Consider the following 57,284-nt stretch of genomic DNA (forward strand, 5'->3'; position numbering starts at 1 on the left):
CCCCCCAGGTCATGCCTTCGACAGAGGGGACACAGTCATACCGGGCCCGGAGGCCAGCAGCCCCATTGCAGGACCGCGAAGAACATAACGGGGGCCGCTTCAGATCCCTCTGAAACGGCCCCGCGAGCTCAGAGCCGAGGCCCCAGCTGACCGCACGCCGTGACGAACGAGATCAGTTCGTTCACCTTGTCGGACTTGGCGTCCACCGCGCGGTTGACCACCTTCACCAGGTGGTCATACGCCTCGGTGTGGTCGTACCGAGCCGTGTCGGCGATCTTCAGGGCCCAGCGCCAGTACCCGCGGATGGTGTCCGCGAGCGGCATCCGGAACTCGGCGATCACCTCGCGGATCGGGTCCACCACCGCGTCTCCGTAGCGTTCCAGGTAGCGTCCGACCATGTCCGCGAAGAACGAGAAGTGCCGGGCCTCGTCCCTGCTGAGCCGGATCAGGATCTCCTTCAGGAGCGGATCGCCGACCACCTGGCGCAGATGCTGGTAGTAGATCTGGGTGGCCTTCTCCTGCACCAGGGGATAGACGAAGAACTGCACCGCCTCCGAGTAGGGCAGCTCGAAGGGCTTCCGCCCCTCGTCGGCCAGCGAGGTCCACAGCTCCTGCTGCTCGGCGATGCCGGTGGCCAGCTGATAGCGGGCCAGTACCTGTGCGTGGGTGTCCTCCTCCTGCGCCCACCGGACGGTGAAGTGGTACAGCTCCCGGTTGTGGATGTACGTCTCGCGGTCGACGCTGTCGTCCACCGGGAAGTTCTGCTCGTACAGCGCGAAGTAGCCGGGCAGATGGTCCTCGATGATGGTGACGAACTGCACCGCCGAACGCTCGCCCTCGGTCAGCCGGCCGGCGGCGGCCTGCGACCAGTCGAAGCTGAAGTCGGCGTCCCAGCGCTTCGTCGGGGGCGAGGCGCGCAGGAAGGCGCCGACCGCCGCGTCCACATCGGTGGCGGGCAGCAGCGGTCCGCCGGTCTGGGCGCCCCTCCACCTGGCGGGTGTGTCCTCGGTCTGCGTCAACGTGTCCTCCCCTAACGGGATTTGCCGAGGGTCAGCGCGTAGTGCTTGGTGGTGTAGCCCCACCCTGCGTTGGCCGTCTTGAGATAGCGGACCAGTTGCTCGGACAGACCGGGCTCGATCTCGTCCAGGCGTGCCGCGTTGCGCTCCACGTTGGCGAGCCAGTCCTCGATCGTGCGCCAGTAGCCCGCGGTCAGGTCGTCGACGGCGAGGACCGAGAACCCGGCGTTCTCCGCGCCGCGCACCAGGTCGGAGAGCGGACGCATGTCGCCCCAGCCGAAGATCGAGTCCCGTACGAAGACGGAGTTCTCGCGCTCGGCGAACTCGGCACGCTTGGCGTCGTTGCGGTAGCAGCTCTCGGACACGTACATCCGGCCGCCCCGCTTGAGCGCGTCCCAGGCCTTGCGGTAGACCGCGTCCAGGTCGGGCATGTGGACGATCGACCCGAGCATGGTGATCGCGTCGTACGAGCGCGGTTCGAGCTCCAGGTTCTCGATCTGCCCGACGCGCGTGGCCACCTGGCCGGTCAGGCCCATCTCGGCGGCCCGCTCGGCGATGTAGGCGTGCTGGTTGGGCGCGGGGCTGATGCCCGTCGTGGTCGCGCCGTACTCGGCCGCCATGAAGAGGATCAGCGAGCCCCAGCCGCAGCCGATGTCGAGCAGCCGGTCGCCCTGCCGGATGCCGAGCCGGTCGGCGACGTAGTGCAGCTTGTTCTGCTGGGCCTGGTCGAGGGTGTCCTCGTCGGTGCGGTAGATCCCGGCGCTGTACTTGCGGGTGCGGTCGAGATACAGCTCGAACACCCGGGGGTCCTGGTCGTAGTGCTGGTTGGTCTTCGGTTCGGCCTGCTCGATGTGGTCGACGGTCATGGGGCGGTCAGCCCCGCTCGGCGACGAGGACGGCGACGGCCTCGGCCACGTCCTCGATGGTCTTGAAGCCGAAGACCTGGTCGTCCTCCAGTTCGATGTCGTACGTGCGCTCGATCCGGGCGACGGACCGCAGCACCTTGACCGAGTCGGCGCCCTCCACCGAGGAGAGGTCGCGGTCGGGGGCCAACTCGGCGGCAGGGCGGCCGAATTCGGTGGCGACCAGCTCGGTCACGGTGCTGATGATCTCGTCCTTGGTGTGGATCTGGGACATGTGCGTGCTCTCCTCATACGGTTCTCGGGTGTCTCGGGTGTCTCGCGTGTCTCTGACGTCTCTGGTGCCTCTGGTGCCTCTGGTGCCTCAGCGGAAAGGCGGTGCTCGGCGGTCAGTCGGTGCGCAGCGCGGACAGCGCCTCGTCCACCAGCCGGGCCTCGTCGTCGGACATCGCCATCCGGGCCTTGGTCTGCTCCGGCGTCACCGGCTGGTAGGAGCCGGAGACGAAGACGACGGGCTGTCCGGCGGCGTCGGTGATCTGGGCGTGTGCCGTGAACGGGCCCTGGTCGCCCGCCACCGCGTCGGTGCTCGCCGTGCAGCGGTACGTGGCGCCGATCTTCAGGGGTTCGACATAGCGGGTGCGCATGCTGGTCGTGAAGACCGAGACGCCCAGGCGGAGCACCAGCAGATTGCCCATGATCTCGTCGCAGACCGTGGCGGACATCCCCCCGTGCACGACGCCCGGGTAGGACTCGAAGGTGCGGTCGAACGTCAGATCGCAGGCGATTCCGCCGTCCGGCGTGTGCCGGAACTGGAGCCGCAGACCGTGCTCGTTTGAGGGAGAGCAGCCGAAGCACTGGTAGTCCGGCAGGACCCGCCAGGGCAGCTCGACCGGCTCGCCGTCGCGCGAGCCCGGCTCCACGCTGAGGGCGGTCACGCGGCGATCACCTCGGCCAGCGCGCGGCGCACCTTGCCGTTCGTCGACAGATCCATGTCCACGATGGTGCCGAACACCTTGCGGATCTTCTTCTGAAGTTCGAGCAGTTCGTCGGCGTCGGCGATGCGCTCCAGGAACAGCTCGAAGGCCGTGTCGATGGTCTCGTGGTCCTCCAGCTCGGTCAATTCGCTCTTGAAGATGCCCACGGGGTGCTTGATGCGCTTGTCCGAGGTGTAGACGTAGAGCGTCTCGAGGACGGAGGCCGTCTCCTCGGGGTGCCGGAGCAGCCGCTCCCTGCAGTAGTGGATGAACTCCCGGGCGTGCCCGGCCTCGTCCCGACTGGCGTTCAGGAGCAGGGTGTTGAGGATCGGCTCGTCCACCGCGCTCGCGACCCGGCGGTAGATGTGGTTCACCGTCAGCTCGGAGATGATGTTGGTGGCCAGCGTCGCGGACGGGGTAAGGCCCGGGGCGTACGGGGCGCGCATGGCCGCGACCGCCGCGTCGTCCACCTTCTCTCCGATGGCGTCGAGCCAGGCCTTGAACATGTAGTGGTGCTGGACCTCCTGGTTGCCCCAGACCACGGCGAAGGTCGAGAAGTCGTAGTCGTCGACGAACTCGTTGAGGAAGCCGTGCACGGCGGCGATCACGTTCGACTCGCCCATCACGGCGCTCTTGGCGATCGTCACGTACTCGGGCTTGACCTTGTCCTTGTCGACGGCGGAGAAGTCGATGTCGGTCAGCTTCCAGTGGTTGCGCTCGTACTGGGTGAAGACGTCGTAACTGTGCATCGGTTCATCCCTTGGTCGGTGGGGTGAGCTGCGGGAGGGGGCCGGCTTCAGCGGCCGTCCACGAAGTCACGCTTGGCGGCGAGCCGCTGGAGCTTTCCGCTGGTGGTGCGCGGCAAGGTGTCCGGGGCGGCCAGCACGACGTGCAGGTCGTCCAGGCCGAGGGCTTTGCGGACCAGGGTGCGCAGGTGGTCGGCCAGGGCGGTGTGCTCCGCCTCGGGGCGGTCGGTCTCCGCGACCAGGACCATGAACTCCCGCTCGCCGTGGCCCTCCTGGCCGCTGCCGAACCCCTGGCCGCGTTCCAGCTCCTGGTGGACGAAGGCCACACAGCGGCGGCGGTGCACGGCCTCGTCGGTCCGTACGGCGCTCTCCACGTCGTCCGGGTAGTAGTTGTCGCCGCGCAGGATGAGCATCTCCTTGCGGCGTCCGGTGATGTGCAGTTCGCCGTCGGCGAGATAGCCGAGATCGCCGGTGCGCAGCCAGCCGTCGGCGGTGAACGGCTGGGTCAGGGTGCCGGCGTCGTCGACGTACCCCGCTGTGACGGACGCGCCGCGCAGCTGTACCTCGCCGACCGACCGGTCGTCGAGCGCACCGCCGCCGTCGCCGTCCGGGTCGGCGATCCGGAGCTCCATCCCGAGCACCGGGCGGCCGACGCCGACCAGGCCGCGCGCACCCGGCGCGGTCCGCTCCACCGGTACGGCGACGCCCCGCTCGGCGAGCGCCGCGCGGTCCACCCAGTCGTAGCGCGGTCCGCGCCCGAGCGGCGGGAAGGTCACCGCGAGCGTCGCCTCCGCCAGGCCGTACACCGTCAGCATCACGCGCGGGTCGAAGCCCGCCGCGGTGAAGTGCCCGAAGAAGGTCTCCAGCGAGTCCACGGCGATCGGTTCGGCGCCGTTGAAGGCCACCCGCCAGCGGGACAGGTCGTACGACGCGGCCTCGTCGGCCGGTACGGCCTCCACCAGGTAGTCGTACGCGAAATTGGGCATCGGGCTGATGGTGTAGCCGCCGTCGGCGAACTGCCGCAGCCAGCCCGCCGGGTCCTTGACGAAGGCCGAAGGGCGCCAGATGGTGCAGGCCACGCCGGTCAGGATGCCGGTGAGCGTGCCGAACAGGCCCATGTCGTGGAAGAGCGGCAGCCAGTTGGCGTTCTTGTCGGCGGGCGTGAGCCGGATGCCGTCGCGGATCGCGCGCAGGGTCGCGAGGACGTTGGCGTGGGTCAGGCGCACGCCCTTGGGGTGCGAGGTGCTGCCCGAGGTGTACTGGAGGACGATCTCGCGGTCGGCCGACACGTCCGCGCCGTCCACCTCGTCCGGCGCACCCGCCTCGTCCGCCTCACCCGGTCCGCCCCGGGCCAGGATCTCGGCCGCGCCGAGCACCCGGCGGCCCGGGAGCGCCTCCTCGATGAAGGGCACCATTTTGGCCAGGCGGCTCGAGACCACCACGTCCTTGATCCCGGCGTCGTCGAGTACGCCGACCAGCCGGCCCGCGCCGTCCCGCGAGTGCATCGGCAGCGGGCAGACGCACGCGCCGAGGCGGCTGAGCGCGAACAGGATCAGCAGGAAGTCGGGCTCGTTGGTGGACAGCGCGCCGACGCGGTCGCCCTTCTGTATGCCCAGGTCTTGCAGGTGCGCCGCGATCCGCCGGGACCGGGCGCTCAGCTCGGTCAGGCTCAGCGCCACCTTGTCGGCGGGGAAGTCGACGACGACCTCCCCGTGTTCGATGGCGATCGCGTCGAGTGCGGTGTGCAGCGTCGGTTCGTCCATCGGTTTCCCCCTTTCGTACGACGGCGTAGGACGGCAGGCGTCACCAGGACGTCCAGGCCGCCTGTACGGCGTTGATGTCGATGCCACGGATGTCGTCGACGACCCGTGGTCCTGCGTGTGTCGCGGCGCCGGGGCGCAGCCCCCAGCGGCCGTCGGTGCCGGCCCGGTGCGGCTGCCACCAGGTGAGGCGTACGGCGGCGGGCACCGTCGCCGCGGTGACCGCCAGGTGACGGTTGCCGAGGTCGACCACGCGGGTGCGCAGTCCGGCCGGCCGGCCGCGCCAGCCGGCCTCGGCCCACTGCCGGCCGGGGTGGCCGGTGAAGTGGATGGTGCCCAGTCCAGCGCGCAGCCCGGGTCCGAGCGTCTTGGCCACGCTCTCCTTGGCCGCCCACAGGCGCCGGGCCCCGTCCGGTTCGGCGAGGAGCGCGTGATCGGCGACGCCGCAGAAGCGGTCGGCGACCTCGCGCAGCGCGTCCTCGTGGGTGTCCTCGACGTCGATGCCGCACGGGCCGGTGCCGAGCACCAGCGCGAGCAGCCCGCTGTCGTGGCTGACTCCGAAGCGCGGCCACCGGGTCGGCGGACCGGCCAGGCGTGGGCGGCCGTCGGCGTCGGTGACGACGGACACCCGGTGCGCGGGCCGGCCGGTGGCCCGGCTCAGGACGGCCCGGACGAGCAGCCGGGACGCCTGGGCCTGGGTGCGCCTGCGGCCCGGGGCGTACCGGTCGCGCAGCGCCGCGCGCTCCGGCTGGGGCAGGCCAGGCGGGCCTTGTTCCGCCGCCGGGTACACGGCGGACAGATCCGCGAGGTGGACGTGAAGGAATGGAACGTGGCGCGGTGCGGAGTTCGTCGGCGTTGCCACAAGAGTCCCCGTGGGTCGGCCCTGGTCCGGCCTGATCCGAAAGGCAGGGCCTAGGCCGGTGTCGGACCGCCTGCCGTCGCGGGCAGGGTGGCGAGTCCGCGGAACTGCAGGTTGTCGGCGCGCCAGCGGTACGGGCGGGAGGCGTCCAGGGCGAGTTCGGGTGCCCGGTCGATCAACTCCCGCAGGACGCAGGCGCCTTCCAGTCGGGCCAGGCCGGCCCCGATGCAGAAGTGCACGCCGGTGCCGAGCGCCACGTGTCCGGTCTCGGTGCGGGTCACGTCGAACCGGTCCGGGTCGCTGAAGTGCGCCGGGTCGCGGTTGGCCGATCCCCGTACCAGGTAGACGAGTTGGCCCTGCTTGATGGCCGTGCCGTGCAACTCCACGTCGCGGGTGACCACCCGGTGGGTGAGCTGGACCGGGCCGTCCCAGCGCAGGATCTCCTCCACGGCGGCCGGGACAAGCTCCGGCCGGGCCTTGATCAGCTCCCACTGGTCCCGCTGGGTGAGCAGCCCGCGCAGCCCGTTGCCCATCATGTCGACGGAGGTCTCGTACGTGGCCACCAACAGCAGCAGCAGGTTGGAGCAGAGCTCCTCGTCGCCGAGCCGCTCGCCGTCCTCCTCCGCCTGCACCAGGCGGGAGATCAGGTCGTCCTTGGGGTTCTTCCGGCGCTCGGCGATCACCGCGCCCAGGTAGTCCATCATCTGCTGCAGCGACCGGACCGCCGGGGCCTGGGTGCCGAGCAGGTCGGGGGCGCCGCCGAGGAAGACCTTGATGGTGTCGCACCACTGGGTGATGAGCGAGCCGTCCTCTTCGGGAAGGTCGTAGAGGGCGAGGAGCACACCGGCCGGCACCGCGTAGCTGAGGTCGGGGATCAGGTCGAAGCCGTCCGTCTTCGCCAGCATGGCGTCGACGAGCCGGGTCACGATCCCGGACACCCGGGGTTCGAGGAGCCGCACGTCGCGCGGGCTGAAGCCCTGGTTCATCAGCTTGCGCACCCGGGTGTGCTGGGGCGGGTCGAGCATCCACATCCACTGCTCGGCGAGCGCGAGGAAGCGCTGCATCGCGGCGGAGGGGTTGGCTCCGCCACGCGCGGCGAGCAGGTGGATGCGCCGGGACGAGAAGGTCTCGTGGTCGCGGATCGCCGCGTTCACGTCGTCGTAGCGTGTCAGCAGGAAGCCGTTGAGCTGGTCGTCCCAGTGCACCGGATCGTGCTCGCGCAGCAGCGCGTACGTGGGGTAGGGGTCGGCGAAGACTTCCGGCGTGAGCAGCTTGAGGCCACTGGTGGGGTTGTCGGCGGACATGCGTCAGCTCCCCTCGGGAGCCGGGGTGTTCGCCATGTCGTCAGCCATGGTGTGGGGCAGCTGGGCGAGGCCGGTGCCGGTGAGCACGGGGGTGCCGGCGCCGTTGACCACGCTGATCTCGCAGCTGAGCAGCGTCTGGCCGGCGGGCGGCCGCGGGGCCACGGCGGATCCGTCCCCGGCGTTGGGCTCGGTGGCGCGGACGGTCGCGGTGACGGTGTCGCCCTCGTAGACCGGGGCGAGGAAGGTGAGAGAGATGTCGCGCAGGTGCACCCCGGGCTCGCCGAGCAGGGGGACCACGGAGAGAGTGAGCGCCCCCTGGGCCATCCGGCGGTCGCCGTGTCCGCCCATGTGGTGCGCGCCCAGGTCGCCAGTGAGGCGAGCGCAGACGTCGATGTCTTCGGCGCATAACGTGCGCGTGGTGGTGCGGGTGGTGGTGCTCACGGCAGAACCATCCGTTCTCTCGAAGCCCTTGTGTGGGAGGCGGTGCGGGTCACTCGCTGACGATGAGGCCCTTGCTGCGGCCGGTGATGACGACCTCGTCCCCGCAACGGATGCGTGCGTCGAAGGCGATCTTGGTCATCCCGGCGGTCGGCTCCAGGCGGGTGACCTCCAGCTCGGCGACGATCTCCTCGTTGCGCCCCAGCGGCCGGGTCGCGCGCCAGTCCATGCGCTGCGACAGGTAGTTGAGGTCTCCGCCCAGCTTGGTCAGCGGGGCGACGGCCAGTACGTACGGCAGGTGTTCGGGCAGCGACGCGGTCGGCTCGCCCGTCAACTCGTAGTAGTCGTACACCTCTTCATCGGTGTACCGCTTGGACCATGTCAGCACGGTGCCGACGGAGATCTCTCCGTGGACGGCGTTCTTGATGGTGGTTGACGACAACATCCCCTCCAGTACGGAAGACTGATGTGGCGAAAGATGGGCGCTCACTACCTACCGGTAAGTAGCCGCCTGCTCGAATCATGCCTCACGAGAGGGTCGCGCGGGAGGACGTTCCCTAATTGTGCGCTGCGTCACATGTGGCCGGATCGCTGCCGCTGCCGGTCCGGCCCGTCTCCGCACCGCGCATCAGCCGACGGAGTCCCGGTAGAGGCTCCGCAGCAGCTCGGCGTCCACCTGCCGGTGGGGCGTTGTCGAGGTTGCCGCTCAGGCCCGCGAGGCAGGCGTCGATGTCCCGCTCCGCGAACCCGCGGTCGGCGAGCGTGCCGCCCAGGCCCACCGCCCCCGCGGGCCCTGCCACGGCCTGGACCACGTCGCGGCCTCCGAGAGGACCAGTTGGCCGCCCTGCGGGAGCTGGGCGTGGAGGGGGCGTGACACCTCCGCCGGCGGCGGTAAGCCGCTGGAGCCCGAGTTGACGTCGGCCCGGACAGCGGTCAGGGCCGACGTTGTCTACGCCAGGTCAGCGAGGAGAAACGCTGAATCGCTGGGCAATGCCCTCTGCCAGGAGGCGGTGAGCGAGGTACTGCGCGCCACCGCCTCCGGGTCGATCCAACTGCCCGCATCCACAAGTGCCACCATCGCCTTGCGCACCGCGTCGCCCAGCTGGGCCACGGTGCCACTGGTGATGATGCGCGTTCCAGGGGGCACCGTCGCTCCGCCGGCTCTTGTCCGAGCTCGTCCCCGACTTGGCTTCAAGCCCGAGGTGCTTCGGACCACCGATCGCCCACAAGACGTCCGGTCCGTTGCCGGTAGCACGCTCGGGCCGCTGAGTCTCGAATCCGTCTCGATGCGAAATGACGGCACTGTCGTGGCTTTGAACGCGAGGCGGAGAGCCGCCCGTCAGCCACGCTGACGGGCGGCCGGTCCCATTCCCCCACGTATGGCCAGTCGACCCTCGCGCACGTCACCAAGGCCTGCACCCCGACACTGCACCGTGTTCGTCGGCGCTGCCGACGGTGTGCTCCATGGTGTGCCGCGTGGGCTACGGGATCACGATGTTGGTGCCGTTGCCGTTGCTGAGGTTCTCGCCGTACAGGGCCTTCGTCACGGTGGTGCCGAGGTCGTTCGGGTTCATGTCCACCGAGTTCGTGGCCGTCAGGCCAAAGGACGTGCCGCGCAGCATCCACACCGCGCCGCCGTTCACGACGATGCCCAGGTTCTCGCCCGGCGCGCCCGCGACCAGGTCGGCCTTGCCGTCGCCGGTCAGGTCGAGCAGCCGCACCGACCCGCCGAACACGTCGCCGGGCTCCGCGGTGCCCGCCACGCCCGTCGTGTCCTGGTGGAAGGCCTGCGCGCCCGTGCCGGTCAGTCCGCTCCCGGTGCCCTTGAGCAGTACCACCGCCCCGGCCTTCGTCTTCGTCCCGATCGCCTCGCCGGGAACGCCGACGGCCAGGTCCGGGTAGCCGTCGCCCGTCACGTCCGCCGCGCTGAGCTGCGCGCCGAACTGGTCGCCGGTCTCGCTCGTCCCGGGCACGCCCGCCGTGTTCTGCGTGATCGTCTGCGTACGGGTCTGGCTCGGGCCGGAGGGCGAACCGTAGTAGATCTTGACCGTGCCCGGGTCGGCCTCGGTGCCCTCGGTGTCGCCGTTCGCGAAGATCCGGGTGGCCAGGTCGTCGTAGCCGTCCCGGTCGAAGTCGGCGACGGCGGTCGCGGCCGCCGAACTCAGCCGCACCGGGGTGGTGGACAGGCCGGACGCGGAGCCGAGCCACAGCTTGCCGCCCTCGGCGTGGTTCTCGTAGACGTAGAACGTCGCGAAGTCTCCGATGCCGTCGCCGTTGAAGTCGCCCGAGGCGGTGGTGTTGATGGCGTTGTCCGTGCTGTACACCAGCACCTGCTGCTCGCGGGCGGGGGCGCCGTCGCGGCCGAAGGGGCCGTAGAGCACGTCGTGGTAGTCGTACTCGGACCCGTTGCGCATGAACAGGTCCGTGTGGCCGTCGCCGTTGACGTCGCCCGCGGTGATCTGATTCCCGACCTCGGCGTTCGCCGTCGCGCCGATACGGACGGCGCCCTCGCCGGACAGGCCGGTCGGCCTGCCCCACAGGGCGATCACCGTGCCGCTGACGTTCTCCTCGGCCCGGTAGCCGCGGGCGACCGCGGCCAGGTCGGTCAGGCCGTCGCCGTCCAGGTCGCGGGCGATCATGGCGTAGCCGAAGCCCTGGTTGTCACCGGCGGCACCGGGCACGCCCGGCGTGTCCTGGCTGATGAACGTGGTGCGCGCCGGGTCGATGCCGGTCGCCGAACCGTAGCCGACCGTGATGTAGCCGGCCCGGCTGTGGCCGGAGACCGTCGCGCCGGGGGCGGCGACCGCGATGTCCTGGTAGCCGTCACCGTTGAAGTCCTCGCGCACGGTGGTGGCGCCGTCCTGCGCGGATGCGGTGCCCGCGGCGATCGGCACGGCGAACGACCCGATCAGGGCGGCGGCTACGGCGGTCGACAGGGCGGGTCGGCGAATGCCCACGGTTCCTCCTCAGAACACGCGGTACCGGCGGCGTGGGACACCGGCAGCGCGTGCGCGCGAATGTGACTCGCCATGCGAGACCCGCGGAGGCGGCCGAAGGTTGTGCGGTGCGCCGAAGGGACCTGAACGGGGCCTGGACTTGACCTGAACCAGGCCTGACGGGGAGGTGTCCGTTCTCCCTGACAATGTCGGAGGAACGGCTCGACTTGTTCCGGACGGCGTTCCATCAGCCGGCAGCGCCCGACCCGGCTCGGCGGTCAGGCCGGGCGCCGGGGCTCGGGCAGAGTGAGCGCCGAGTGAGCCGGGTTTCCCGCTGCCGGGGGCATGGCGCTGAGGCTGCGCAGCCGTTCGTTGCGCTGCTCCAGGGCCTGGGCGGTGGTGGGGAAGAGGGTGGCGCCGCCCTGGCCGACCAGGTCCTGGTTCGCGGTCACGAACTGCCGGGTGTCGCGTTCGTAGGCGGTGAGGCCCGCGCCGTGATCCCCGTCCGCGAGGCAGCCAGCGAGCATGTACGCGCCTACGAGCGCGAGGCTGGTGCCCTGTCCGGTGAGGAACGAGGGCGCGTACGCGGCGTCGCCGACCAGCGCGACCCTGCCGCTGGACCAGCGGGGCATGCGGATCTGGCTGACCCCGTCGAAGAACGGGTCCTCCGCCTCGCGGAGGGCGGCCAGCATGCCCGGGACCTCCCATCTCGCGTCGGCGAAGACCTCGGCGACCAGGTCGCGTTGGGCCTGCGGGTCCCGGAACGCCTCCGTGGGCGGCTCCGGCCGGGCGAAGTTCAGGAAGGCGTGCACCTCGTCGTCGTCGCCCGCGGCGTAGAGTGCCGCGGCGCGGCCCGGGGCGTTCCACATCACGGTCTCGTGGGAGAGCCCGAAGGTGTTGGGCATGGTGAACACAGCGAAGCAGTAGCCGAGGTAGCGGTGGAACTGCGCTTCGGGGCCGAACAGCATTTCCCGGGTACGCGAGTGCATGCCGTCCGCTCCGAACACCATGTCGAACGTACGGCTGCCGCCCCCGCGGAAGGTGACGTCGACCCCGCGGTCGCTCTGGTCGAGGGTGTCGACGGAGTCGTTGAACAGGAACTCCACGTCGTCACGGACCGCCGTGTACAGCGCTTCCGTCAGATCCCCGCGCCGCACCTCCAGGTCCCGTCCCGCGACGCCGCCGGTGACGGCATGCGGGTGCAGGGAGGTCACCTCGCTGCCGTCCGGGTCGAGGAAGGTCATCCGCCGCAGGTCGATGTGCGCGTCCCGCAGCCGCGGGAGGATCCCCATCCTCCGGACGACTTCCAGTGCGGTGCCGCGCACGTCGACGGGATAGCCACCCCCACGCAGGGTGGGCGACTTCTCCACGACCGTGACCGCGTATCCGTAGCGGTTCAGCCAGAACGCGAGGGCGGGCCCCGCGATGCTGGCCCCGGAGATCAGGACCCTGCGCCCCGGCGTGCCACGGACATCCGTCAGTTGATCGGTGCGGGTCATTCCTTTACTCCTTTGGGCATGGTGCGAGTGACGAGCAGGGCCAGCGACGTGACGACGCCGGCTATGACGAAGCCGGTGACGTAGGCCGATTCGGCCGCGACCTCCGACCCGGCAGGGGTGGCGGCGGTGAGGAGCGCACCACCGAGCTGCCCGCCCACGGCGTAGCCGAGTACGCGGCTCACCAGGACCAGGCTGGTGGCGATGCCGGTGTCCTTGGCATCGACGGCCGTGGCGGTGCTGGTCATCATCGCCGTGACGCACAGGCCGTTGGCCAGCGCGATCAGAGCCTTGCCGACGACGACGTGCCAGACCTCGGTGTGCACGGACGCCAGGACGACCAGGGAGACGGCCATCATGACGACCCCGGTGTTGACCACGGCACGCGAGCCGAAACGCCGGTCCCCGAGACCGCCGAGCGGCCCGGCCAGCGTCGCGGCGACGGCGCCGGGCAGCAGGAAGAAGCCGATCTCGGTGGCGCCGGCACCGAATCCGTACCCGTCGCCGCGCTCGTCGAGCAGTTGCGGAACGAGATAGACGGCCATCGAGGTGCCGAGGCAGATCACGAAGGTCAGCGCACACGCCTTCCAGATCGCGGGCCGTGCCAGCATGCGCAGGTCGATCATCGGAGAGGCCGCACGCCGTTCGACGGACACCCAGCCGGTGACGAAGACGGCCAGAAGCACGACGAGGGCGCCGAGCACGAATGGTTGCGAGGCCGCTTCGGGCGCCAGCGCGAGCACGAGCACGAGCGTGACCAGCGTCCCGCTCAGGAGCAGCAGGCCGGGCCAGTCGATGCCGGCGTCGTCCGACCCGCCCGGCTCGTCGGCCGGCATGAGCCTGTTCACGAGCAGGGTGGCCCCGATGACCGCGATCGTGGGCAGCGCGAACATCCAGTGCCGGGAGAGCTCTTCCGCCACCGGCCCGGCCGACAGCATGCCGACCATCCCTCCCCCGACGAAGAGTCCGCTGACCACCCCGATGGCGACCTTCGACTCTCCCGGGGGCAGGTTTCTGCGCACGACGATGAACGACAGGGGAAGCGCGCCCACCATCGCCCCTTGGAGCACCTGCCCGAGCAGCAGCACGGGCAGGTTCGGGGCCAGCGCGGACACCGAGCCGCCGACCGCGACGAGCGCCATCAGCCGGACCAGCACCCGTTTCCCGCCGTAGCGGTCGCCGAACTTGCCTGCCAACGGCGTGATGAGTGCCCCGGTGATGAGGAGCACGATGCTGAGCAGCGCCCCTTCGGACTGGCTCATGTCCAGTTCGCGTTCCAGGAGCGGGATGGTCGGTGACACGACCGACTCCAGAGCGCCGGTGGACAGTGCCAGTAAGCCGAGGGCCCCGACAGCGGCCTTCCTGATGGGGACCGGGGGAGCCAGGGTTGTGGTCATGAGTGTCCTTTCCGTCATTGCCGGGTGAGGAAGGGGGCGGGGGCGCGCTCGGCATGTGGCGCTGCCGCCCCGCGGCTTGTGCCGGACGCGGGCAAGGACCGCCGCGGCACGGTGTGCGCTGTCCGCGGCCCGAGAGACGGGAGCCGATACGGGTGGGAGCCGGGTGCGGGTGGGAGCCGGCGCGGGGCCGATGCGATGCCGGCTGCCGCACTGGATGGGTCAGGACCAGCCACGCTCGACGTGGTCGGCGAAGGCGCCGTCGGCGAGCTCGTTCTCGCTCATGCCGGTGCTCTCCGTGGCGCCGAGGAGCAAGGACCGCACCGTCGGCCGGTCGAGTCCGGCGGCGCACTGCGGGAAGGTGGACCTGCCGGACCCGGACGGGCCCATGACCGCGGTGAGCGCGCGGCGCGGCAGGGCGAGGTCGATGCCCGCCAGGGCGTGCACCGTGCCCGCGATGTCCGCGAGGGCGTGCGCCGTGCCCGCCCCGCGGTCGTACTGCCGCCGGACGTCGCGCCGTTCGACGGCGGGGCCGGGCGTGGCGGCCGGGACCTCGGGCCGGTGGTCCGCCTTCTGCCGCTTGCCCTGCGTCGTCGTCGCCTCATGTCCCGTCTTCCTCTCCGTGCACTTTCCGTGACGGGTGAAGAGTGCGGGGACGACTGGGCGCCGGGCGTCATACCGGGGAGCCAACGTGGGGGTGCTACCGCGGTAGGGGGTGGAGGAGGGGCGGGGGTGGTGCTACTCGCCCGGAACGACCAGCCCCGACTCGTAGGCGAAGACCACCGCCTGGGCGCGGTCACGCAGGTCGAGCTTGGTCAGGACGCGGCTGACGTGCGTCTTCACCGTCTGCTCAGCCAGCACCAGCGTCTGCGCGATCTCGCCGTTCGACTGCCCGCGGGCCACCAGCGTGAGGACCTCGGTCTCGCGCTCCGTCAGGCCTTTGAGTCGCCGCGCGGACTTGCCCCGCGTGGCGGGACGCTGCTGGGCGAAGTCCGCGATGAGGCGGCGCGTCACGGATGGGGCGAGCAGCGCGTCGCCCGCGGCCACGATGCGGACCGCCGCGATGAGGTCGGCCGGCGGCGCGTCCTTGAGGAGGAAGCCGCTCGCGCCCGCCCGGAGCGCCTCGTAGACGTAGTCGTCGACGTCGAAGGTGGTGAGCATCAGGACGCGCGGCCGGTGTTCCCCCACTGCCTGAAGGGCGTGGGAGGTGCCCCCACCACCGGGTGCCGGCTCCAGGAGGCGGCGTGCGGCCTCCAGCCCGTCCATTTCGGGCATCCGTACGTCCATCAGCACGACGTCCGGGTGGGTACGCCGGCTCAGCTCGACGCCCTGCGCGCCGTTGGGGGCCTCGCCCACCACGTCGATGTCGCTCTGGGCGGCCAGCAGGGCGGCGAAGCCGGCCCGCACCATGGCCTGGTCGTCGACGATGATGACGCGCGTCGTCACGTGAAGTCCTTTTCAGTCGCGGATGTTCAGGGGAAGTCGGGCGGCGACCCGGAAGCCGCCGTCCGGCAGCGGCCCCGTGTCGAGGCTGCCGCCGACGAGCCGCACCCGCTCGCGCATGCCGACGAGGCCGTGCCCGGTGCCGCCCGCTTCGAGCGGCCCGTCGGGCGGCTGGGGCGGCGGTCCGTTGACGACCAGGACGGTGAGCCGCGCACCGTCCTGCGGACCGGGCCGCGTCACCGACAGCGACACCTGCGTGCGGGCACCCGGCGCGTGCCGCACGACGTTCGAAAGAGCCTCCTGGACGATCCGGTACGCGGACAGGCCGACCGCCTCGGGCACCTCGACGTCGCAGGGGGTGAACTCCACCGGCCCGCGGGCTTTCGCCGTCACTTCCACCAGCTGCCCGATCTGCGCCAGGCCCGGCTGGGGCCCGAGCTCGCCGTGCGCCTCCTCGTTGCGCAGCACGCCGAGGAGCCGTCGCATTTCTCCGAGCGACTCGCGCGCGGTCGCCGCGATGGACGTGAACTCCTCCCGCACGTCCGGCGGCAGCCCGTCGAGGCGGTACTCCGCGGTGTCCGCCTGCACCGTGATGACGGACATGTGGTGCGCCACCACGTCGTGCAGCTCGCGGGCGATCCGGGCGCGTTCCTCCAGCAGCGTCCGCCGGCCACGTTCGGCCTCGCTGATCGTCTCCTGCTCGACCAGCCTGCGTTGCGCCTCGGACCGCTCGCGCAGCGCACCGCCCAGCAGGAGCGCGACGCCCCCGAGGATGGTGAACAGCAGGCCCACGGCGCCGAAGTCATGGGGCGCGACAAACCCCAGGGCCACGTTCGCGGCGGCCGTGACCACCCACACGAGCAGCAGTGTCCGGCGCGGCTCGCGCAGTCCCAGGGCGAGGCAGAGGCCGACGTACCCGACGATCTCCATGGGCGGGAACGGCCACAGCAGCCGCTCCTGGAAGTCGACGGTGAGCAGGGCGAGCGCCCCGGCGACGTCCGCGACGAAGACCACGTACCAGGCCTGCAACGGCCGTACAACGGCGAGCAGTAGGGGCGCGGCCTGCGCGACGGCCAACCCGCCGGCGACACCTCCGGTCAGGCCGTAGTCGGCGGTGAGGACCACGATGGTCGTGGGCAGCAGGGCGGTGCACAGCACGAACGCCACGGCCCACGGCAGCAGCCGCACCCATCGCCGCGAAGCCCCCGCGAGCAGTGCGCGCGGGCGTTCCCCCTCCACTTCGGTCATGCGCACCAGCCTATGTGCACCGCGACGGCGTCCGGAGTGGCGCAAGACGTCGGCACCTCGTATCCCGGCACGCAGCGGTTCTCCCAGCGCGCGAGGGGCACACCTTCCCCTGCCCCTGCCGGAGGCGACACCACTCAGTCCTCGGGCCACCCCTGCGCTACGGGGACCGTTCGCTCGCCCCCTGCGTCGACCGCAGGACCTCTCATGCCGCCCCAAGAAGCTGTGGCCGCAGGGTGAATCGTTCCCGCGGTGAATGTCCGAACCCGTGAGGGTGAACCACGGCCACTCCGGGCAACCACGGGGACGCCACGGCCGGTAGAACGCGGGGAGTGATGACACACCTGCTACGCGGCGTCGGCACCTTCTCCCTCGCCCTCGTCCCGCTCATGGCATCCACACCCGCCCACACCGCTGTGGCCTCCCCCGGACTCCGGGCCGCCGAGGTCACCACCCTCGCCGACGCCGTCGGCCTGGTCCCGGTCGACAACGAGGACCGCACCGGCTACACCCGCACCTCCTTCCGGCACTGGAACTCCGGCGACCTCGCCGACGGGTGCAACACCCGCAAGGAAGTCCTCATCGCCGAAGCCACCACCGCCCCGGCCATCACAGCAGGTTGCAAACTGTCCGGCGGCACCTGGCACTCCTACTACGACACCCAGGACGTCACCGACCCCCGCGCCCTCGACATCGACCACGTCGTCCCCCTCGCCGAAGCATGGGGTTCCGGCGCCTCGGCCTGGACCGACGCCCGCCGCGAGGCCTACGTCAACGACCAGGGCCAAGCCGCCTCCCTGGTCGCGGTCACCGCCCGCGCGAAGCGGCAGAAGGCCGACCAGGACCCGTCCCAGTGGCTGCCGCCCGCCCCCGACGCGCACTGCCGGTACATCGGCGAATGGGTCGCCACCAAACTCCGGTGGAAGCTCACCGCGGACACCGCCGAAATGGACGCCCTCAAAGTGTTCGCCGAAGGCCCCTGCGAAGACACCATCGTCCAGCACCAACCCGCCGCATGACGCCCGAAGACCACCCCGCACAGACACCGTCGGGCGAGTGGGTGCCAGGGCATCCCGGCCCGTACCAACGGCCAGTGCCGGCCCATGGCCTGACGACAGTCCAGTCTTCGCACACCCCAACCGAAAGGAATCCCATGACACCCCAACGACTCGCCGCCACAGCAGGCGCGGTCCTGCTGACCGCGCTGGCACTGCCGGCAGACGCCCGCGCCGCCGCCATCGCCTGCGCAGGCGCCGTCTCGACCCAGAACATCCGCGCACAGGGCTGCATCTCCGCCGAACGGTGGGCAGACGGCCGCATCTTCATGCGGAACATCACCGCCCACGCCGTCATCACCAATTCCCGCGCCCGCGCCTCCTACGTCGACTACGAAGCGTTTTTCCGCATCCGCGAAGGCGGCCACTGGGTCAAACTCGGCAACGGCCGCACACTCGTCCCCCGCAGGTCCACCATCGGCCCGCTCGAGCTCGGCAACAGCGACCGCGTCTGCGGCCCCGTCAACGCCACCGCAGAAATCCGGGTACACGTGAGGCCGGCCGGCGGGGCATGGAGCAACTGGAGCACCGCCGCAACCAAGCAGTGCCAGACATAAGCCACACACCAAGTTGACCGAGGAGGCGAGCGGCTGCTGGTCGTCGTGAGCAGCGCTGACACCGAGGCGCGGGCCGTCGTCCGCGGGATCGCCGATTCGTCGGATCCGCAGTACTCCGTGACCACCGGCCGAGCCGTTCGGCAGCCGCTCGGCTCGGCCGGTGGTGCGTCGGTCAGGAGAAGGCGGCGGCCCAGGTGTTGGGGCCGACGATGCCGTCCGCTGTCAGTCCGCGCTTGGCCTGGAAGTCGCGGCACGCGGCGTCGGAGCCGGCACCGTACTGGCCGTCCACGGACAGCGAGTAGCCGAACCGGGTGTTCATCCGGTACTGCCAGGTCGCCACGCTCGCGTGCACGAACGTCGGAGGCTGCCGGAAACTGACCCCGGGATACGGCAGCGGTCCGCCGCCGGGGTTCACCTCACCGCTGACGACCCTCGCGTAGAGGGCGCCCGGGCACTCCGTGCCATGGTGATCGCGGTGTCCGGTGATGGCGCGGGCCGCGCCGCCCGACACCCGCAGCCGGTTGATGCCGTACCGGATCGCGTCGATCAGCTGCGGGGTGATCGTGTCGTAGTTGCTCGCGGTGCCGCCGGTGAGGGCGCAGACCGCGTACCAGTCGTCATTGCCCTGAGTGGTGCCCTGCGCGGCGGTGCGTACGTGCTCGCCGCGGCCCTGGAAGACGTAGCCGTGCACGCAGGCGAGGTGGCTGTAGGCGATGTCCGACCAGCCGTTGGTGTCCATGTGGTGGTTCTGGATACCGCGCACCTGGGCGGCGCAGTCCGCGTGGTTCGTTCTGGCGACCTTGACCGCGTCGACGTGGTGCACGACGACGCCGCCCTGCGCGGGGGTGATGTTGCTGCTCACGCTGCGGGGTGCTCGGGCGCCCCACTGGGAGCGGGAGACGAAGGTGGCCATCAGTCGCGTCCTCCGTGACCCACGGCGCAGTCCACCGTGGCGTTGAGGGGCTCCGCGTACGCGCTGCGGGCCGCTTCGGGCGCGTAACGGGCGGCGGGGTGACGGGGATGCGTGACCAGGGGCAGTTCACGGGTCGCCGCCGGGACGGTGCCGGTGGCTGTGGCCGTGGTGGTGGCACGAGCGGTGCCGGAACAGATGACCGGCAGCGCGAGTGCGCTGCCGGCCGCGGCCAACAGAGCGGCGCGGCGTGACGGGCCGTTACTCAACGGACCTCCAGGTGACAGTGGGGTTACTGTGATTGTCAGGAACGCGACAACCCGCCGTCAAGATGCCCACCGCATCACAACTCCCGAGCTGGACAACGACTTTGACGTCGGTCCGCTGTCCGCGCCGAAGTCGCTGATCGAGCCGCCCACTCGCAGTGCCCGTGGCAGGTTTCCGGAGTCGGCGTCGACGTCGCCCGCGGGCCTCCAGCCGGTGGCGCCACCGTGCGTGCAGACGCAGTGGGCGAAAGGGCCGCAACGAGGACGTCAGCAGGCCGACCACAGCTCCTACGTGGTCAGGCTGCACGGACGCGAGGACGCCAGTCACGCAGCCCGGACGGCCCGCCTGGCTCGGGCCACCTGCCGGAACTCGGAGCGCGCCGCAGCCACCGAGAGGACCAGCGGCGCGCAGCGTCGCGGTGCCGGGACGGCAGGGTGCCAGGGCGGTGCGGTGCGGCAAGAACTTCGCTGATTCCCGGGCGGGTGCGATCGTTGGCGCTGGTTCATGTCCTGCTCACCCGGGCCGCACGGGGTCAGGAGCGCAGGGCAGGCAGCCGGGCACAGTCCTCCGCGCCGGCCAGGCTGTCACCCGGGGTGCGGAGGGACAGCAGACGCAACGGCCGCCCGGCCGAGGCCGCCGCCTCCATTTTGTGACGGCCGTCGGTGCCGAAACGCAACCGCGCCTCGGGGACAGCTGAGGTCGGGCGCGGTGAAGTGGCCGGTGCCATCCAGGGATCCGGTGGCCGGAAAGTTGGTGGTGAGTTCGGTGAGCGGGCGGCGCAGGTCCGGGCGTGCCGCCAGGAGCACCCGGGCTGTCCCGGCCAGTGCGGAGGCGGCATTTCCGTTCAGGCGGCGAGGGGAGATCTTGACGCGGAGCCCGGCGGCCAGCTCGTCCAGGTGCTGCTCGACCACCACCTCGTACAACACCTTGGGAAGGCGCGGGATTCGGTCGGCGTACCAGCCGGTGGGGCGGACAGCCGCAGCGCGGGGCCCTCGTCGGCTCGCGGCGGCGGAGCCGTTCTCGGCGACGGGACTGCTCGCCGCCGGTGGCCGGGCCGACGAGGCGGCCACGGACGGTGGTCCGCCGCCTGAGTCCGCGGCCACGCGCCGGTCGCGCGACCGCCGCCAGACGTGCCCCCCGCCACCGGGCGCACGCCCCGCGTCCGCCACCACCACCGGACGTGCGAGCGCCGCCGGTGCCGCCCCCACCGGATGTGCCCCCAGCATGCGCCACCAACATCTGACGTGACCTCGCCACCGCCACCACCACTCAACGTCAGTGGTGCATCCGCCACCACCGCTGAACGTCACTCGTGCATCCGCCACCGGCGCCGCGACCGAAGTGTGCCGTGAGGACGAGGCGAGCGCGGCCCGTGCCGGCGCACCGGACCCGTATCCGGAATGGTGGGACGCTCATGCGCGCGCCGTGGCCGCGGACCCGGCGTCCGGCACAGCGGACCCGATTGACGCGTCTGACACACGCGATCGGTGGTGCGACGACGCCATCGGTGCGGGAGAGAACCGCGGCAGGTGACCCGGGCGGCGCCGTTCACCCGGCGCGGCCCGCGCCCGGAGACGGCGGCTGCCGCGATGATCCGGCTCGCGGGAGGCGTGGCGGCGTGCACCGGTGCTTTGCGCGGTGCTCCGGCCGACACCTCGGTGGAACCGGCCGGCTCCCGGGCACCCGCCTCCTGGTTCCAGGTGGCGGCGGCCGGTGGCCAGTGACGGTCCGGCCTCGTTGGCGGCGGCCGGTGGCCGATGGCGGCCCGGCCTCGACGGGCGTGGTGACGCCGTGGCACCCATGATCGGTCGGTAGGACGGTGAGCAGGAAGAAGGGGCAGGATCGTGGTGCCGAACGGAGTGCGGGGTGCGGAGCGGCTGCACTGTCTGGTGACCGGCGCGTCCGGGTACATCGGCGGGCGCCTGGTGCCCGAGTTGCTGGAGGCCGGTCACCGGGTGCGCTGCCTGGCCCGCTCCCCCGCCAAGCTGCGTGACCAGCCCTGGGCGGCGGATGTGGAGACTGCGCGGGGGGACGTCACCGACCCGCGTTCGCTCGCCGAGGCGATGCGCGGTGTCGATGTCGCCTTCTACCTGGTGCACGCCCTCGGAACGGGTGCGGACTTCGAGGACACCGACCGCAGGGCGGCACGCGTCTTCGCGCGGGAGGCGCGTGAGGCGGGCGTCCGCCGGATCGTCTACCTGGGCGGTCTCACGCCGCGGGACGTCCCCGAGCAGTCGCTCTCCCCGCACCTGCGTTCACGCGCGGAGGTGGGGCGGATCTTCCTCGACTCCCAGGTCCCCGCCACCGTTCTGAGGGCCGCGGTCGTGATCGGCTCGGGGTCGGCGTCGTTCGAGATGCTGCGCTACCTGACCGAGCGGCTGCCCGTCATGGTGACACCCAGTTGGGTGCACACCCGCACCCAGCCCATCGGCGTGGGCGACGTGCTGCGCTACCTGGTCGGCTCGGCCACCATGCCGGACGACGTGAACCGGGCCTTCGACGTCGGCGGACCGGACGTGCTCACCTACCGCGAGATGATGCGCCGCTACGCGGCCGTCGCCGGGCTCCGACGGCGGGTCATCGTGCCGGTACCGGTCCTCACCCCGCGGCTGTCCAGCCACTGGGTCGGCCTGGTGACACCGGTCCCGGCGTCCATCGCACGGCCCCTGACGGAGTCGCTGCGCCATGAGGTGGTCTGCCAGGAGCACGACATCGCCCGGTACGTCCCCGACGCCCCGGACCGCCCCCTGCCGTTCGACGAGGCGCTGGCGCTGGCCCTGCGGCGGGTCCGGGAGGCGCAGGTCGCCACGCGCTGGTCGTCCGCCTCCGTGCCGGGAGCCCCCAGTGACCCCCTCCCCACCGACCCCGACTGGGCCGGCGGCAGCCTCTACGAGGACGAACGGCGACTGCCGGTCGACGCTTCCCCGGAGGCGCTGTGGAAGGTGGTGGAGGGCATCGGCGGTGACAACGGCTGGTACTCCTTCCCGCTGGCCTGGGCGGTCCGCGGCTGGCTGGACCGGTTCGTCGGCGGTGTCGGCCTTCGCCGCGGACGCCGGGACGCGGAGCGCCTGCGGGTGGGCGACTCGCTGGACTTCTGGCGCGTCGAGGAGATCGAGCCGGTACGGCTGCTGCGGCTGCGCGCGGAGATGCGGCTGCCGGGACTGGCCTGGCTGGAGATGTACGTCGAGACGGATGCGAACGGCGGTACCGCCTACCGGCAGCGGGCGCTGTTCCACCCGCGAGGGCTCTTCGGCCACGTCTACTGGTGGGCCGTCTCCCCGTTCCATGCCGTCGTCTTCGGCGGCATGGCCCGCAACATCGCCCAGGCCGCCGCGAAAGGGCTGACCGCGCGGAGGAGTGACCGGCGCGCACGGCGCATCCGGCGCGGGCGTCCCCGACGAAGTGCGGAGCGATAGCACCCGTTCAGGTATCACGGCGTACCACTGCACCAGGAGTGACTCCATGACCGTCGCGGTCGTCCTGTTCACCTCGGACCTTCGTCTGCACGACCATCCTCCGCTGCACGCCGCGCTGAAGGCGGCGGACGAGGTGGTGCCGCTGTTCGTGCTCGACCCCGGCATCCGTGCGGCGGGCTTCGACGCGCCCAATCGGAGAGCCTTTTTCGCCGACTGCCTGGGTGACCTCGACGCCTCGCTGCGCCGCCGCGGTGGCCGGCTCGTGATCCGCGACGGGCCGGTCGTCCGGGAGGTCCGCGCGGTCGCCGCAGAGTGCGGGGCCAGCGAGGTGCACATGGCCGCAGGCGTCACCGCGTACGCCCACCGCCGTGAGCAGCGGCTGCGCGAGGCACTCGGCGGCGACGGTGTGGCCCTGCGCGTGCACGAGGCGGTGATCACCGCTGTCGCCGCGGGAGCGGTGACACCCTCCGGCTCCGACCACTTCGCCGTGTTCACCCCGTTCTTCCGCCGCTGGTCCCAGGAGGCGCTGAGGAAGCCCCTGGCCGCGCCGCGCACCGTGCGCGTCCCAGGCGGAGTGCGCGGCGAGCGGCTGCCCGACCGCGCGGACGTGTCCGGTACGTCGCCCGGTCTGCCGACCGGGGGCGAGACGGCCGGGCGCGACCGGTTCGCGCGGTGGTCGCGTTCCGGGCTGTCCCGTTACGAGGACCGGCACGACAACCTGGCGGGTGACGGCACGTCCCGGCTCTCGCCGTACCTGCACTTCGGAGCGCTGTCCCCCGTGGAACTCGTCCAGCGGTCCCGGACGCACGGCGGGCCGGGCGCGGAGGCGTTCGTGCGTCAGCTGTGCTGGCGGGACTTCCACCACCAGGTGCTGGCGGCGCGGCCCGGGGCGTCGACCGAGGACTACCGTACCCGCCACGACCGGTGGCGGGACGAGGAGGAGGCGGCCGAGGACATCGCCGCGTGGCGGGAGGGACGTACGGGATATCCGGTCGTCGACGCGGCGATGCGTCAGCTGCGCCACGAGGGCTGGATGCACAACCGGGCGCGCCTGCTGGTGGCGAGCTTCCTGACCAAGACGCTGTACGTCGACTGGCGGATCGGCGCCCGGCACTTCCTGGACCTCCTCGTGGACGGCGACGTCGTCAACAACCAGATGAACTGGCAGTGGGTCGCCGGTACCGGCACCGACACCCGCCCCCACCGGGTGCTCAACCCCCTCGTCCAGGCCAGGCGGTTCGACCCGGACGGTACCTACGTGCGCCGCTGGGTCCCGGAACTCGGCGACGTGGACGGCAGGAGGGTGCAAGAGCCCTGGCGCCTGACGACGGAGGAACGCTCCGCGCTCGACTATCCGGAGCCGGTCGTCGACCTCGCCGACGGGCTCGCACGCTTCAGGCACGCCCGCGGCCGCGACTGAGGAGACGACCTCTCGTGCACTGGCTCTTCGGCGACCAGCCCGGCCCGGACTTCCTCGAACCGGGCGAGGACGGGCCCGGCCGCGACACGCCCCGGCTCATGACCGAGGCCCGCTCCGCGTTCCGACGGCGCCGCTTCCACCGGGCCGAGGCCCACCACGTGCTGTCAGCGATGCGCCACCGCGCAGCCGGACCCGGAGACCGCGTCACCCACGTGCGTGCCGGCACCTACCGCGACGACGACCTCGGCCGGGCGGCAGGCGGGCGCCCGGTCGGTGTCCACCGCCCCACCTCGCACGTGGCTCTCCGCCTGGTGCGGTCCTTCCCGCGCGTGGCGGTGGGCCCCGCCCGCGGGTTCCTCGTCCCGAAGGCCGACTTCGCGCAGTGGACGGACGGCCACTGCGCGAAGCGGCGGCAGGAGGACTTCCCCCGCCGGGTCCGGCGGGGGCACGACCTGCTCAACGCGGACGTACGTCAACAGGGGCACGCGCCGAATGACACGCTGCCATCAGCGACATGGCGGCGGTGGCCCGGTGAGGTGACGTCCGTCGGGCACCGGCGTGCGACCGGCAGGAATCAGTGCATCCGTACAGGGGCACCCGGCGGAAGCACTGCCGTGCGGATGACCGAGAGTGAGAAGGGGTTGCGCATGCCTGGACTGCCGCCGGCGGTGGCCCCACCGGCCGACCACGTCGACGAGCTGCTGACCGCGTCCGAGGCTACCGAGGCCGCCGGCGCCGTGCTCCGGCAGATCCTCGACGAGCGACTGCGTGAGTGCCGCGCGGTCGACCCGGTCTTCGCCCGGGAGCTGGCCACCCGGCTGGCCGCCCTGGTCGGGCGGGGCGGCAAACGGCTCCGTACGGCGTTCGCCCACTGCGGCTGGCGCGCCGCCGGCGGCACGGGGGACGCCACCGCGGTGCTGCGCACGGGAGCCGCCCTCGAACTGCTCCAGGCCTGCGCCCTCGTGCACGACGACGTGATGGACGGCTCCGTGCGGCGCAGGGGCGGCGCGGCCCTGCACGTCGAACTCGCGCGTGCGCACTGGGCGGCGGGCATGCGCGGATCCGCGGAGGCCTTCGGGACGTCGGCCGCCGTGCTCGCCGGCGACTTGGCGCTGGCCTGGGCGGACGATCTGCTGACGGAGACGGCGCTCGGCACGCCGCACGGCCGGCGCCTGCACGAGGAGTGGCGGGCGATGCGCACCGAGATGGTCGCCGGGCAGTACCGCGACCTGCACGCCGAGGCCGCTCGATCCTCGGGTGTCGACGAGGCGCTGGCCATCGCCACGCTCAAGAGTGCCCTGTACACCGTCGCCCGGCCCCTCGCGCTCGGTGCCTCGCTGGCCGGGGCCGACGCGTACGTGGTGGAGGCCCTGCGGGCGGCCGGCCGGTGCGCCGGGCTGGCCTTCCAGCTCCGGGACGACCTGCTCGGAGCCTTCGGCGACCCGGCGCGGACCGGCAAGCCGGCCGACGACGATTTGCGCTCCCGCAAGCTGACCTACCTCCTCGCCGTCGCCCTGCGACTGGCCGACGCCACCGACGACCACCTGGCCGCCGCGACGCTCGCGCCGGACGCGGACCCGCGGTCCGAGCACGCCGTGCGGCGCGTGCGGGCGGCACTCGAACGCACCGGCGCCCGGGACCTCGTGGAGGCGAAGATCGAGGAACTGGCCGAGACGGGCCTCGGCCACTTCGAGCGCGCCGGCGCCCACCCTGCCGTACGCCGCGAGTTCGCCGCACTGGTGGAACGCGCCACCGGCGTGGCCGCGCACCGGACGGAGGAGGTCGCGTGAAAGGCATTCCGGGTCGGACCGACCATGTCGTCGTAGTGGGTGCCGGACTGTCCGGACTGGCCTGCGCGCTGCACCTGCTGGGTGCGGGCCGCCGGGTCACCGTCGTCGAGCGGGACGCGGGTCCCGGCGGCCGGGCCGGTCGCGTCCGGCTGGGTGGCTACGAGCTGGACACCGGGCCCACGGTGCTGACCATGCCGCACCTGGCCGACGAGGCGTTCGCCGCCGTCGGCGACAGCCTGCACCGCCGTGTCACTCTGACGGCCCTGGACCCGGCCTATCGCGCCTGCTTCGCGGACGGTTCCTCGCTCGACGTGCACACCGACGGGGAGGCGATGGAGGCGGAGGTGCGCCGCTTCGCCGGACCGGCGGAGGCGGCCGGTTACCGGGATCTGCGACGGTGGCTGGAACGTCTGTACCGGGCGCAGATGCGCCGTTTCATCGACACGAACTTCGACTCGCCGTTCCAGCTGCTGCACCCGGATCTGGCCCGGCTGGCGGCACTGGGCGGATTCGGACGGCTGGACGGCCGCATCGGCCGCTTCCTCTCCGACGAACGCCTGCGCCGCGTCTTCTCCTTCCAGGCGCTGTACGCCGGCGTCGCCCCGGCCCGCGCGCTCGCGGCCTACGCGGTGATCGCGTACATGGACACCGTGGCCGGCGTCTGGTTCCCGAAGGGCGGCATGCACGCCCTCCCCCGCGCCATGGCCGACGCGGCGGCGGACGCCGGTGCCGGCCTGCGCTGGGACGCCGAGGTGAGCGGCCTGGAGCGCTCGGCGGGCCGCGTGCGGGCCGTCCACCTGGCCAGCGGCGAGCGCATCCCCTGCGACGCGGTGGTGCTCACGTGTGAGCTGCCCGCCGCCTACGGGCTGCTGGAACGGACGCCCCGGCGGCCGGTGCGACTGCGCCACTCACCGTCCGCCGTCATCCTGCACGCGGGCACCGACCGCACCTGGCCTCACCTCGCCCACCACACCCTCTCCTTCGGCGCCGCGTGGGAGCGCACCTTCGACGAGCTGACCCGCACGGGCGAGCCGATGAGCGACCCCTCCCTCCTGATCACCCGCCCCACCGCGCACGATCCCTCCCTCGCACCCCCGGGGCGCCACCTCCACTACGTCCTCGCCCCCTGCCCCAACACCGCGGTCGGTCCCGCCGCCACCGGTTGGCGGGACCTGGGCCCCCGCTACCGCGACCGCCTGGTCGCCGAGCTGGAGCGCCGGGGCCTGGACGGCTTCGCGGACAGCGTCGAGGAGGAACTCCTGGTGACGCCGCTCGACTGGGCGAGGCAGGGCCATGCGGCCGGCAGCCCCTTCTCGGTCTCCCACACGTTCGCCCAGACCGGGCCGTTCCGCCCGCGCAACCTCGTACGAGGACTGGACAACGTGGTGCTCGCGGGCTGCGGGACCACTCCGGGCGTCGGCGTTCCGACCGTCCTGATCAGCGGCAAACTCGCCGCCGCCCGCGTCACCGGCGGCACCGGTCGCCGGCCCGCCAGGGCGCGCCGGCCCCTGGCCGCTCCCGCCACGCCTTCCGCCCTGGCCCCGGCAGGTGCCGATGACCCGTCGTGAACTGGACGCCGCTGGGATCACCGGTCCCGCGCTGCGCGCCGCCTACGCCGAGTGCCGACGGCTCAACGCCCGGCACGGCAAGACCTACTTCCTGGCCACCCGCCTGCTACCGCTCGAACGCCGCTCCGCCGTGCACGCCCTGTACGGCTTCGCCCGCCGGGCCGACGACATCGTGGACGACCTCGGCCGGCACCGGACGCCCGAGGAACGCGACCGGCAGTTGCGCCGGCTGGAGAGCGACCTCGCGAGCGGGCTGCGATCCGGTGCCGGCGCCGAACCGGTGGTCCGGGCCGTCGCCGACACCGCCGCCCGGTACGACATCGCCCCCGTGCTGTTCGCCGACTTCCTGTCCTCGATGCGCGCCGACCTGACCGTGACCCACTACGCCACGTACGCCGATCTTCAGGGCTACGTGCACGGTTCGGCGGCGGTGATCGGCCTGCAGATGCTGCCGGTCCTCGGCACGGTCACGGACCGGGAGGAGGCGGCGCCGCACGCGGCGGCGCTCGGGGTGGCGTTCCAGCTCACCAACTTCCTGCGGGACGTGGGCGAGGACCTCGACCGGGGCCGCGTCTACCTGCCCGGCGATCTGCTCGCCGCGCACGGTGTGGACAGGCCCCTCCTGGAGTGGAGCAGGCGCACCGGGCGCGACGACCGCCGGATCCGCGCCGCTCTCGTCGCGGCGGAGGCCATGACGAGAGGCGTGTACCGGACGGCGGAGCCGGGCATCGCCATGCTCGATCCGCGGGTGCGTCCCTGCATCCGCGCCGCGTTCACCCTCTACGGCGGGATCCTCGACGCGATCGCCGAGCAGGACTACACCGTGCTGCACCGCCGTGCCGTGGTGTCGCGCCGGCGGCGTGCGGCGGTCGCGGCGGCCGGGGTGGTGCGCGTGGCCGGTGCCCGGTGGCGTACGGACGCCCCGCCTCGGACGGACACGGCGGGCGGTCCGGCAGTCGGACGGAAGGGGCCTGTGCGGTGAGTGGGCGGATGGGCGGGAAGCGCTGGACACCGCCGTTGCGGCTCAGGCGGGCCAACCCGGACTGGGCGGCGCAGCCACCGACCTGGCGCCAGGCGCGACCAGCGCTGATCGCCGAGGCGCTCAAGCGGGCGTCGGCCCGTCCGTCCGGCAACTGGTTCGTCGTCGGTGCCTCCCGTCGGCTGCGCGCGGAAGGCCGCCCCCACGGCAGGACCGTGGCCGGCGTGGAGGTCGTGCTGTGGCGCTCGAAGACCGGTGAGCTGCGCGCGGGTCCCGGTGTCTGCCCGCACCTGGGCGCGCCCCTGCGTGAGAGCCGGGTGGCGGCGTGCGGCACGCTGGTGTGCCACTGGCACGGCCTCGCCCTGGACGGTTCCGCCACCGCCGGCTGGGAACCGTTCCCCGTGCACGACGACGGCGTACTCGTCTGGGTCAGGCTGGACGAGGTGGGCGGCGAGGAGCCCACCGACCGTCCCGCGGTGCCCGTGCGGCCCGCGGCGGGCCGTGGGGTCGACGCGGTGTTCACGGCTGTGGGGCGGTGCGAGCCGCAGGACGTGGTGGCCAACCGGCTCGACCCGTGGCACGGCTCGTGGTTCCACCCGTACTCGTTCGTCGACCTGACGGTGGCTCGCGAGCCGCGGAGCGAGGAGGACGACGCCTTCGTCGTCGACGTCTCCTTCCGGGTGGCCGGGCGCCTGGTGGTGCCGGTGCGGGCCGAGTTCACGGCGCCGGAGCCGCGCACGGTCGTCATGCGCATCACCGACGGGGAGGGGGCCACCTCCGTGGTGGAGACACACGCGACCCCGCTGACAGGAGTGGGGCACGCGCGTCCGCGCACCGCCGTGGTCGAGGCGGTCGTCGCCGCGTCGGCCCGGCCCGGCTTCGCGCTCGCGCGGGCTGCCGCCCCCGTGCTGCGCCCGTTGATGCGCCGTACGGCCGGGCGCCTGTGGCGCGACGACCTGGCCTACGCCGAACGCCGGTGGGCGCTGCGCAGCACCGGGCGGTTCCCCGGCTGACCCTACGGCGGCCAGGCGTCGGTCAGGCAGACGAGCGGCGTCCCGCGACGGCTCCGAGCGCCCGCAGGAGGGGGGACCGTCCCGCGCGGGGGACGGTCCACAGCACCTGGCCGCGCACGCCCCGGTCGGCGAGCAGCGCGTTCGCCGCCAGGAAGCCGGTGGTGGCGGCCCGTTCCATGAGGGCGACGGGCAGGTCGCAGCGGATGGCGTCGCCGGCCAGCGTCAGCCACGAGTGGGGCGTCCGTACGGTGGGACGCCGGTGGTGGGAACCGACCGGGAAGAGCGGGCAGTCCGACCGCCACTCGTGCCGGGCGTCGACGACACGCGCCCCACGGGTCTCCGGGTACACCCGGTGCAGCCGGTCGACGAGCATGTCCCGCACCTTCTCCGGTTCAGCGGAGGCCACGGAGGGGTCGACGGCGTAGGCGTGCAGTTCCACCACCGATCCGCCGGTCCGCGCGGCCCAGCGGGCGGCCTCGCCCTCGTACCGTTCCAGGACGCTGACGTTGTCCAGACCGCCGTAGCCGCTGGTGCCGAGGAATCCCGGCCGGTCGGCGTGCACCGGCCGGTCGAGCCAGAGCCGGGAGACGAGGAAGGGCGGTGCGGTGCGCAGGGCGGCGACGTTCTCGCGCCAGCCGGAGGTGCCCAGGCCGGGTGACGCTCCGACGATCCGGCGAAGTCGCCCGGGATCGAGGGCCAGCACCACGGCGTCGTGGTGCCCGGTGCCGGCGTCGGTGAGCACGTGCGCTCCTTCGTCGCGGGCGTCGAGGGCGTCGCCGTCGGGGAGCACGCCGTGCACGGGCGTGCCCGTGCGGATGTCGGCGCCGAGGCGCTGGAGGTAGTCGCCGAGGGGGTCCCAGAGCGCCTGGGGAAAGGGCTCGCCCGGCACGTCGAAGAGCAGGCCCTCGGCCGATCCGAGGAAGTAGATGTGGAACATCAGCAGCAGTTCGGCTGCGGACAGCTCACGCGGATCGGCGAAGAAGCTGCGGGAGAACACCTCGAACGCCAGGTGGTGCGCGGCCTCCGGGAAGCGGATGCCCTCCAGGAAGGCGGTGGCGGTGATCTCGTCGAAGCGTTCGTAGACCTCGGGCACGCGCACGTCGAGGAGCGGGAGGGCGGCCCGGGGGTCCATGGCGGCGAGGTCGCGCCATCCGAAGGTGGGACTGAGGGCGACGAATCCGAGCGCGCTGAACGGCGGTGTCCTCGGGACGCGGGCGAAGCCGTCCGTCAGGCCACCGCTGTGCCGCAGGGGGTAGTCGGGCAGCGGGGTGAGCCGCGCGAGGGAGGGGTCGGTGCGGCGCAGCAGGCCGCGGAGGTTGTAGTACTGGCGGAAGAAGGCGTGGAAGCCGCGGGTCATGGTGACCGGGGAGCCGTCCGTCAGCCGGGTGTGCCATCCGGAGAGCCGTCCGCCGAGCGATGCCTCCTTCTCGTACAGGGTCACGCGGGCGCCGCGTTCGGCGAGCAGGGTGGCCGCGGCCAGGCCGGCGATTCCACCGCCGACCACCGCGACGGACGGCTCCTCCCCGCGCGGGAAACGGTCCCGGCCGGGCGGGGGGAGCAGCACTTCGGCCTTGCGGTCGCGGCCGCGCCGGGCGGCTGCGGTACGGCGTGCGGTCACTGGGCGTGCTCCCCTGCAGGGGCAGGAGTCGTCGTGGGACCACTTGCCGGGGACGGGCCGTTGCGGGCGAGGAAGGTGTGCACGATGCCCTTCTGCCATCCGGCGACGGGGGCGACGCGTACGCCGGTGAAGCCTGCGCGGTCCAGGCGGGCCGCGAAGGCGGGGGCGGTGTCGAAGGCGGCGACGCTGTGCCGGAGGTGGCGGTAGAGCGCGCGGTCGCCGGTGAGCGTGCCCATGGGGATGACGAGTCCGCGGCACACCGCCGTCCACAGCGCGGCGTGCACGCGCGAGCCGCTGAGGCTGTACTCGTGGACGGCGAGCCGTCCGCCCGGCCGCAACACTGTCCGGACACTGGCGAGGACCGCGTCCGGGTCGGTGACGTTGCGGAACAGGTAGGCGGCGAAGACCGCGTCGAAGGGGCCTTCGCCGGCCGGCGCGACCTCCTCGGCGGTCAGGTGCAGGAAGTTCACGTGTGCGGGCCACGGCTTGGCCAGGGCGCGGCGCAGCATGCCGTCCGACGCGTCGACCGCGGTGATCCGGGCCCGGGGGGCGGCTTCGAGCAGGGCGCGCGTCGAGGCGCCGGTACCGCAGCCGAGGTCGAGCAGGTGCAGCCCGGCCCCTTCGTCGGGCAGGCGCATGCGGCGGGCCGAGCGCCGCAGGCCGGTGCGGTAGCCGGGGTTGAGGGAGGTGAGCCGGTCGTAGGTGTGGGAGGCGTGGTCGAAGGCGCGGGTCAGGTCGCGGTCGCGCAGCAGGCTCATCGGCGGTCTTCTCCGTTTCTGGTGGCGTGCTCGGAGCGGCGGGGGACGAAGGGCAGCCCGACCGCGGTGCGGAGCATCGGCAGGACGGGGGTGCGCAGGCCGATCCCCCACTCCTCGCGGAGCGAGGTGGCGCCGTCGAGGAAGCGCAGGACACGCTCGGCCGGGACGTGGCGGAACAGGTCGGTGAAGAAGGAGGGGCCGTCGATCCGCCCGGTGTCCAGGGCCCGCAGCAGGATCGCGTCCATGGCCAGGGCCCGTCGTCCGTGGGGGGCGGGGGCGTTCCCGCGCGGCCGGCGCAGCCAGTCGGCGACGGCCCTGCTCTGCCGCTGCACCGCGGCGAAGGTGTAGCCGGTGGCGGGACGGGTGGCGCCGCCCGCGGTGCCGACCCGGAAGACGGCGGGACCGGCCCGCCGCGGAAAGCGGGCGTCGGTCATGGGGATGGCCCCCTGCTCGGTGCGCTCCACGGTGAACGCACCGAGCCCGAGGGTGTCGCGGCAGTAGCGACCGAGTGCCGACTCGTACGCCTCGGTGGTCAGCCGGCCCGCGGAGAACTCGGTGTACTCCACGAGAGCGCGGTGCGCGGTGAGCGGCAGGACGTACCCGAAGGCGAGCCCGTGTGCCGGTTGGGGCACCCTGAAGTCCATCAGGTCGGCGACGGCCGGATCGAACCGTGCGGTGTCCGTGCGGACGAACCAGCCGCGGAAGTGCTGGAGCAGCCGTGTCCGGGCCGGCGGCAGCGAGCGCGGGGGCCGTGAGTCGAAGACCCACCGGGCGCGCAGTGCCAGGGGCCGGCCGCTCGGCAGGGTGCAGCGGACCTCCGCGCCGCCGGGCACGTCGCGCACCGCTTCCGCTGTCGCGCGCAGGAGACGCCCGCCCTCCGACCGTGCCAGGTGGCCGTGGACCAGCCGCTCGTAGTCGGTCGAGCGGACCATGCGGTAGGTGAACGGGGCCGGGTCGACGGTGGTCGGCCGACCGTCGGCGCCGTGCAGGCGCAGAACGGACCAAGTGGCGCAGACGACCTCCTCAAGGCCGTCGACGCCCGCCCCCCAGTAGCACCAAGTCCGCTCAGGGGGGCGCGGCGGCCCGTCCGGCGGCTCGATCACGGTGACGGTGGCGTCGCCGGTCTCCGTCAGCCGGTGGGCGAGGCCGAGACCGGCCGCGCCGCCGCCGACGACGATCACGTCGGTGCCCTCGGTGGAGTGCGGTGTCACCGGGCCCGCCGTTCGACGACGGGGGTTCCGTCCAGCGACGTGGCCACCAGTTCGGCCCCCGTCTCCAGCGCCTCCGCGACGGCGGCGGCCACGTGACGCGGGTCGCCGCCCTGCGGCAGCGGTGGGGCGGTGCCGACCACCGGACGACGGGCGAAGCCGGTGTCGAGATGTCCCGGCCGGATCTCCAGGACCCGGACACCAGTGCTCCGCGTCTCGCGGCGTACGGCGTCCAGCCAGGCTCTCAACGCGGCTTTGGAGGCGCTGTAGTCGGCCATCGCGGGCTGCGGGCGCTGGGCCACCACGCCGGTGACGGCGGCGATGGCCGAACCGGGCCGCAGGACGCCGAGCGCGGCGCGGAAGAACGCGGCGGGCGCGAGGTGGTTGACCGCCGTCAGATGCTCCGCGACCTCGTCACCGACCTCGTCCGCCGTGCCGAAGGCCACGGCTCCGAACGCGACAACGACGGCGTCCAGACCGCCGAGGGCGGCCGACGCGTCGCGGACGGCACGCGCACACGACTCGGGCACATAGGCGTCGAACGGGATGGCCGGGACGCCAGGATGCGCTCGGGCGGCGCGGGCCAGGCGGCTCGGATCGCGTCCGGCCAGGGCCACCCGCACGCCCCGGCCGGCCAGCTCGGCGGTGATCGCGCCACCCAGCGCTCCGGTGGCACCGGCCACCAGGATGCGGGCATCGGTCAGTTCCACGCTCACTCCCGGACACGGACGACGAGTTCGTCCACTCGGCACTGCTTCGGCGACGGAGCGGTGTGCGGATGCGCCTTTCGCCGCTCGCTCCCGGCGGCACCACTTCTGCCCGAGGCGGCGGCTCCCTCTCTCACGGCCAGGTCGGCTGCCACCTCTCGCGCGGCTCGCGCGCCCGATGCCCGGGCGCCCTGCAGCGAACCGGTCGCCCGGTGGTCCCCGCACACGTAGCTGCCCGGTCCGTGGCGGGTGGTGCGGCTGCGAGGCCAGGCCGGGAGCATCTCGGGCAACGCGCTCTCGACCGTGCGGGCGGCGACCTGATGCCAGTCGCTCGTGTCGGTGCCGTACGGATCGGCCCCCGGCACCGCACTGGTCTCCACCTCCGTACTGGGCACGGACCGCCCGGCCAGACCGGGGCGGTGCTCCGGCGCATGGCCAGGGTCGGCTCGACCGGAGCGGTTCTCAGCACCTGCGTCCTCAGCGGGGTCGCCCCCGTGGAGCAGGTGGTCACGGTGCGGGTGTCCGGGACGGTCAGGTCGGGCAGCAGGCGGGCCGCCGTCGCCGGGGCCGTCGCCACCACGACGGCCCGGGCCGGCACCTCGCCCCCGTTTCCGAGCAGCGCCCCGGCGTCCGTGATCCCGGCGACGGGCGTACCGAGGCGCAGGACGCCGGCGTGCAGGCCGTCGGCGGGTCGGGCGGGCACGGCGCCGGATCCGTCCGCCGGCAGGCACAGGGTCCCGGAGACCGTGCTGCGCCGGACCAGGTGGAAGAACCGCGCGGAGGTCTTCAGCCGGTCCTCCAGGAACGCGCCCGCCAGGAACGGCCGCAGGACGTCGGCGATCGCGTCGTCCGACATGCCCGCTGCGGACAGGGCGGCCGAGGTGGAGCGGTCGCGGCGCCGTCGGACGGTGGACGCGGGCAGCACGGCGTCCCGTGCGGTGAGTGCCGCCGGAGCGGCGAGGCGTACGGGCCCGTGCGTCGTGTGGGCGACGAAGCTCGCCGTGAACGGACACAGTCGCAGACTTCGCAGTCCCAGGCGCCGGTTCACCTGCGGATCCAAGGTGTTGAACACCTGGAAACCGCGATCCAGCAGGGATCCGTCCCGCCGGTCCGCGCGCATCCGGCCGCCCACGCCGTCGGACGCCTCCGGCAGGGCCACCCGCCGTCCGGTCCGGCACAGGTCCAGGGCACACGCCAGGTCGGCCCGGCCCGCACCGACGACGACGGCGTCCGGTGCCCGGCGGTGCATGTCGCTCACCACCGGTGCTCCGCGGTGTTCGTCGCTCATACGTCTCCTCGGTCGATGCCGTTCCCGTGGCCGCCGAAAGCCGATCCCGTACGCTCCGCCTCCATCTCCACCTCCGAGTGTCGTCCAGTACCCGCGACCGGCCGGGCCAGACCCGATGCCGGAACCCGGCGAGAGAGCACCCGCCGAACACGACACGGCCGTCGCCACCGCTACAGCGGACCACGTCCCGCGGCCATGGCTCGGACGCCACGGCCCAGCGCGGGGCGGATTGCGACACGTGACCGGACTACGACGCACCTACGACACCGACTCCTCCAGGACGGCGACCGCCTCGGCAAGCCCCGACGGACGCGCGAGACCGGCCACCCCCTGCCCCGCCCAGCCGGGTCCCAGGGTGAGGACGATCGGCCTGCGACGGGCTCCGCGCACTCCCCACTCCATCGCCGCCACGTGCTGGGCCAGCGGGCGGCTGGCGGTGGCGCGGGACTGCGCCCACAGGCCCACCGCGGCAGGCCCGGTCCTGCGCACCGTCGCGACGAGCGACTCGACGGGCAGGGCACCGCCGAACATCCGCACCGGCATGCCTCGCTCCGTCAGCGCCGCGGACAGCGCCTCCAACGGCAGCGTGTGGTTCTCCCCCGGCACACACGCGAGCACCGTGGTGGCCCCGGGACGGTCCGCGACCGTGCGGGGCGTGGCGCGCCGCAGCGCGCCGGAGACGTGCCAGGACAGGAAGTGCTCGACCTCGACGTACTTCTCGCCCGAGGTCTCCCACTTGCGGCCGACGGCCTGGAGCGTCGGCACGATCACCTCGGTCCACGCGGCGACCAGTCCGTGTTCGGCGATCGCGGCGAGCAGCAGTTCGTCCAGGGCGGCGGCGTCCAGACGCAGGGCGGCCCTGGCGATTCCCCTGCACTCCTGACGTACGTCGCCGAGTTGCAGACCGCTCCCCGCCCGGCTCCGGCGCCGGGCCTGAGCCCGATCCGGCCCGGCGCCGGAACGAGACGGAGGAACCGCCGACCGTTCCCCGCTGCGCGCGAGGCGGGCCGCCTCGGCCGGCGGCAGCCCGGTCGCCGTCAACGCGCACATCCGCTCCAGCTTCGCCACGTCCGCCGCCGTCCAGCGCCGGTGCCGGCCACCCGTGTGCGCGTCCGGCCCCAGCCCGTACCGGCGGTCCCATGTGCGGACCGTGGTGGGAGCCACCCCCAGACGCCGGGCCACCTCGCCGGTGGTCAGTCCACCGGACAGCGGACCGCCGTCACCGGCTCGGTTCGCACCGTCTTCCCTCCGTACACCCGTGCCTCCACTGTACGACGCACAAACGACGCGTGTTGCCTGCGTCGTTTGTGCGTCCAAGACTGGAAGCACGCCCACGGTGGCAACGCAAGCCGGATCGGCGCACTCGCCGTTCGGCGGACGTCCCTCCGCCCCTACGGGGGCGGACGTCCCTCCGCCCCCGTAGGACGCACGGCAGGAGGAAGGGCCATGAACAACCACCCGCGACCGACCACCACCCTCGTCCCGCCCGTGGAAGAGACGCGGTACGAGGAGGAGCTGGCCCGCGGCCTGGTCGGGGCCGACGAGGAAGCGTTCGAAGCCATCTACCGGCGCTGGGGCTCACTGGTGCACACCATGGCCACCCGGTCCCTCGGCGACACCCATGAGGCCGAGGACGTCACCCAGCAGGTGTTCATCGGTGCCTGGCGCGGGCGGCACGGCTTCCGGCCCGAGCGGGGCGCGCTCGGCGCCTGGCTGGTCGGCATCACGCGCCGCAAGATCGTCGACGCGCTCGCGGCCAGGGGGCGGCGGCTGGCCGTCGTCGAGTCGGCCACTCAGGACGCCGCGCCCGCCCGGCTCGTGCAGCGGGCGCCGGACGAGGTGCTGGACCGCGTGCTGCTCGTCGAGGCCATGTCCTGGTTGCCGCACGCGCAGCGCCAGGTGCTGTGCATGGCCTTCTACGAGGACCTGACGCATGTCCAGATCTCGGAACGCACCGGCATGCCCCTGGGGACGGTCAAGAGCCACGCCCGCCGCGGACTGCATCGGTTGCGCACGTGCGTCGACCAGGACAACGCCCACGGCACCGACGTGTGACCACATCGAGGAAACGGTGCCTCGGCGCATCCACGTCGCCGCCCACCCGCGAAACAACGGTGAGACGCCGCAGCAGGCGGTGACTCTCGACGAGGGGATGATTCCCATGACCAACCGGACCACCATCGCCGTCGCCGCCTCCGCCGGGGCCTGCGCCCTGGCTCTCGGCGTGAGCGCACCCGCTCTGGCGGCCCCGGGCCAGGCGCAGGACGAAGCCACGGTGTCCGTCTTCCACGGCATCCCCGGGATGACGGTCGACGTCTACGCCAACGGCGACGAGCTGCTCAGCGACTTCAAGCCCGGCACCGTGACGGACCCGCAGTCCCTCGACGCGGGAACCTATGACATCCAGATCTTCGAAGCGGGCCAGGGCCCCGACGGCACTCCCGCCCTTGAGAAGCAGGTGAAGGTTCCCGAAGGCGGCAACGCCACCGTCGCCGCTCACCTCTCCGCCGACGGCAAGCCCCGGCTGACGGCGTTCACCAACGACGTCTCCAAGGTGGACGCCGGCAAGGCCCGCCTGACCGTCCGCCATGTCGCCGCCGCGCCCGCGGTGGACGTACGTGCCGGCGGACAGCCCGTCTTCACCGGCCTGACGAACCCCGACCAGGACACCGCAGCCGTCGACGCGGGCACCGTGAACGCCGACGTCGTCCTCGCGGGCACGGACACCGTGGCCGTCGGACCGGCCGAACTCGGCCTCAAGGAGGGCACGAGCACCATCGTCTACGCCTGGGGCAGCGCCGAGGACGAGAACCTGGCCCTGGCGACCCAGACGTTCACCGGCATGGAGACGATGCCGAAGGCGGTGCACGCGGGTGGCAGCGGTGCTGCCGTCACGCAGAACTCCCCCGATCAGTGGCTCGCCTGGGCCACGGCGGCCGGTGCGATCACCCTGTCGGGTGTCATCGTGGCCCGGGTCGCCGGCCGGCGTGGCTGACGCCGTGCGACGGCTGACCGGACCGGCGACGACGGCTGCCACTCTGGCGGCCGCCCTCGCCTTTTCGGGTGCGCCGTCGGGTCGGGCGCCCGCACCGCCCGACTTCGGATCCGCACCTTCGCAGCAGCGGACGGCATCGACGCCGCCGTCCAGCGGCGCGGAGTCACCGGAGGACACCGCCGCGGCCGCACTGCCCGAGCGTGTCCGGGTCCGCGACGTTGGTCTGGACGCGCGGGTGCGGCCGGTCGGCCTGACCGAGGAGGGAGCCATGACCGTCCCCGAGGACCCCGCCGTGGCCGGCTGGTACCGCTACGGCCCGGTCCCCGGGAGCCCCGCGGGATCGGCCGTGCTCGTCGGACACGTGGACAGCGAGTCGGGCGCCCTCGGCGAGTTCGCCGCGCTGTACGACGTACGGCGCGGCGACCGCGTCGAGGTCCGGCGGGCGAAGGCCCCGCCGATGGTGTACCGCGTCGCCTCGCGCACCACCGTGCCCAAGGACGAACTGCCGCCCTCCGTGTTCCGCCGAACGGGCGGCCCGGTCCTCACACTGATCACCTGCGCACCGCCGTTCGAACCGGAGCGCGGAGGCTACCTGGCCAATCTCGTCGTCACGGCCGAGCCGGTGCGTGGATGACGGCGTCGTCTCACACGTCACGGCCTTGTGCGTGCATGCCGCGGGAACGAGCACTACGAGACACGGGAGAGCGCAGTGAGCCACGTGGACCCGTCTCACCTGGCGGAACTGGCACTCGGTCACGCGAACGGCGACGAGGACGCCGACGCCCTGCGGCACATCGCGTCGTGTCCGCGCTGTCGCCGTGAACTGGCGCAGACGACCCGCGTGGTGGCCGCGGCGCGGAGTGCGCGGGCGTCGGACCTGCCGACAACTCCGCCCGAGCGTATGTGGCAGCGCATCGCCCAGGAGGTTCTCCATGAACACGGCACACTCCCCCACCCCGGAAAGAACCACACCCGCCGGTCGCCGGCCATGGGGACTTGCGAGGTACGTGGCGCACATGGCCCGCGTAGCGTGCCGGCAGCCGGAGCACGCGCGGGCTTCCTCGCACTCGCTCTGGCGGCGGGCGTCCTGCTTCTCCGGTGGTTGCGGGCAAGGGCCGGTCGCACGGCGCCCGACCGGCGGCATCGGCCCTCGTGATGGCGCCGCGCATACTGAGTACGCCGTCACCTGCCTCAAGGCGGGCACGGTCGAACCCACTGGAGGACGCCCGACCCGCGTGGTTGCCCGATCAGGACGTCCTGCGTGACGAGGTCGGACCTCTCGGTCGCCGGCGTCGCCGCGGTGTCCCGGACGGCGGGCTCGTACACGAGGTGACGGTCGAGCGTCTCGTGGACGGCGACGAAGTGCGCCGCGGCTGCGTTCAAGCTGATGTGCCCCCACGCGTCGCTCGGTTGTCGCCGGTGTGGAGCGGGACGGGACGTCGCGCCGCCGCACTCCGTGTACCGACCCTTCGTCCGGCACCCTGGCCGGACCCACCGATCGGCGACGTCCAGGGGCCACAATGTGGCCGCCGCCGCCTTCATGGGCCAGGTCGGACCTCACCGCCCGACGACGGAGAAGACGGGCGGGGCGGAGCGGGGGCCGGTTCGCCGGTGAGTGTTCATCCCCGGCGAACCTGCGTGGGAGGCCTTGGCCTCACGCCCGCGTCTCTGTTGCGACCAGCTCGGCGTTGAGTGCGCGCAGGAAGTCCGCGATCGTCGCCAGCTGCTCCGGGGTGAACTGGCCGCGCGCGGTCTCAGTGGCCCGCGCGAGAGGGCTGAAGTACTCGCGGGCGAGCGCTCGGGCGTCAGGGTTGTACTCGAGGTGAACGACTCGGCGGTCCGCGGTGTCGCGCACGCGGCTGACGTGCCCCGAGCGCTGGAGCCTGTCGAGGCAGGCGGTGATCGCTCCTGAGGTGAGACCGAGCTCCTCCCGCAGACGCGTGGGAGTGACGGGGCCGTCGGCGGAAGCGGAAGGGTCCATGATCACAGCGAGTGCGTGAACGTCTGTTGGGTGCAATCCGTGCTGATGGGCGAAGTCCAGGGTACTTCTGTTCAGTTCACGGTTCAGCGTGCGCAGCAGGACGGCGTAGGCGAACAGGTCGCTGGCCTGGCCGGTGGTGTCCGATGGGCGTGACTGCATGCACCGATCATAGTCTTACTCAACCATTGAGATAGTTTAGCTTTGAGATACCTCTACTCGCTCGTCCCGATAGGGAGTCGATGAACAGCGCGCGTCGACCAGTCCGCCGGCTGGTCCCCCTCATCCTCGTAGTGGTCTGGCTCGGCCTGGGCGGAGCCTTCGGCTCCTACGCGGGCAAGCTCGGCGAGGTCTCCACCAACGACCAGACCGCTTTCCTGCCCCAGAACGCCGAGTCCACGAAGGTGATCAACCAGCAGAAGGCCTTCGACCAGCAGGAGACCCTGCCCACGATCGTCGTCTGGACCGCCTCCGATGGCGACGACGTCTCGCAGGCCCAGCAGAAGGCGGCCACCGCCGCCCTGCAGTCGCTGAACGGTGCGCAAGGCGTGGAGGGGACCCCCTCTCCCGCGTTCCCGTCGGAGGACGGCAAGGCTCTCCAGGGCGTCGTGCCGCTGTCTCCGGACCTTGGTGAAGAACTCGGCGAAACCCTCGACGAGATCCAGGCAGCAGCTGATGAGGTACCGGACACGCGAGCTCAGCTCGCCGGCCCGGCCGCGACCCAGGGAGATCTGGGGGAGGCGTTCGCCGGTATTGACGGGATTCTCCTCGGCGTGGCACTTGCCGCGGTACTGCTCATCCTGCTGCTGGTCTACCGAAGCGTTCTGCTCCCGTTCCTGATCATCAGCAGCTCCGTCTTCGCTCTCGGAGTCGCCGGCGCGATCGTCTATGTGCTCGCCGACCATGACATCGTTCGCGTCGACGGCCAGGTCCAGGGCATCTTGTCCATCCTGGTGATCGGCGCGGCCACCGACTACGCCCTGCTGCTCACCGCGCGCTTCCGTGAGGAACTGGCCACGACCAGCGACCGCGTCGCAGCCGCCTGGGCCGCCACGCGAGGCTCGTTCGGAGCCGTCGTCGCCAGCGCCGCGACCGTCGCGCTCGGCCTGCTCGCTTTGCTTCTGAGCGACCTGACCAACAACAGGGCGCTCGGACCGGTCGGTGCGATCGGGGTGGTCTGCGCCGTCGTCACGACCCTCACCTTCCTTCCCGCCGCCCTGGCCCTGATGGGCAAGGCCGCTTTCTGGCCTGCCAAGCCGAAGCCGGCGGACGCGGAAACGGGCGGTCACGGCATCTGGCGCCGCGTCGCCCACTGGCTGGACGCCCGTCCCCGACAGCTGTGGATCATCACCACGGGTCTTCTGCTGATCGGTGCGGCGTTCTTCCCCGCCCTGCAGTCCAAGGGCGTACCGCTCGACGAGCTGTTCGTCAACGACGCCCCGTCAGTCGCTGCCCAGCAGACCCTGGGCAAGCACTTCCCCGGCGGCTCCGGCCAGCCGGCGGTCATCATCGCCGACGCCGACAACCAGACCGCGGTACAGAAAGCCGCAGCCCAGACGCCGGGAGTGGCCGACGTCCAAGTGGCCACCAGCACTCCCGGCGGAAAGCCGCTGGTCGTCGACGGGCTGGTCCGCATCGACGCGACTCTGAGCGCCGCTCCGGACAGCGACACCGCCAAGGAAACCGTCCAGAACCTCCGTGACCAGGTCCACGCCGCCGACGCCGAAACAGTGGTAGGCGGCTACACGGCTCAGCAGTACGACACCCAGCGCACGGCAGAACACGACAAGAACCTCATCATTCCCGTCGTCCTCGCGATCATCCTCGCCATCTTGGTCGTCCTCCTGCGGTCCCTGCTCCTGCCTGTGCTTCTGGTGGCCACGGTGGGCCTGAACTACCTGGCGACCCTCGGCATCGCGGGACTCGTCTTCGAGCATGGCTTCGGATTCTCCGGCACGGATGCTTCCGTGCCTCTCTACGGATTCGTCTTCCTCGTAGCGCTGGGAGTCGACTACAACATCTTCCTCATGTCCCGTGTCCGTGAGGAAACGCTCCGCTTGGGCACCCGGCAGGGGATGCTCCGGGGCCTCATCGCCACCGGCGGTGTGATCACCTCGGCCGGAGTGGTACTGGCTGCCACCTTCGCAGCGCTCCTCGTCATCCCCCTCGCCTTCCTGGCCCAGATCGCCTTCATCGTCGCCTTCGGCGTCCTCCTCGACACCATTGTCGTGCGGTCGCTACTGGTTCCCGCTCTGGTCAGGGACATCGGGCCCGCGGTCTGGTGGCCCAGCCGACTGGCCAGTGCAGCAGACGACGAGCGTTCGCTTCCGACCGCGACCGACACGAAGGCAGCGGCCTAGATGTTCTGTCCCGGGAGGTTGTGGGCGGGTGAGCCACATCTCGGCTGAGGGATCTTGAACAGGTGAGGGCCTTCCGGTTCGGTGTGGATCGCGACGTCTACACCTGACCGAAAGGCCCTCGTGCCCCACCGTAATGCACCGCTGACCGAGACCGGACGGCTGCGCCTGGCCCCGGCCCGGCGCAGCGGAGCCTCGGGTTGACCCACCACCCCCACGAGGACACGAGCCATAGTCAGCGGTCAGTTCTCAGCTGGACCATTAACTGCAAGCTCTCGCGCGCAAGCCCGTGCTCTCCCAGGCGCGACCGCGCTCGAAAAGGCCCGCTCCGGGCCTGTGCGACATCGCTCCGCTGCCGGCTGCCGCCCCCGCCCCGCCTTCCTCCCCGCCGCACATGGCCAGAGGCCGAACACCACGCCACAACGCGCCCTGCACACCCTCCCGCCCGAAGGCGGGAGGGGCTTTCGTCGTGGCCCGCGTCAGCGAATCGCCAAGAGTGCTGCGGCACCAGCCCGGCCGGTGACCTTCTGTGGAAGGCTGGTTCCGGCAGGTCGGGCCGAGTACCGGCGGCGGTTGGGAGAACGCGACGTGGCTGATCCCGCGGTTGAGATCACCGCTTCGGGCAGTTGTCTGGTGGCCAGGGTCAGCGGCGAGATGGACTATCTGACGGCCCCGGTCTTCCGGGAGCGGTTCGTGGAGCTGATCAGCCGGGAGCGCTACGTCGTGCTGGATCTGTCGAATGTCTCGTTCTGTGACTCGGCCGGCCTGAATGTCCTGCTCAGGACGCGACGGCAGGCCGAGGCGAGAGCGGTGGTTCTGGCTCTGGCGTGCGTGCCGCCGCGGGTGCAGCGGCTCTTGGAGATGACCGGGGCGGACCAGGTCCTACGTGTCTACGGCACCGTCGCCCAGGCCCAGGCGGCCTGCGAGAGGTAGACCCTGCTTACCAGGTGGTTGGCCGGCTGTGACGGCGCTGAGCGGGGCTGTCCGGCCCTGCACGACCAAGCCTCGCATCCTCACCCTGCCGAACCCTCGGCACCCTGCGGCCAGCCGCGTTGGCAGCGGAACGGTGTGCAGGCGCCGGGCACTTGCAACCATCCGCGCGGCGTGGTCAGCCTTGTCGGTCATGAGCCCCGCCTGACGCGGCGTCAGGCCGAACGGCGCGTCCTGCGCCTGTGCCCGTCGGCACCGCCCTGGTCCTTGCCTTCACCACCGCGGTCCTGGTCGCCCTCGTCGTCGCCCACCGCCGCCAGCGCGTCGACGAGGACGTTGGCACAGCCTCAGGAGGGGAGCGGTTGTCGCTCAGGTCCTCGCGGGGTGGGCGGTGACGACCAGGTTGGCTCGGTACTCCTTGGTTGTTTCGTCCCAGTCGGCGCAGGTGAGGAGTGTCAGCTGGGGGTGGGCGGTCGGACCGTAGACCGAGTCGGAGGGAAGAAAGTTCTTGCCGTAGACACGCATGGTGGTGACGGTGAAGTGCGCGTCGCGGCCGTCTTCGCGCTCCACCGTGATGCGGTCGCCTGCGCGGAGGGCACCCAGGCCGTAGAAGGCGGCGGGGCCGCTGGTGGAGTCCAGGTGTGCGGCCAGGACGGCGTTGCCTCGTTCCCCGGGAGCGGCGGAGCCGGTGTGCCAACCGGCACGGTCGGGGTCGGCCGGCAGGGCTACGGAGCCGTCCTTCGCCGTGCCGACCGCCTCCACGGGCGCGTCCAGGCCGACGCGCCCGGCCGTGATCCTGACCGGCTCGGAGGCGGGAAGGACGGAACTCCCGCGGCCGAGGGCGACTGTGGGCGGCTGGAGGTGTGCACGGGCTGACGGCGGCGGGCCAGGTGGCGGCTGATGGTAGGGCAGGAACGCGGCGGCCAGCAGGCCGAGCCCCGCGGCGGCGCATGTGGTGGCCGCCGCGGTGCACACGCCGCGGCGGCCTTTCACGCAGCGAAACCCCATACCAGCCGGGGTCAGCGCTGGCCTGCGCCGCGGCGGCGCAGGCCGTACGCGGCCATGGCTGCGACGAGGAGCGCGGCACCGCCGGCGGCTGCGGTGGTGTTGACGGAGGCCTGTGTTCCGCCCTGGCCGCCGTGCACGGCACCCTTGGCGGCTGTCTTCAGCACCCCGCACAGAGCGGGGTTGGTGGCCTCGGAGGGCAGCTTGGGGTCGAGGTCGCTGGGGCCGAGGTTGTCGTCGTACTTCCCGTTGCCGTTGAAGTCGATGCCGTGGACGACGACGACGCCGGTTCCCTCGCGCAGGCTCTTGGCGGCCTCGTCGCTGAGGTGGATGGTGCGCTGGTAGTGGACCTTGTCGCCGACCGGGAAGCGGTCCACGGCCAGTCCGGAGGCGGGGCTGGTGTCTCCGGTGGTGGTCAGCGAGGTGCCGATGCCGCCGTAGAAGGGGGCGCCGTCGGTGGTGTTGAGGAACGTCTTGCCGTTGCGCGTCTTGGCGACGGTTTCGGGCGGGCACTCGCCCTTGGCGTTGATGTGGAAGTGCTGGGCGTGCGGGGCTCCGGCCAGCAGGCCGCTGTGCCTGACCGTCACGTGGGCCTCGTTGCCCTCCAGGTGCACCACGGCCGTGCCCGATCCGGTCACCTTGTTGACCTTGAACGGGTTCAGCGTCGCGTGCAGCTTGATTGCGTGACCACCGCGGGAGGAATCACCGGCCACCGCCGCCGGGGCGAGCGCCACCGCGGGCGCCAGAGCAGCCAGTGCGGCAAGCGCACAGGCGGTCTTCTTCGTCATTCGTGTCTCCACTGCAGAGTATCGGCGCGGTCGGCACCGCCGTGTGGGCCCAGATCCCGGCCTCGCGGGCAACCGCTGCTGTCAAGCAACGAACCTGCCTCCCCGCCCGCCCTCATGCCACCCCGGCTGGCCCCATACCGGTGCGTAACGGGCGTCACCGACCGAGCACGGCACGTCGGCCGACACTCGTCATCACGCCTGCCACCTGCAGAAAGTGACCGTATGAGACCGCGGGGCGCGCGACCGGGACCGGCAACGGGCACCGCTACGGAAAACGGGTGCCCAACTGCCCGACCTCGGCCGCACCACTTCATGGCCGCCCACGACGGCGCTGGTTCTGTCACGCTTCCGGGAGCGACAGCGCTCAGGGCTGCTGGCCCCGACTCCAGGCAGGCCTGCCCGCCCTGGGTAACGGGCCCTCAGACGCGGCTTGCCCACGCCAGGTGCTTGTCCGAAGTCGACTACCGCTCCACCGTCTCCGTATGGTTCCGCGGCCTGTTCGTCCCCCAGCCCCAGCCCGAGGCCGTCTCCGGCACCCCGCTGCTGTTCGCACTGCACGCGCTGAGCGCTTTCCTGCTCTTCGCGGCCTGGCCGTTCACCCGCCTGGTACATGTGTGGAGCGCCCCGATCGGATAGCCGGCCCGGCCGTACCTGGTCTACCGGCGGCGAGCCGCATGAGTGACGAACCCGCGCTCGCACCGGACGCCACTGCCACAAGGCGCCCACGGCGCGAGCCGTGATGCCCCCACTGGAGGCGCAGTGGCAAGACAAGCGACAGCGGGGAGCCAACCCCACGGTGGCGCGGCCTGTCCGTGACAGCAATGGCTCTCGACCGTGTTCTCCTCCCCCCACAGTTCGCTCGGCGTGGCCGATCAGCCGGCCCCGCGTCTGGGCGGGCGACACGCGGTGACCGGCCGGGAGGCAGGGCGGGACACAGGCCCGGTCGCGGCCATTGCCGGCCGCCGTGGGCCGCGGCGAAGAACCTCAGCCGCCGGTGTCCGGGCATCCTCGTGCGATCTCTCCACCGTGCCGTGCACGAGGCGCCGCCGCCGACGCTCGATCGGACCCCCACTTCGTCGTCGACCGGCTACGAGCGCCCGCCACCGAAGCCACCGACCTACGACCCGATCACGGCCACCGGTGGTCACACACGACTCTGTCGGGGCGGGGTGCCTGCGATTACGTTTTACGGTAAGTGGCCTGGGTGAACCGGGCACTTCGAAAGTGGGGCCGGCGGCATGATCACGGCTGGGGAGGGCGCTGGCCGGCGGTCGCTGGACGGCGTCTCCACCTCGGCTTCGTCCGCCTTCGAGGGCGGCAAAGAGATCGCCGGGCCCTCGACTGGGCCCGCTCGTTCCTCGCCGCCGTCCAAGCCGTGGGGTCGGCTCTGACCGTGCTTCCGCTCGTCTCCGGGAACCGCTCGCTGTGCTGCTGCGAGGGGCACCGGCAAGCCCTCTCGTCAGGCCCGCTCTTCGGCATGGCCGTGGGGCCGGTCGGCCCGGCCAGGGGACCTGCGGCCCCTTCAAAGTCCCGACTCCGATAGCGACGCTGACATTGTCAGCCCTTGTCCGGGAGGTGGAGAACATGACCCGCACGATCATCGTGGGCCTCGACGGCTCGCCCGAGAGCCGCGCCGCCGCGGAGTGGGCGGCCCGCGAGGCAAAGCTGCACGGCCTGCAGGTGAAGCTCCTCCACGTATGGGAGCCGGTACCGGAACCAATGGCACAGGCGCCGCTGCTCGGTTCCGAAACGCATCAGCACTGGACTGAAAAGGTCCCCCGGGAAACGGCCAAGGGTCTCCGGCTGCGTCACCCCGGCATCGAGGTGACGACCGAGCACGTCGCCGGCCGCCCGAGCGAGCTGCTGTGCGAGGCGGCGAAGGCCGCCGAAATGCTCGTCCTCGGCTCGCGAAGTCTGAATGGCATCAGTGGGTTCCTGATCGGTTCGGTCGGCATGGCCGTTGTGGCGCATGCCGAGCGTCCTGTCATCCTGGTCAGGGCCGGTGAGCAGACGGCGGACGAGCATGAGTCGGGCCCGGCGGGAATTCCGTCGGCCGCTACCCGGTATCGACCGGTCGTGCTCGGCCTCGACATCGACAGCCTTGACGCGTCGGTGATCGAGTTCGCTTTTGCAGCGGCCGCCCTGCGCGATACCGGCCTGCGCGTCGTACACGGATGGAATCTGCCCCCTTACTACGTCTACGGCGCGACCGCCGACCTGGAACGGTATGACAAGATCGCCCGCCGGCACGCCTCCGCGCTCGCCGAGGCCCTGGGCCTGTGGCGGGAGAAGTACCCGTCCGTCGAGGTGGTCGAGGAGTCCCGTTCGGGCAACCCGGCCGGCCATCTAATTGACGCCTCCCACGGGGCCTCGCTGGTCGTAGTGGGCCGGCGGATCCGCCGCCACCCGATCGGGCTGCACATCGGCCGTGTCACACATGCTGTCCTCCATCACGCCACTGCCCCCGTCGCTGTCGTCGCGCACGACTGACGCACTGCACACAGGGCGGTCAAGGAAGGCGGGCGGCGGTCCGCGCCGAACAGTGCGCCAAGGAAGGACGAGGACGATGAACCTGCCGATCGTGGTCGGCGTGGACGGCTCCGAGGCCAGCCTGCGGGCCACGGACTGGGCTGCCGACGAGGCAGCTCTGCGGGGGGTGCCGCTGCGTGTGGTGCACGCCTCGCTCTGGGAGTGCTACGAACGTGCCGTCTTCCCCGCAGCGTCGAAGGGGTGGGAGCGGATACTCACCGACGTCCTCGTGGTGGCCGCGGCCGATCGTGCCCGGCAGCGGGTCCCGGACATGCAGATCGCCACACAGGTCGTGCCCGAGGGGCCGGTGCCCGTTCTGGTCCGCGAGGCACATGATGCGTCCGCGCTGATCCTGGGATGCCGGGACCGCGGCGGCGTCACCGAGCTGTTGCAGGGCTCGGTCAGCCTGACCGTGGCCGGCCTCGTCGGCTGTCCGGTGATCGTGGTCCGCGGCGACCGCTGTGGCAGGGAGAGGTGCGGCACGCATGGCCGTGTCGTGCTGGGCGTCGGTGAAGAGGCAGCAGGCGCGAACGCCGCCCGGTTCGCCCTGGAGGAGGCGGAGCGGCGGGGCGCCGTACTGGAGGCCGTGCGGGCTTGGCGGCGCCCGGCGCACGAGACCACGGACCACCTGATGCTCGTCGGGGAACCGGCAGACGTACGTGAGCAGCGGGCGGTGCAGGTCCTCGAAGCCGCGCTCCGTGAAGCCCCGGCGGGTGTACCGCTGCACAAGCGTGCTGTGGAGGGCCCGGTCCGGCAGGTGCTCCTGGACGCCTCCCACGACGCCGACCTGCTGGTCTTGGGTGCGCGGCGCCACCCTGGGCACTTCGGGCTGCGCCTCGGCCGGGTCGCCCACTCGGCGCTGACCCATTCCGCCTGTCCGGTCGCCGTGGTGCCTGAGCAGCCACGACACCTGTAACCCCCCTCTCCGAAGGAGTGCGGCACGCACAGGCTCCTCGACCCGACGCCCCTCGACCCGACGGTCCTCGTCGCGCATGACTGACGGAGAACGACGGTGAGGAGGCAGCCTGCCGGTCGGCTCTCTCAACCACCGCGCGTATCCGGCACACCGGGGACGAACAGCGGGCCCGCACGGCCGATCGCCCCCCCCCGGGACGACCTCGAACAGCCCTTCGAGCCGCCGGATGTCCGACGTGTCGAGAGATCATGCGCAAGGCCACCATGACGTACGACGCGCTCGTCCGCGACCGCGACGGAGGTTTCGGCCGCGTCCTCGTCGTCATCCGTGTCTACTCGGCGAGACCGATCACCCGGCCCCGCGGCTCGGCGCGCAGGGCCCCGTAGCCCGGGTGCACCGGGGCGCAGGTCCGGCCGGCGGCCATCGCGGCGGAACGGCGGCTCGCCGCGAAGAACCGCAGCCGCAGTTCTTCCGGGGACATCTCCTCGTAGAACTGTGCAACCGCTCGTGGTCGCCCCGCTGCACGCGGCGTATACACACGGTCGCGCCGTCGTCGCGCAGGGTGTGGCTCGTCGAGCACCTGCGGCATGTGTCAGACACCCCCTAGCTAGGTTCTGTCTCTTTGGTCAACCTCGGGTCCAGATGAGGATGCCCGCGAGGTGAAGTGCGGCCTGCCTGGTAGGCGATCGCGAGTTTGTCGGTCCGTGTGGCCAGGCCGCGCCACTGCTTGAGGCGGTTGATGCATCGCTCGACGGAGTTCCGCTGTTTGTGGACCTCGCTGTCGAAGCGGGGCGGCCGGCCACCGAGCCGGCCTCGCCGCAGGCGGTGGCCGACTTGGTCGGAGGGCTGCGGGATGACCGCACGGATGCCGCGGCGCCGCAGGTGGCTGCGGATGGCGCGTGAGGAGTACGCGCGGTCTGCCAGGACGGCCAGGGGCCGGGTCCGAGGTCTGCCCGGGCCATTGCGGGGGACGCGGATGCGGGACATCACCGTCTCGAAGGCGGGTGCGTCACCTGCTTGGCCTGCGGTGACGGTGAAGGCGAGGGGCCGTGCGCGGCCGTCTGCGGCCAGGTGGACCTTGGTGCTCAGTCCGCCGCGGGAGCGTCCGAGTGCGTGATCGGCGGGTTCACCGGAGCGGGCCGCCCCCTTTTGAGTGCCCCGGCAGCGTGCTGGTGAGCTCGAACGACCGTGGAGTCCACCGACATCCAGTCGAGGTCGTCGTCGGCGTCCGCCGCCGCCAGGACGGCGGCGAGGATCATCTCCCAGGTGCCGTCGACGGCCCATCTGATCAGCCGCTTGTGAGCGGTCTTGAACGAGCCGAGCTCGTCGGGAAGGTCCCGCCAGGGCGAGTTGGTGCGGTACTTCCATGCGATGGCCTCAAGAGTGCGACGGTGGTCGGCCCATCGCCGGCCGCGTACCGGATCGGGCGGCATCAGCGGCTCGATCCGGTCCCACATCGCATCGGTGATCACTAATCGGACAGACACATCCGATCAACCGACCAACCCATCAAAGGGACACGCGCTAGGGTCAGTGTTGCGGCGCGTTGTTCGAGGAAGGCGCGGGCGGCCGGGTCGTCGCTGAGCACCGCCGCCTCGGCGAATGCTGCGACGGCCTCCGCCTTTCGGCCGAGGCGTGCCAGCAGGTCGCCGCGCGTCGCGTGGTAGGGCTGGAACCGCCGGCGTTCGGCCGGCAACCCGTCCAGCAGCGACAGCCCGCGTTCCGCGGAGTCCGTGCGTGCCACGACGGCCGCCTGTGCGACGCGGCTCCCCATACTCAGCGCGACCGCGACCAGGGCCGCGTAGAGGGTGCGGAGCGCGGCCCAGTCGGTCTCACCGGTGCGGGCCCGGTCGCAGTGCACGGCCTGGATGGCGGCCTCCATCTGGAACCGGCCCGGTGCCCGGCCGGGGCGTTCGGCCCGCCGCAGGTACTCCTCCCCGCGCGCGATGAGCGCCCGGTCCCACCCAGCCGTGTCCTGCTGGTCCAGCGGTACGTAGGTCTCGGCGGGTATCGCCCGGGCGGCCGCCAGCGCCAGCAGCGCCGCCAGCGACCACGCCTCGGGCTCCTCGCCGAGCAGGGTGGCCGTCGTGACGGCGAGGTGCAGGGCCTCAGCAGCGAGCGGTTCTCCTTCGCCCCGTCTCGGCGCGGCCAGCGCGAAGCAGCCGTAGATCGCCTCCAGCACCCCCGGAAGGCGCTCCGGCATGGCCTGCCGTCCGGGGATGACGAACGGAATGCGCGCGTCACGGATGCGCCGTTTGGCACGCACCAGCCGCTGCGACATGGCACCGGCGGGCACCGCGAAAGCCCGGGCGATCTCGGCGGAGTCGAAGCCGAGCACGGTCTGCAACATCAGCGGCGTGCGGACGTTGGCGGCGACGGCCGGGTGAGCGCAGACGAACAGGAGGGCCAGCCGCCGGTCCGGGATCGCGTCCGGGTCGAGATCCTCCAGGGGTGAGACGGCGTCCGCGCCGGTGTCGGTGGCCGCCTCCAGCGGCTGGTTACGGCGGTGCGCGGCGGATTTCCAGACGTCCCTCTGCCGGTTCCGCGCGACCGTCAGCAGCCAGCCTTCCGGGTTGCGCGGCACGCCTTCCCGTGGCCAGGCGGTCAGGGCCTGCTCGAACGCCTGCACCAGGGTGTCCTGGGCGAGTTCGAGATCGCCGGTGGGGGCCGCCAGCAGCGCCACCAGCCGGCCGAACGAGGTCCGCGCGGTGCGCTCGGCGACGGACGCGACGGATGCGACCTCTGCGGCCGTCCCGGCCCTCTCTGTCGTCTCGCCAGTCATGAGGACGGAACCCACCTCCCCTCCTCGAGATGCACGGCACCAGGCCGGATCTCGACCGTGCCCCACGAAGCGGGAGGTGCCTGCCGTGCCCACTCGAGGGCGGCGTCGAGATCCGGCACGTCGATTACGATCACACCGCCGAGCTGCTCCCTGGTGTCAGCGAACGGCCCGTCCTGAATGCGCGGCTCTCCCTCGACCAGGGTGAGGGTCGTCGACATCGCCGAGGGCTGCAACACCTGGCCGCTCACCAATACGCCGGCCTGCTCCAGCGTCCCGGCGTAGGCCGCGAAGGCCCGCATCCCGGCGGCCATCGCCTCCTCGCCGATCGACTCGTCGGTCTCCTCGCCGTAGTGGAACAACAGTGTGTACCGCATACCGCCACCCTTACACAGCCGAGCCGGACCGGTCGGGTCGCTTGACCCGGTACCGCGCGACCACGACGCCGGTCGTGGACGTGACCGACTCCTCCATTTCCAGATCGGCGCGTTCCCCCTCGCCAAACAGCCGGGTACCCGAACCGAGCACGATCGGATGGATCAGCAGCACGTACTCGTCCACCAGCCCCGCCGCGTGCAGGGAACGCACCAGCTCTCCGCTGCCGAGGATGGTGATCACCCCGTCGACGTCCCGCTTCAGCGCGGCCACGGTCTCGCTCGCCTCTCCGGGCAGGAGGGTGGAACGGGGGAAGGCGGGCTCAGTGCCCGCGTCGCGCGAGACGACGTACTTCCGCTGGCCCACCAGAGCCTCGGTGAACGGATTGGGCTCCGGAACCGAGGTCCAGTAGCCCAGCAGGTCCTCGTACGTCCGCCGCCCGAACAGCATGGCTGCGGTCCTGCCGATACTCGAGCCGGCGAACTGCCCGATCACCCCGTCGGCGTAGCCGTTGCCCCACCCTCCGTGGCGGAAGCCGGCACGCGTGTCCTCGTCCGCCCGTCCTACGCCCTGCATGACTCCGTCCAGGGCCACACTCTCGAAAACGCTGATCGTGCCCATGACGATCGCCTCCTCCGTATCGCCTCCCGGACCACGGCATGCGGCCCGGCACAGTGATGACGAGCCGAGGAGCCCGGGACAGACATCCCCAGGAAGATTTCTTTTCAGACGCCCCCGCAGCCGTCAGGACGGCCCGCTCGACGCCGCTCCACAACCCGCATCCGGCTTCCCGCCGCAGGACACTCCGTGCAACTCGCCTCGTACGTGTCGGCGGCTGGTCGGCGGCCATCGAGAAGGCTCGGAGCCGTCAGGGGGCCGCTTCCCACACGGTGACGCTGCCCATGTAGCTGCCGGTGGCCTTGTCGAAGGACTCGACTGTTACTGCTCATCAGGAGACGGCGCACTCGTCCCTGTCACTCGGCTCGCAGTTCCGCCACTGATCAACCCATCAAAGAGACACGCCCTAGCCGCCCCCACGTCAAAGAACGGTCAGCCCTTGCGGCCGAGCCGCGCGCGTCCGGTGCGCCAGGCGTGTTCGGCCAGCAGCACGGTGGAGGCGGTGGCCAGGCAGACGGCCCACTGAAGGGGACTGAGGGGAACGGTGTCGAAGACGCCGTGTGCGTAGGGGACTTGAACCGCGACGACCTGCAGCGCGAGGACGACTCCAAGGCAGATCCACAAGGTGCGGTTGTGCAGTTGGTGGCGACCGAGCACCGGGCCGTCCTCGCTTCGCGCGGCCAGGGCGTTGAACAGTTGGAAGAGCACGAAGGTGGTGAAAGCCATGGTCGCGGCGGTCGCTGTGCCGGTGAGGTGACGGCCGGCTGAGAAGACGGCGAGGGTGCCGGTGGCCATGACGGTGCCCGAGCGGGTGATGGCGGCCAGGCGGCGGACATTGAGGATGCGGTCGCCGGGCGGGCGGGGCGGGCGTCTCATCACGTTGTCCCGTGGGGGATCGATGCCCAGGGCCATCGCGGGCGGCCCGTCCATGATGATGTTGACCCACAGCAGCTGGATCGCGGACATGGGCGCCGGAAGCCCGGCCAGCACGGCGGCGAGCAGGGTGAGGATGGCGCCGATGTTGGTGGAAAGTTGGAAGCGGACGAAGGTGACGATGTTGTCGTAGATGGAACGGCCTTCGCGCACCGCTCGGACGATGGTGGAGAAGTCGTCGTCGGTCAGCACCATGTCGGCGGCTTCCTTGGCGACATCGGTGCCGGTGACGCCCATGGCGACGCCGATGTGAGCTGCGCGCAGGGCGGCCGCGTCGTTGACGCCGTCACCGGTCATGGCCACGATGTGGCCGCGCCGGGCGAGGGCGCGCACGATGGTGACCTTGTGTTCGGGGGCGACACGCGCGAAGACGCCGATGTCCTCGATGCGGTCCTCGAGGTCCTGTTCGCTCATCCCGGTCAGTTCGGTGCCGGTGACGACGTCGCCGGAGATGCCGACTTCACGGGCGATGGCGGTGGCGGTGTCGGCGTGGTCCCCAGTGATCATTTTGACGGTGACGCCGGCGGTCTGGGCGAGGGCGACGGCGTCGCGCGCCTGAGGGCGGGGCGGGTCGGCGATCCCGGCGATCGCGGTCAGGGTCAGTCCTGTCACCTGCTGCGGGTGCGGCTGGTCCTGGTCGGCCGCGGTGGCGGCGGCGAGGACCCGCAGGCCCCGGCTGCCCATGCGGCGGGCGACCGTGGTGATCTCGGTGCGCCACTCAGTGGTCAGGGGCGCGGGTCCGCGGCCGGTCAGGACGTGGGTGCAGCGGTCCAGCAGGACGTCCACGGCGCCCTTTGCGTGGACGCGGGTGCGGCCGTCGGTATCCGTGTGGAATGTGGCCATGTACTTGGCGGCCGGGTCGAAGGGAACCTCGGCGGTGCGCGGGTTGCGTTCCCGCAGGGTCGCGGCGTCGAGGCCCGTCTTGGCGGCGAGCACGAGCAGGGCGCCCTCGGTGGGGTCTCCGATGATGCCGTTGCCGTCGGGGGTGAGGCGGGCGTCGTTGCACAGCGCGAACGGCAGGATCGCGTCGTGCAGCCGCGGGGTTGCGTCCCCGATGTCGGCGGTGCGCACCGTGCCGGCGGTGTCGTAGCCGTCGCCGGTCACGTCGTACAGGCGTCCGGCGGACCACAGTGCGCGAGCGGTCATCTCGTTCAGGGTCAGGGTGCCGGTCTTGTCGCTGCACACCACGGTCGCGGAGCCGAGCGCCTCGACGGAGGCCAGGCGTTTGACGATGGCACCGCGGCGGGCCATGCGGTACACGCCCAGGGCCAGAGTGAGGGCAAGGACAGCGGGCAGGCCCTCGGGGATCGCCGCGACCGCGAGGGCCACCGCCCGCAGCGCCAGGTCCGCCAGGTCCTCGCCCCTGATGAGGGCCACGAGTGCGTAGGCGGTCACGGCGACACCGCTGACCACGGCCAGGCGTCGGCCCAGGCTGTCCATCTGGACCTGGAGCGGGCTGGGCGGTTCGCTGCCGGTGCGCAGCGCCTCGGCGATCGCTCCCACCTCGGTGCGCATGCCGGTGGCGGTGACGATCATCTCGGCGCGCCCGCGGGTGAGGGCGGTGCTCATGAAGAGCATGCCGGTGCGTTCGGCGACCGGAACAGGCTCGTCTCCGTCGGCCGCAGCGGGTGCGGTGGTCTTGGCCACGGGGTGGGACTCGCCGGTCAGGGCGCTCTCGGCGGCTTCGACGGATGCGGCGACCACCAGGCGTCCGTCGGCCGGAATGCGGTCGCCGGCTTCGAGCAGAACCACGTCGCCGGGCACCAGGTCGCGCGCCGGAACCATACGGACCTGGCCGTCGCGGCGTACCCGGGCGGTGGGGACCAGCATCTGACGCAACGCTTCCAGGCTGCGCTCGGCGCGGCGTTCTTGCAGGTAGCCGATAGTGGCGTTGATGAGGAGGACGACGGTGATGACGAGGGCGTCCTTGATCTCACCGATGATCCCGGCGACGACGGCGGCGACGAGCAGGATGCCGATCAGCCAGCTGCGGAACTGGTCCAGCAGGCGCAGCCACTGCGGTCTGCGAGCCGGCTCGGCCAGTTCGTTGGCTCCCCAGGTGGTCTGCCGCTGCTCGGCGTCCGCTGTGGACAGGCCCGCTGCCGGGTCCACGCTCAGGAGGCCCGCCACCTCGGCGGCATCGCGCCGGTAGGCGTGCGCCATCGGCTCTGGCTGCTTCCGGCTCGGCGGGGCTTCTGGCGCGGCGGTGGTGTGGGCCTGCTGAGGCATGATCACTCCTCGCCGCGGACAACAGTGACCGGGCAATGGGCGTGGTGGAGCAGGGCCTGACTGACGGAGCCGAGGAGCAGTCCCGTGAAGCCGCCGCGACCTCGGGCGCCTGTCACGACCAGTTGGGCGTCGTGGCTGGCGCCGATCAAGGCCGGACGGACTCGGGAGCGCAACAGGCGCCGCTCCACCGCGACCTGGGGGTATTCCTCCTGCCAGCGGGCCACCGCATCGTCCAGCAGGTGCTGCTCGGCTTCGCGCAGCCGCTCGGCGTCCGCCACCACGGCCGTCAGCGGATCCCCGGGGCCCTCGTACGCCCGTTCGCTCCAGGTGTTCCACACGTGCAGCGCCACCAGCGGTGCCTCGCGCAGTGCGGCCTCGGCGAACGCGAAACCGACCGCCTCCTCCCCCGCTTTGGAGCCGTCCACCGCCAGCAGCACGGGACCGGCGGGGTCCGGGCGCCCGCGCACCACCATGAGCGGGCAGTGGCCGTGGGCGGCCAGATGCACCGCGGTGGAGCCCAGCAGCAGCCCGGTGAAGCCGCTCAGGCCCCGGCTGCCGACCACCGCCAGTGCGGCGGTGCGCGACTCGATCTCCAGCACCGCGAGCGCCTCACCGGCCACGACGGACCGGGTCACCTCGATGCCCGGCACGACGGCGTGCGCCCGTTGCTCCGCCCGGGCCAGTGCGCCCTCCACCATCGGCTCCAGACTGTGTCCGGCCGGGTTCCACGGTGGGGCGCCCGACGGCAGGTGCGCGGAGGGGTGGCCGAAGGCGTGCACGACACGCAGCGGCGCCCCGCGCAGCCGCGCCTCACGGGCGGCGACATCGACCGCGTCAAGACTGGACGCAGAGCCGTCCACCCCTACGATCACCGGATCAATCACTGGTCTCTCCCGTCCATGGCGCCGCCGACGTGCGGCCTTTCGGCTCCAGCTTCGGCGCAGTCCTCCACCGGGAACAGGGGCCATCGGGCCGTCCGAGGGGCCACTCGGCCCTGCCGGCTCCGTCCCGAAGGTCAGGACACTGGCCGCCGGACCGTATGCACCGGACCGGGCACCGGCGGCGCGCCGCTGCTCGAGTACCCGGTGAGGCCTGCCGAATATCTCTTGACGGCGGGCGGCGAGTACGGCCGCACCGGTATTCGGATTCGAGGCTGACGGGGTGATCCCAATGGACGTCAACGAGGTGCTGCTGCCCGGAGTGGGGCTGCGGTACGAGTTCGTCAACCACGAGGGCGACAGGGTCGGAGTCGTCGCCCAGCGCTCAGGGGACTTCGAGCTGGTGGTGTATCCCGGCGACGATCCCGACGAAGCCCGGTCGGTGCTCCGGCTCACCAGCGAGGAGGCCGACACCGTCGCCGAGATCCTCGGCGCCCCGCGCATCGCGGAGCGCTTCGCCGACCTGACCCGCGAGGTTCCGGGCCTGGGCGCCGAGCAGATCGAGGTGCGCCCCGGCAGCCCGTTCGCCGGCCGGGCGCTGGGTGACACCCGGGCACGGACCCGTACGGGAGCCTCGATCGTGGCCGTGGTCCGCGGCGAGGAAGTGATCGCCTCCCCCGGGCCGGACCAGACCCTGCGAGCCGGAGACGTCCTGGTGGTCATCGGCACCCGCGAAGGCATCGCCGGGGTTCAGCGGATCGTCCAGGGCTGACCGGTGCACACACCTATCGCCCTGTTGCTGGAGCTCGGCGTCATCCTGACCGCGCTGAGTGTCCTCGGCGCGGTGGCACGACGCTTCGCCCTGTCCCCCGTGCCGCTGTACCTGGTGGCCGGACTGGTTCTCGGCGACGGCGGCCTCACCCCGGTGCCGGCGGCCCGGGAGTTCGTC

At 72.0% G+C, this 57,284-nt stretch carries 50 protein-coding genes and 4 pseudogenes (1 of these 54 running past the window's edge); 18 read left to right on the forward strand and 36 right to left on the reverse strand.

The features are described from left to right. Window positions 1-128 precede the first annotated feature (128 nt). From ACZ7D7_RS32790 to ACZ7D7_RS32870, 17 genes and pseudogenes are all read right to left on the reverse strand, one after another. Window positions 129-1,019, reverse strand: a complete 891-nt coding sequence (locus ACZ7D7_RS32790; protein ID WP_470829106.1) for an acyl-ACP desaturase — start codon at window positions 1,017-1,019, stop codon at window positions 129-131. 11 nt (window positions 1,020-1,030) lie between these two features. Further along, window positions 1,031-1,882 (reverse strand): SAM-dependent methyltransferase, encoded by an 852-nt coding sequence (locus ACZ7D7_RS32795; protein WP_470829107.1) that lies wholly within the window; start codon window positions 1,880-1,882, stop codon window positions 1,031-1,033. Between the two features lie 7 nt (window positions 1,883-1,889). Beyond that, window positions 1,890-2,153, reverse strand: a complete 264-nt coding sequence (locus ACZ7D7_RS32800; RefSeq protein WP_470829109.1) for an acyl carrier protein — start codon at window positions 2,151-2,153, stop codon at window positions 1,890-1,892. 112 nt (window positions 2,154-2,265) lie between these two features. Continuing rightward, complete coding sequence (locus ACZ7D7_RS32805) at window positions 2,266-2,811, reverse strand: PaaI family thioesterase (RefSeq protein ID WP_470829110.1); 546 nt, start codon at window positions 2,809-2,811, stop codon at window positions 2,266-2,268. Then, window positions 2,808-3,599, reverse strand: coding sequence for a ferritin-like domain-containing protein (locus ACZ7D7_RS32810; RefSeq protein ID WP_470829111.1), 792 nt, complete (start codon window positions 3,597-3,599; stop codon window positions 2,808-2,810). Before ACZ7D7_RS32810 ends, ACZ7D7_RS32805 begins: the two co-directional genes overlap by 4 nt. Before the next feature lie 47 nt (window positions 3,600-3,646). Next, on the reverse strand, window positions 3,647-5,359 hold the full coding sequence (locus ACZ7D7_RS32815; protein WP_470829112.1) for an AMP-binding protein: 1,713 nt from the start codon (window positions 5,357-5,359) through the stop codon (window positions 3,647-3,649). A 40-nt stretch (window positions 5,360-5,399) separates the two neighbouring features. Continuing rightward, window positions 5,400-6,218 carry a 4'-phosphopantetheinyl transferase family protein gene (locus ACZ7D7_RS32820; RefSeq protein ID WP_470829113.1) on the reverse strand — a complete coding sequence of 273 codons (819 nt, stop codon included), beginning with the start codon at window positions 6,216-6,218 and terminating at the stop codon, window positions 5,400-5,402. Between the two features lie 50 nt (window positions 6,219-6,268). Next, entirely contained in the window at window positions 6,269-7,519 is a 1,251-nt protein-coding gene (locus ACZ7D7_RS32825) for a cytochrome P450 (RefSeq protein WP_470829114.1), read from the reverse strand. 3 nt (window positions 7,520-7,522) lie between these two features. Further along, entirely contained in the window at window positions 7,523-7,960 is a 438-nt protein-coding gene (locus ACZ7D7_RS32830; protein WP_470829116.1) for a hotdog family protein, read from the reverse strand. A 49-nt stretch (window positions 7,961-8,009) separates the two neighbouring features. Then, complete coding sequence (locus tag ACZ7D7_RS32835) at window positions 8,010-8,402, reverse strand: hotdog family protein (protein WP_470829118.1); 393 nt, start codon at window positions 8,400-8,402, stop codon at window positions 8,010-8,012. Window positions 8,403-8,906: 504 nt separating this feature from the next. Continuing rightward, window positions 8,907-9,068, reverse strand: coding sequence for a hypothetical protein (locus ACZ7D7_RS32840; protein ID WP_470829119.1), 162 nt, complete (start codon window positions 9,066-9,068; stop codon window positions 8,907-8,909). A 370-nt stretch (window positions 9,069-9,438) separates the two neighbouring features. After that, complete coding sequence (locus ACZ7D7_RS32845; protein WP_470829120.1) at window positions 9,439-10,914, reverse strand: FG-GAP-like repeat-containing protein; 1,476 nt, start codon at window positions 10,912-10,914, stop codon at window positions 9,439-9,441. 257 nt (window positions 10,915-11,171) lie between these two features. Further along, entirely contained in the window at window positions 11,172-12,392 is a 1,221-nt protein-coding gene (locus tag ACZ7D7_RS32850) for an FAD-dependent monooxygenase (protein ID WP_470829122.1), read from the reverse strand. Further along, entirely contained in the window at window positions 12,389-13,786 is a 1,398-nt protein-coding gene (locus ACZ7D7_RS32855) for an MFS transporter (RefSeq protein ID WP_470829123.1), read from the reverse strand. Before ACZ7D7_RS32855 ends, ACZ7D7_RS32850 begins: the two co-directional genes overlap by 4 nt. Window positions 13,787-14,044: 258 nt before the next feature. Beyond that, window positions 14,045-14,368, reverse strand: a pseudogene (locus ACZ7D7_RS32860) (ABC transporter ATP-binding protein); the annotation flags it as partial. Between the two features lie 153 nt (window positions 14,369-14,521). Continuing rightward, window positions 14,522-15,229 carry a response regulator gene (locus ACZ7D7_RS32865; RefSeq protein ID WP_470829124.1) on the reverse strand — a complete coding sequence of 236 codons (708 nt, stop codon included), beginning with the start codon at window positions 15,227-15,229 and terminating at the stop codon, window positions 14,522-14,524. Between the two features lie 12 nt (window positions 15,230-15,241). Then, window positions 15,242-16,474 (reverse strand): sensor histidine kinase, encoded by a 1,233-nt coding sequence (locus ACZ7D7_RS32870; RefSeq protein ID WP_470829125.1) that lies wholly within the window; start codon window positions 16,472-16,474, stop codon window positions 15,242-15,244. A gap of 332 nt (window positions 16,475-16,806) precedes the next feature. Here ACZ7D7_RS32870 and ACZ7D7_RS32875 point away from each other — a divergent pair, with 332 nt between their 5' ends. Beyond that, on the forward strand, window positions 16,807-17,490 hold the full coding sequence (locus ACZ7D7_RS32875) for an HNH endonuclease family protein (protein WP_470829126.1): 684 nt from the start codon (window positions 16,807-16,809) through the stop codon (window positions 17,488-17,490). Between the two features lie 134 nt (window positions 17,491-17,624). After that, complete coding sequence (locus ACZ7D7_RS32880; RefSeq protein ID WP_470829127.1) at window positions 17,625-18,083, forward strand: hypothetical protein; 459 nt, start codon at window positions 17,625-17,627, stop codon at window positions 18,081-18,083. 172 nt (window positions 18,084-18,255) lie between these two features. Here the strand turns inward: ACZ7D7_RS32880 and ACZ7D7_RS32885 are convergent, their stop codons facing one another. Continuing rightward, window positions 18,256-18,996, reverse strand: coding sequence for a peptidoglycan recognition protein family protein (locus ACZ7D7_RS32885; RefSeq protein ID WP_470829128.1), 741 nt, complete (start codon window positions 18,994-18,996; stop codon window positions 18,256-18,258). Continuing rightward, window positions 18,996-19,262, reverse strand: coding sequence for a hypothetical protein (locus tag ACZ7D7_RS32890; protein ID WP_470829129.1), 267 nt, complete (start codon window positions 19,260-19,262; stop codon window positions 18,996-18,998). Before ACZ7D7_RS32890 ends, ACZ7D7_RS32885 begins: the two co-directional genes overlap by 1 nt. Window positions 19,263-21,104: 1,842 nt before the next feature. Here ACZ7D7_RS32890 and ACZ7D7_RS32895 point away from each other — a divergent pair. From ACZ7D7_RS32895 to ACZ7D7_RS32920, 6 genes are all read left to right on the forward strand, one after another. Next, entirely contained in the window at window positions 21,105-22,676 is a 1,572-nt protein-coding gene (locus tag ACZ7D7_RS32895; RefSeq protein ID WP_470829130.1) for an SDR family oxidoreductase, read from the forward strand. 46 nt (window positions 22,677-22,722) lie between these two features. Further along, window positions 22,723-24,096 carry a cryptochrome/photolyase family protein gene (locus tag ACZ7D7_RS32900; protein ID WP_470829131.1) on the forward strand — a complete coding sequence of 458 codons (1,374 nt, stop codon included), beginning with the start codon at window positions 22,723-22,725 and terminating at the stop codon, window positions 24,094-24,096. Window positions 24,097-24,743: 647 nt separating this feature from the next. Then, the gene (locus ACZ7D7_RS32905) at window positions 24,744-25,886 is read left to right on the forward strand and encodes a polyprenyl synthetase family protein (protein ID WP_470829177.1); all 1,143 of its coding nucleotides are present in this window, start codon (window positions 24,744-24,746) and stop codon (window positions 25,884-25,886) included. 5 nt (window positions 25,887-25,891) lie between these two features. Then, window positions 25,892-27,454: a phytoene desaturase gene (locus ACZ7D7_RS32910; protein ID WP_470829178.1), complete on the forward strand. Its 1,563-nt coding sequence runs from the start codon at window positions 25,892-25,894 to the stop codon at window positions 27,452-27,454. Continuing rightward, a complete protein-coding gene (locus ACZ7D7_RS32915) occupies window positions 27,441-28,436 on the forward strand; it encodes a phytoene/squalene synthase family protein (protein ID WP_470829133.1) in 996 nt (331 codons plus the stop codon). Before ACZ7D7_RS32910 ends, ACZ7D7_RS32915 begins: the two co-directional genes overlap by 14 nt. After that, window positions 28,433-29,446, forward strand: coding sequence for a DUF5914 domain-containing protein (locus ACZ7D7_RS32920; protein ID WP_470829135.1), 1,014 nt, complete (start codon window positions 28,433-28,435; stop codon window positions 29,444-29,446). The genes ACZ7D7_RS32915 and ACZ7D7_RS32920 overlap by 4 nt, the downstream gene beginning before the upstream one ends. Window positions 29,447-29,468: 22 nt before the next feature. On the opposite strand, the gene ACZ7D7_RS32925 is transcribed toward ACZ7D7_RS32920, so the two are convergent. From ACZ7D7_RS32925 to ACZ7D7_RS32950, 6 genes and pseudogenes are all read right to left on the reverse strand, one after another. Continuing rightward, complete coding sequence (locus ACZ7D7_RS32925) at window positions 29,469-31,064, reverse strand: FAD-dependent oxidoreductase (protein ID WP_470829137.1); 1,596 nt, start codon at window positions 31,062-31,064, stop codon at window positions 29,469-29,471. Beyond that, window positions 31,061-31,822: a class I SAM-dependent methyltransferase gene (locus ACZ7D7_RS32930; RefSeq protein ID WP_470829139.1), complete on the reverse strand. Its 762-nt coding sequence runs from the start codon at window positions 31,820-31,822 to the stop codon at window positions 31,061-31,063. The genes ACZ7D7_RS32925 and ACZ7D7_RS32930 overlap by 4 nt, the downstream gene beginning before the upstream one ends. Next, on the reverse strand, window positions 31,819-33,033 hold the full coding sequence (locus ACZ7D7_RS32935) for a lycopene cyclase family protein (RefSeq protein ID WP_470829140.1): 1,215 nt from the start codon (window positions 33,031-33,033) through the stop codon (window positions 31,819-31,821). Before ACZ7D7_RS32935 ends, ACZ7D7_RS32930 begins: the two co-directional genes overlap by 4 nt. After that, window positions 33,030-33,740, reverse strand: a complete 711-nt coding sequence (locus ACZ7D7_RS32940; RefSeq protein WP_470829141.1) for an SDR family NAD(P)-dependent oxidoreductase — start codon at window positions 33,738-33,740, stop codon at window positions 33,030-33,032. Before ACZ7D7_RS32940 ends, ACZ7D7_RS32935 begins: the two co-directional genes overlap by 4 nt. 134 nt (window positions 33,741-33,874) lie before the next feature. Then, window positions 33,875-34,995: pseudogene (locus ACZ7D7_RS32945) on the reverse strand (FAD-dependent oxidoreductase); the annotation flags it as partial. A gap of 288 nt (window positions 34,996-35,283) precedes the next feature. Further along, complete coding sequence (locus ACZ7D7_RS32950; RefSeq protein WP_470829142.1) at window positions 35,284-36,189, reverse strand: B12-binding domain-containing protein; 906 nt, start codon at window positions 36,187-36,189, stop codon at window positions 35,284-35,286. Window positions 36,190-36,471: 282 nt separating this feature from the next. On the opposite strand from ACZ7D7_RS32950, the gene ACZ7D7_RS32955 reads away from it, so the two are divergent. The 3 genes from ACZ7D7_RS32955 (at window position 36,472) to ACZ7D7_RS32965 (ending at window position 38,654) form a co-directional block, all read left to right on the forward strand. Then, window positions 36,472-37,080, forward strand: coding sequence for a sigma-70 family RNA polymerase sigma factor (locus ACZ7D7_RS32955; RefSeq protein WP_470829144.1), 609 nt, complete (start codon window positions 36,472-36,474; stop codon window positions 37,078-37,080). Window positions 37,081-37,186: 106 nt separating this feature from the next. Continuing rightward, entirely contained in the window at window positions 37,187-38,020 is an 834-nt protein-coding gene (locus ACZ7D7_RS32960) for a DUF4397 domain-containing protein (RefSeq protein ID WP_470829146.1), read from the forward strand. A 190-nt stretch (window positions 38,021-38,210) separates the two neighbouring features. Continuing rightward, the gene (locus ACZ7D7_RS32965; RefSeq protein WP_470829179.1) at window positions 38,211-38,654 is read left to right on the forward strand and encodes a class F sortase; all 444 of its coding nucleotides are present in this window, start codon (window positions 38,211-38,213) and stop codon (window positions 38,652-38,654) included. A gap of 557 nt (window positions 38,655-39,211) precedes the next feature. On the opposite strand, the gene ACZ7D7_RS32970 is transcribed toward ACZ7D7_RS32965, so the two are convergent. Together ACZ7D7_RS32970 and ACZ7D7_RS32975 are read right to left on the reverse strand one after the other, a co-directional pair. Beyond that, window positions 39,212-39,403 (reverse strand): hypothetical protein, encoded by a 192-nt coding sequence (locus ACZ7D7_RS32970; protein ID WP_470829147.1) that lies wholly within the window; start codon window positions 39,401-39,403, stop codon window positions 39,212-39,214. A gap of 271 nt (window positions 39,404-39,674) precedes the next feature. Beyond that, window positions 39,675-40,160 carry a MarR family winged helix-turn-helix transcriptional regulator gene (locus ACZ7D7_RS32975; protein WP_470829149.1) on the reverse strand — a complete coding sequence of 162 codons (486 nt, stop codon included), beginning with the start codon at window positions 40,158-40,160 and terminating at the stop codon, window positions 39,675-39,677. Window positions 40,161-40,240: 80 nt separating this feature from the next. Between ACZ7D7_RS32975 and ACZ7D7_RS32980 the strand changes: the two genes are divergently transcribed. Beyond that, window positions 40,241-42,358 carry an MMPL family transporter gene (locus ACZ7D7_RS32980; RefSeq protein ID WP_470829150.1) on the forward strand — a complete coding sequence of 706 codons (2,118 nt, stop codon included), beginning with the start codon at window positions 40,241-40,243 and terminating at the stop codon, window positions 42,356-42,358. Between the two features lie 585 nt (window positions 42,359-42,943). Beyond that, window positions 42,944-43,288, forward strand: coding sequence for an STAS domain-containing protein (locus ACZ7D7_RS32985; RefSeq protein WP_470829152.1), 345 nt, complete (start codon window positions 42,944-42,946; stop codon window positions 43,286-43,288). A gap of 366 nt (window positions 43,289-43,654) precedes the next feature. Here the strand turns inward: ACZ7D7_RS32985 and ACZ7D7_RS32990 are convergent, their stop codons facing one another. Together ACZ7D7_RS32990 and ACZ7D7_RS32995 are read right to left on the reverse strand one after the other, a co-directional pair. Beyond that, window positions 43,655-44,260 carry a sortase domain-containing protein gene (locus ACZ7D7_RS32990; RefSeq protein ID WP_470829154.1) on the reverse strand — a complete coding sequence of 202 codons (606 nt, stop codon included), beginning with the start codon at window positions 44,258-44,260 and terminating at the stop codon, window positions 43,655-43,657. 44 nt (window positions 44,261-44,304) lie between these two features. Continuing rightward, entirely contained in the window at window positions 44,305-45,078 is a 774-nt protein-coding gene (locus ACZ7D7_RS32995) for a hypothetical protein (RefSeq protein WP_470829156.1), read from the reverse strand. 459 nt (window positions 45,079-45,537) lie between these two features. Here ACZ7D7_RS32995 and ACZ7D7_RS33000 point away from each other — a divergent pair. The 3 genes and pseudogenes from ACZ7D7_RS33000 to ACZ7D7_RS33010 form a co-directional block, all read left to right on the forward strand. Beyond that, window positions 45,538-45,714 (forward strand): annotated as a pseudogene (locus ACZ7D7_RS33000) (respiratory nitrate reductase subunit gamma); the annotation flags it as partial. Between the two features lie 948 nt (window positions 45,715-46,662). Further along, window positions 46,663-47,568: a universal stress protein gene (locus ACZ7D7_RS33005; protein ID WP_470829157.1), complete on the forward strand. Its 906-nt coding sequence runs from the start codon at window positions 46,663-46,665 to the stop codon at window positions 47,566-47,568. Between the two features lie 76 nt (window positions 47,569-47,644). Next, entirely contained in the window at window positions 47,645-48,523 is an 879-nt protein-coding gene (locus ACZ7D7_RS33010; protein WP_470829159.1) for a universal stress protein, read from the forward strand. Window positions 48,524-48,854: 331 nt separating this feature from the next. On the opposite strand, the gene ACZ7D7_RS33015 is transcribed toward ACZ7D7_RS33010, so the two are convergent. The 7 genes and pseudogenes from ACZ7D7_RS33015 to ACZ7D7_RS33045 form a co-directional block, all read right to left on the reverse strand. After that, window positions 48,855-49,004 carry a hypothetical protein gene (locus tag ACZ7D7_RS33015; protein ID WP_470829161.1) on the reverse strand — a complete coding sequence of 50 codons (150 nt, stop codon included), beginning with the start codon at window positions 49,002-49,004 and terminating at the stop codon, window positions 48,855-48,857. Window positions 49,005-49,149: 145 nt separating this feature from the next. Next, window positions 49,150-49,980, reverse strand: a pseudogene (locus ACZ7D7_RS33020) (IS5 family transposase). A gap of 14 nt (window positions 49,981-49,994) precedes the next feature. Beyond that, on the reverse strand, window positions 49,995-51,305 hold the full coding sequence (locus ACZ7D7_RS33025; RefSeq protein WP_470829162.1) for an RNA polymerase sigma factor: 1,311 nt from the start codon (window positions 51,303-51,305) through the stop codon (window positions 49,995-49,997). Then, the gene (locus ACZ7D7_RS33030; RefSeq protein WP_470829164.1) at window positions 51,302-51,679 is read right to left on the reverse strand and encodes a YciI family protein; all 378 of its coding nucleotides are present in this window, start codon (window positions 51,677-51,679) and stop codon (window positions 51,302-51,304) included. Before ACZ7D7_RS33030 ends, ACZ7D7_RS33025 begins: the two co-directional genes overlap by 4 nt. 10 nt (window positions 51,680-51,689) lie before the next feature. After that, window positions 51,690-52,298 carry a dihydrofolate reductase family protein gene (locus ACZ7D7_RS33035; RefSeq protein ID WP_470829166.1) on the reverse strand — a complete coding sequence of 203 codons (609 nt, stop codon included), beginning with the start codon at window positions 52,296-52,298 and terminating at the stop codon, window positions 51,690-51,692. 429 nt (window positions 52,299-52,727) lie between these two features. Then, a complete protein-coding gene (locus ACZ7D7_RS33040) occupies window positions 52,728-55,457 on the reverse strand; it encodes a cation-translocating P-type ATPase (RefSeq protein ID WP_470829168.1) in 2,730 nt (909 codons plus the stop codon). A gap of 2 nt (window positions 55,458-55,459) precedes the next feature. Then, complete coding sequence (locus ACZ7D7_RS33045; protein WP_470829169.1) at window positions 55,460-56,341, reverse strand: universal stress protein; 882 nt, start codon at window positions 56,339-56,341, stop codon at window positions 55,460-55,462. Between the two features lie 286 nt (window positions 56,342-56,627). Between ACZ7D7_RS33045 and ACZ7D7_RS33050 the strand changes: the two genes are divergently transcribed. Continuing rightward, window positions 56,628-57,107 carry a cation:proton antiporter regulatory subunit gene (locus ACZ7D7_RS33050; protein ID WP_470829171.1) on the forward strand — a complete coding sequence of 160 codons (480 nt, stop codon included), beginning with the start codon at window positions 56,628-56,630 and terminating at the stop codon, window positions 57,105-57,107. A 3-nt stretch (window positions 57,108-57,110) separates the two neighbouring features. Then, window positions 57,111-57,284: the 5' end (the start) of a cation:proton antiporter gene (locus ACZ7D7_RS33055; RefSeq protein ID WP_470829173.1), read on the forward strand. It continues 1,023 nt past the right edge of the window; only the first 174 of its 1,197 coding nucleotides appear in the window; it begins with the start codon at window positions 57,111-57,113; its stop codon lies off the right edge, out of view.

This window comes from Streptomyces sp. NPDC037054 (assembly GCF_055606745.1).

Coding starts and splice junctions, on each gene's coding strand:
- ACZ7D7_RS32995 (WP_470829156.1), bottom strand. CDS start 45,078: ATGACGAAGAAGACCGCCTGTGCGCTTGCCGCACTGGCTGCTCTGGCG.
- ACZ7D7_RS32960 (WP_470829146.1), top strand. CDS start 37,187: ATGACCAACCGGACCACCATCGCCGTCGCCGCCTCCGCCGGGGCCTGC.
- ACZ7D7_RS33005 (WP_470829157.1), top strand. CDS start 46,663: ATGACCCGCACGATCATCGTGGGCCTCGACGGCTCGCCCGAGAGCCGC.
- ACZ7D7_RS33050 (WP_470829171.1), top strand. CDS start 56,628: ATGGACGTCAACGAGGTGCTGCTGCCCGGAGTGGGGCTGCGGTACGAG.
- ACZ7D7_RS32810 (WP_470829111.1), bottom strand. CDS start 3,599: ATGCACAGTTACGACGTCTTCACCCAGTACGAGCGCAACCACTGGAAG.
- ACZ7D7_RS32875 (WP_470829126.1), top strand. CDS start 16,807: ATGACACACCTGCTACGCGGCGTCGGCACCTTCTCCCTCGCCCTCGTC.
- ACZ7D7_RS32915 (WP_470829133.1), top strand. CDS start 27,441: ATGACCCGTCGTGAACTGGACGCCGCTGGGATCACCGGTCCCGCGCTG.
- ACZ7D7_RS32825 (WP_470829114.1), bottom strand. CDS start 7,519: ATGTCCGCCGACAACCCCACCAGTGGCCTCAAGCTGCTCACGCCGGAA.
- ACZ7D7_RS32900 (WP_470829131.1), top strand. CDS start 22,723: ATGACCGTCGCGGTCGTCCTGTTCACCTCGGACCTTCGTCTGCACGAC.
- ACZ7D7_RS32835 (WP_470829118.1), bottom strand. CDS start 8,402: ATGTTGTCGTCAACCACCATCAAGAACGCCGTCCACGGAGAGATCTCC.
- ACZ7D7_RS32795 (WP_470829107.1), bottom strand. CDS start 1,882: ATGACCGTCGACCACATCGAGCAGGCCGAACCGAAGACCAACCAGCAC.
- ACZ7D7_RS32885 (WP_470829128.1), bottom strand. CDS start 18,996: ATGGCCACCTTCGTCTCCCGCTCCCAGTGGGGCGCCCGAGCACCCCGC.
- ACZ7D7_RS32980 (WP_470829150.1), top strand. CDS start 40,241: ATGAACAGCGCGCGTCGACCAGTCCGCCGGCTGGTCCCCCTCATCCTC.
- ACZ7D7_RS32905 (WP_470829177.1), top strand. CDS start 24,744: ATGCCTGGACTGCCGCCGGCGGTGGCCCCACCGGCCGACCACGTCGAC.
- ACZ7D7_RS32870 (WP_470829125.1), bottom strand. CDS start 16,474: ATGACCGAAGTGGAGGGGGAACGCCCGCGCGCACTGCTCGCGGGGGCT.
- ACZ7D7_RS32975 (WP_470829149.1), bottom strand. CDS start 40,160: ATGCAGTCACGCCCATCGGACACCACCGGCCAGGCCAGCGACCTGTTC.
- ACZ7D7_RS32880 (WP_470829127.1), top strand. CDS start 17,625: ATGACACCCCAACGACTCGCCGCCACAGCAGGCGCGGTCCTGCTGACC.
- ACZ7D7_RS32815 (WP_470829112.1), bottom strand. CDS start 5,359: ATGGACGAACCGACGCTGCACACCGCACTCGACGCGATCGCCATCGAA.
- ACZ7D7_RS33015 (WP_470829161.1), bottom strand. CDS start 49,004: ATGTCCCCGGAAGAACTGCGGCTGCGGTTCTTCGCGGCGAGCCGCCGT.
- ACZ7D7_RS32850 (WP_470829122.1), bottom strand. CDS start 12,392: ATGACCCGCACCGATCAACTGACGGATGTCCGTGGCACGCCGGGGCGC.
- ACZ7D7_RS32800 (WP_470829109.1), bottom strand. CDS start 2,153: ATGTCCCAGATCCACACCAAGGACGAGATCATCAGCACCGTGACCGAG.
- ACZ7D7_RS33040 (WP_470829168.1), bottom strand. CDS start 55,457: ATGCCTCAGCAGGCCCACACCACCGCCGCGCCAGAAGCCCCGCCGAGC.
- ACZ7D7_RS32930 (WP_470829139.1), bottom strand. CDS start 31,822: ATGAGCCTGCTGCGCGACCGCGACCTGACCCGCGCCTTCGACCACGCC.
- ACZ7D7_RS33010 (WP_470829159.1), top strand. CDS start 47,645: ATGAACCTGCCGATCGTGGTCGGCGTGGACGGCTCCGAGGCCAGCCTG.
- ACZ7D7_RS32955 (WP_470829144.1), top strand. CDS start 36,472: ATGAACAACCACCCGCGACCGACCACCACCCTCGTCCCGCCCGTGGAA.
- ACZ7D7_RS33035 (WP_470829166.1), bottom strand. CDS start 52,298: ATGGGCACGATCAGCGTTTTCGAGAGTGTGGCCCTGGACGGAGTCATG.
- ACZ7D7_RS32855 (WP_470829123.1), bottom strand. CDS start 13,786: ATGACCACAACCCTGGCTCCCCCGGTCCCCATCAGGAAGGCCGCTGTC.
- ACZ7D7_RS33030 (WP_470829164.1), bottom strand. CDS start 51,679: ATGCGGTACACACTGTTGTTCCACTACGGCGAGGAGACCGACGAGTCG.
- ACZ7D7_RS33025 (WP_470829162.1), bottom strand. CDS start 51,305: ATGACTGGCGAGACGACAGAGAGGGCCGGGACGGCCGCAGAGGTCGCA.